The organism is Janthinobacterium sp. GW822-FHT07A03 (assembly GCF_058798815.1).
Genome location: NZ_JBXAKW010000001.1, coordinates 680,153 through 737,425, shown reverse-complemented (window position 1 = coordinate 737,425; position 57,273 = coordinate 680,153). Strand labels below are relative to the sequence as shown.

50 protein-coding genes and 1 riboswitch (1 of these 51 running past the window's edge) are annotated in these 57,273 nt (G+C 63.6%); of the genes, 22 read left to right on the top strand and 28 right to left on the bottom strand.

Annotation, left to right across the window (positions count from 1 at the left end):
• Positions 1-64: 64 nt before the first annotated feature.
• The 3 genes from AC1RJW_RS03405 to AC1RJW_RS03395 form a co-directional block, all read right to left on the bottom strand.
• Positions 65-703 (bottom strand): choice-of-anchor C family protein, encoded by a 639-nt coding sequence (locus AC1RJW_RS03405; RefSeq protein WP_493043441.1) that lies wholly within the window; start codon positions 701-703, stop codon positions 65-67.
• A 165-nt stretch (positions 704-868) separates the two neighbouring features.
• Positions 869-1,363 (bottom strand): ribonuclease E activity regulator RraA, encoded by a 495-nt coding sequence (rraA, locus tag AC1RJW_RS03400; RefSeq protein WP_493043439.1) that lies wholly within the window; start codon positions 1,361-1,363, stop codon positions 869-871.
• A gap of 32 nt (positions 1,364-1,395) precedes the next feature.
• Entirely contained in the window at positions 1,396-2,646 is a 1,251-nt protein-coding gene (locus tag AC1RJW_RS03395) for an MFS transporter (protein ID WP_493043437.1), read from the bottom strand.
• Positions 2,647-2,746: 100 nt separating this feature from the next.
• Between AC1RJW_RS03395 and AC1RJW_RS03390 the strand changes: the two genes are divergently transcribed.
• A complete protein-coding gene (locus AC1RJW_RS03390; protein WP_493043435.1) occupies positions 2,747-3,547 on the top strand; it encodes an AraC family transcriptional regulator in 801 nt (266 codons plus the stop codon).
• A gap of 68 nt (positions 3,548-3,615) precedes the next feature.
• On the opposite strand, the gene fliD is transcribed toward AC1RJW_RS03390, so the two are convergent.
• The 4 genes from fliD to alr all read right to left on the bottom strand — a co-directional run bounded on the left by fliD (position 3,616) and on the right by alr (position 8,371).
• Entirely contained in the window at positions 3,616-5,001 is a 1,386-nt protein-coding gene (gene fliD / locus AC1RJW_RS03385; protein ID WP_493043433.1) for a flagellar filament capping protein FliD, read from the bottom strand.
• Positions 5,002-5,232: 231 nt separating this feature from the next.
• Positions 5,233-5,553, bottom strand: a complete 321-nt coding sequence (locus AC1RJW_RS03380; RefSeq protein WP_436494963.1) for a PilZ domain-containing protein — start codon at positions 5,551-5,553, stop codon at positions 5,233-5,235.
• A gap of 276 nt (positions 5,554-5,829) precedes the next feature.
• Entirely contained in the window at positions 5,830-7,206 is a 1,377-nt protein-coding gene (gene radA / locus AC1RJW_RS03375) for a DNA repair protein RadA (RefSeq protein WP_046683923.1), read from the bottom strand.
• A gap of 73 nt (positions 7,207-7,279) precedes the next feature.
• Complete coding sequence (alr, locus tag AC1RJW_RS03370) at positions 7,280-8,371, bottom strand: alanine racemase (protein ID WP_493043430.1); 1,092 nt, start codon at positions 8,369-8,371, stop codon at positions 7,280-7,282.
• Between the two features lie 298 nt (positions 8,372-8,669).
• Here alr and lplT point away from each other — a divergent pair, with 298 nt between their 5' ends.
• Positions 8,670-9,932, top strand: coding sequence for a lysophospholipid transporter LplT (gene lplT, locus AC1RJW_RS03365; protein WP_493043428.1), 1,263 nt, complete (start codon positions 8,670-8,672; stop codon positions 9,930-9,932).
• A 64-nt stretch (positions 9,933-9,996) separates the two neighbouring features.
• Here lplT and AC1RJW_RS03360 read toward each other — a convergent pair whose 3' ends face one another.
• From AC1RJW_RS03360 to tsaB, 4 genes are read right to left on the bottom strand one after another with little or no spacing between them, the layout of a single operon-like run.
• Positions 9,997-10,935: a DUF1853 family protein gene (locus AC1RJW_RS03360; RefSeq protein ID WP_493043426.1), complete on the bottom strand. Its 939-nt coding sequence runs from the start codon at positions 10,933-10,935 to the stop codon at positions 9,997-9,999.
• Positions 10,928-11,830, bottom strand: a complete 903-nt coding sequence (locus tag AC1RJW_RS03355) for a uracil-DNA glycosylase (RefSeq protein ID WP_493043424.1) — start codon at positions 11,828-11,830, stop codon at positions 10,928-10,930. The genes AC1RJW_RS03360 and AC1RJW_RS03355 overlap by 8 nt, the downstream gene beginning before the upstream one ends.
• Positions 11,827-12,318, bottom strand: coding sequence for a ribosomal protein S18-alanine N-acetyltransferase (gene rimI, locus AC1RJW_RS03350; protein WP_493043422.1), 492 nt, complete (start codon positions 12,316-12,318; stop codon positions 11,827-11,829). Before rimI ends, AC1RJW_RS03355 begins: the two co-directional genes overlap by 4 nt.
• Positions 12,315-13,040, bottom strand: a complete 726-nt coding sequence (gene tsaB / locus AC1RJW_RS03345; protein WP_493043420.1) for a tRNA (adenosine(37)-N6)-threonylcarbamoyltransferase complex dimerization subunit type 1 TsaB — start codon at positions 13,038-13,040, stop codon at positions 12,315-12,317. Before tsaB ends, rimI begins: the two co-directional genes overlap by 4 nt.
• A gap of 238 nt (positions 13,041-13,278) precedes the next feature.
• Between tsaB and dapC the strand changes: the two genes are divergently transcribed.
• From dapC to AC1RJW_RS03295, 10 genes are all read left to right on the top strand, one after another.
• Positions 13,279-14,508 (top strand): succinyldiaminopimelate transaminase, encoded by a 1,230-nt coding sequence (gene dapC, locus AC1RJW_RS03340; RefSeq protein WP_493043418.1) that lies wholly within the window; start codon positions 13,279-13,281, stop codon positions 14,506-14,508.
• A gap of 17 nt (positions 14,509-14,525) precedes the next feature.
• Positions 14,526-15,353: a 2,3,4,5-tetrahydropyridine-2,6-dicarboxylate N-succinyltransferase gene (dapD, locus tag AC1RJW_RS03335; RefSeq protein ID WP_070223998.1), complete on the top strand. Its 828-nt coding sequence runs from the start codon at positions 14,526-14,528 to the stop codon at positions 15,351-15,353.
• Between the two features lie 122 nt (positions 15,354-15,475).
• Positions 15,476-17,023, top strand: a complete 1,548-nt coding sequence (locus AC1RJW_RS03330; protein ID WP_493043416.1) for an FAD-dependent oxidoreductase — start codon at positions 15,476-15,478, stop codon at positions 17,021-17,023.
• A 115-nt stretch (positions 17,024-17,138) separates the two neighbouring features.
• Positions 17,139-17,855, top strand: a complete 717-nt coding sequence (locus AC1RJW_RS03325) for a hypothetical protein (RefSeq protein WP_493043414.1) — start codon at positions 17,139-17,141, stop codon at positions 17,853-17,855.
• A gap of 10 nt (positions 17,856-17,865) precedes the next feature.
• Entirely contained in the window at positions 17,866-18,051 is a 186-nt protein-coding gene (locus AC1RJW_RS03320; RefSeq protein WP_493043413.1) for a hypothetical protein, read from the top strand.
• Positions 18,052-18,474 carry an RES family NAD+ phosphorylase gene (locus tag AC1RJW_RS03315; RefSeq protein WP_493044199.1) on the top strand — a complete coding sequence of 141 codons (423 nt, stop codon included), beginning with the start codon at positions 18,052-18,054 and terminating at the stop codon, positions 18,472-18,474.
• Positions 18,475-18,611: 137 nt separating this feature from the next.
• Entirely contained in the window at positions 18,612-18,968 is a 357-nt protein-coding gene (locus AC1RJW_RS03310; RefSeq protein ID WP_493043411.1) for an ArsC family reductase, read from the top strand.
• 69 nt (positions 18,969-19,037) lie between these two features.
• A complete protein-coding gene (dapE, locus tag AC1RJW_RS03305; protein WP_493043410.1) occupies positions 19,038-20,174 on the top strand; it encodes a succinyl-diaminopimelate desuccinylase in 1,137 nt (378 codons plus the stop codon).
• A 56-nt stretch (positions 20,175-20,230) separates the two neighbouring features.
• Complete coding sequence (gene prmB / locus AC1RJW_RS03300; protein WP_493043408.1) at positions 20,231-21,121, top strand: 50S ribosomal protein L3 N(5)-glutamine methyltransferase; 891 nt, start codon at positions 20,231-20,233, stop codon at positions 21,119-21,121.
• A gap of 36 nt (positions 21,122-21,157) precedes the next feature.
• On the top strand, positions 21,158-23,152 hold the full coding sequence (locus tag AC1RJW_RS03295; protein WP_493043406.1) for an ATP-binding cassette domain-containing protein: 1,995 nt from the start codon (positions 21,158-21,160) through the stop codon (positions 23,150-23,152).
• A 41-nt stretch (positions 23,153-23,193) separates the two neighbouring features.
• Here AC1RJW_RS03295 and AC1RJW_RS03290 read toward each other — a convergent pair whose 3' ends face one another.
• A complete protein-coding gene (locus AC1RJW_RS03290; protein ID WP_326457513.1) occupies positions 23,194-23,664 on the bottom strand; it encodes a chemotaxis protein CheW in 471 nt (156 codons plus the stop codon).
• A 196-nt stretch (positions 23,665-23,860) separates the two neighbouring features.
• On the opposite strand from AC1RJW_RS03290, the gene arfB reads away from it, so the two are divergent.
• The gene (arfB, locus tag AC1RJW_RS03285; RefSeq protein WP_034779396.1) at positions 23,861-24,259 is read left to right on the top strand and encodes an alternative ribosome rescue aminoacyl-tRNA hydrolase ArfB; all 399 of its coding nucleotides are present in this window, start codon (positions 23,861-23,863) and stop codon (positions 24,257-24,259) included.
• 119 nt (positions 24,260-24,378) lie between these two features.
• Here the strand turns inward: arfB and AC1RJW_RS03280 are convergent, their stop codons facing one another.
• Complete coding sequence (locus tag AC1RJW_RS03280; RefSeq protein WP_493043403.1) at positions 24,379-26,238, bottom strand: flagellar assembly protein A; 1,860 nt, start codon at positions 26,236-26,238, stop codon at positions 24,379-24,381.
• Positions 26,239-26,399: 161 nt separating this feature from the next.
• Positions 26,400-26,789 carry a hypothetical protein gene (locus tag AC1RJW_RS03275; protein WP_475415241.1) on the bottom strand — a complete coding sequence of 130 codons (390 nt, stop codon included), beginning with the start codon at positions 26,787-26,789 and terminating at the stop codon, positions 26,400-26,402.
• Between the two features lie 264 nt (positions 26,790-27,053).
• Here AC1RJW_RS03275 and ompR point away from each other — a divergent pair, with 264 nt between their 5' ends.
• Positions 27,054-27,755, top strand: a complete 702-nt coding sequence (gene ompR / locus AC1RJW_RS03270) for an osmolarity response regulator transcription factor OmpR (protein ID WP_223278807.1) — start codon at positions 27,054-27,056, stop codon at positions 27,753-27,755.
• 13 nt (positions 27,756-27,768) lie between these two features.
• Entirely contained in the window at positions 27,769-29,127 is a 1,359-nt protein-coding gene (locus AC1RJW_RS03265) for a sensor histidine kinase (protein ID WP_493043402.1), read from the top strand.
• 50 nt (positions 29,128-29,177) lie between these two features.
• Here the strand turns inward: AC1RJW_RS03265 and AC1RJW_RS03260 are convergent, their stop codons facing one another.
• Positions 29,178-29,657 carry an Imm26 family immunity protein gene (locus tag AC1RJW_RS03260; protein ID WP_493043400.1) on the bottom strand — a complete coding sequence of 160 codons (480 nt, stop codon included), beginning with the start codon at positions 29,655-29,657 and terminating at the stop codon, positions 29,178-29,180.
• Positions 29,658-29,750: 93 nt separating this feature from the next.
• Positions 29,751-30,056: a ferritin family protein gene (locus AC1RJW_RS03255; protein WP_034750230.1), complete on the bottom strand. Its 306-nt coding sequence runs from the start codon at positions 30,054-30,056 to the stop codon at positions 29,751-29,753.
• 142 nt (positions 30,057-30,198) lie between these two features.
• On the opposite strand from AC1RJW_RS03255, the gene AC1RJW_RS03250 reads away from it, so the two are divergent.
• Together AC1RJW_RS03250 and AC1RJW_RS03245 are read left to right on the top strand one after the other, a co-directional pair.
• A complete protein-coding gene (locus tag AC1RJW_RS03250) occupies positions 30,199-31,356 on the top strand; it encodes an iron-containing alcohol dehydrogenase (protein ID WP_493043397.1) in 1,158 nt (385 codons plus the stop codon).
• Between the two features lie 67 nt (positions 31,357-31,423).
• Positions 31,424-31,521: riboswitch (TPP riboswitch) on the top strand.
• Between the two features lie 85 nt (positions 31,522-31,606).
• Positions 31,607-33,754 (top strand): TonB-dependent siderophore receptor, encoded by a 2,148-nt coding sequence (locus tag AC1RJW_RS03245; protein ID WP_493043395.1) that lies wholly within the window; start codon positions 31,607-31,609, stop codon positions 33,752-33,754.
• 110 nt (positions 33,755-33,864) lie between these two features.
• Here AC1RJW_RS03245 and AC1RJW_RS03240 read toward each other — a convergent pair whose 3' ends face one another.
• The 3 genes from AC1RJW_RS03240 to AC1RJW_RS03230 form a co-directional block, all read right to left on the bottom strand.
• On the bottom strand, positions 33,865-34,470 hold the full coding sequence (locus tag AC1RJW_RS03240; protein WP_493043393.1) for an AAA family ATPase: 606 nt from the start codon (positions 34,468-34,470) through the stop codon (positions 33,865-33,867).
• The gene (pnuC, locus tag AC1RJW_RS03235) at positions 34,422-35,033 is read right to left on the bottom strand and encodes a nicotinamide riboside transporter PnuC (protein ID WP_493043391.1); all 612 of its coding nucleotides are present in this window, start codon (positions 35,031-35,033) and stop codon (positions 34,422-34,424) included. The genes AC1RJW_RS03240 and pnuC overlap by 49 nt, the downstream gene beginning before the upstream one ends.
• An 86-nt stretch (positions 35,034-35,119) precedes the next feature.
• Positions 35,120-35,638: a DUF2867 domain-containing protein gene (locus AC1RJW_RS03230; protein WP_493043389.1), complete on the bottom strand. Its 519-nt coding sequence runs from the start codon at positions 35,636-35,638 to the stop codon at positions 35,120-35,122.
• A gap of 79 nt (positions 35,639-35,717) precedes the next feature.
• On the opposite strand from AC1RJW_RS03230, the gene AC1RJW_RS03225 reads away from it, so the two are divergent.
• The 3 genes from AC1RJW_RS03225 to AC1RJW_RS03215 all read left to right on the top strand — a co-directional run bounded on the left by AC1RJW_RS03225 (position 35,718) and on the right by AC1RJW_RS03215 (position 37,599).
• Complete coding sequence (locus AC1RJW_RS03225; protein WP_493043387.1) at positions 35,718-36,347, top strand: TetR/AcrR family transcriptional regulator; 630 nt, start codon at positions 35,718-35,720, stop codon at positions 36,345-36,347.
• A 37-nt stretch (positions 36,348-36,384) separates the two neighbouring features.
• Positions 36,385-37,020, top strand: coding sequence for a class I SAM-dependent methyltransferase (locus AC1RJW_RS03220; RefSeq protein ID WP_493043385.1), 636 nt, complete (start codon positions 36,385-36,387; stop codon positions 37,018-37,020).
• A 177-nt stretch (positions 37,021-37,197) separates the two neighbouring features.
• Positions 37,198-37,599 (top strand): hypothetical protein, encoded by a 402-nt coding sequence (locus tag AC1RJW_RS03215; RefSeq protein ID WP_493043383.1) that lies wholly within the window; start codon positions 37,198-37,200, stop codon positions 37,597-37,599.
• A 3-nt stretch (positions 37,600-37,602) separates the two neighbouring features.
• Here AC1RJW_RS03215 and AC1RJW_RS03210 read toward each other — a convergent pair whose 3' ends face one another.
• On the bottom strand, positions 37,603-38,136 hold the full coding sequence (locus AC1RJW_RS03210; RefSeq protein ID WP_493043381.1) for a hypothetical protein: 534 nt from the start codon (positions 38,134-38,136) through the stop codon (positions 37,603-37,605).
• A gap of 336 nt (positions 38,137-38,472) precedes the next feature.
• Here AC1RJW_RS03210 and AC1RJW_RS03205 point away from each other — a divergent pair, with 336 nt between their 5' ends.
• Positions 38,473-38,601 (top strand): hypothetical protein, encoded by a 129-nt coding sequence (locus AC1RJW_RS03205; protein WP_493043379.1) that lies wholly within the window; start codon positions 38,473-38,475, stop codon positions 38,599-38,601.
• Positions 38,602-38,824: 223 nt separating this feature from the next.
• Positions 38,825-39,823 (top strand): hypothetical protein, encoded by a 999-nt coding sequence (locus AC1RJW_RS03200; protein ID WP_493043377.1) that lies wholly within the window; start codon positions 38,825-38,827, stop codon positions 39,821-39,823.
• Positions 39,824-40,059: 236 nt separating this feature from the next.
• On the opposite strand, the gene AC1RJW_RS03195 is transcribed toward AC1RJW_RS03200, so the two are convergent.
• From AC1RJW_RS03195 to AC1RJW_RS03160, 8 genes are all read right to left on the bottom strand, one after another.
• A complete protein-coding gene (locus AC1RJW_RS03195; RefSeq protein WP_493043375.1) occupies positions 40,060-42,213 on the bottom strand; it encodes a S46 family peptidase in 2,154 nt (717 codons plus the stop codon).
• A gap of 87 nt (positions 42,214-42,300) precedes the next feature.
• Positions 42,301-44,430, bottom strand: coding sequence for a PAS domain-containing sensor histidine kinase (locus AC1RJW_RS03190; RefSeq protein WP_493043373.1), 2,130 nt, complete (start codon positions 44,428-44,430; stop codon positions 42,301-42,303).
• Positions 44,427-47,039: a chemotaxis protein CheB gene (locus tag AC1RJW_RS03185; protein WP_493043371.1), complete on the bottom strand. Its 2,613-nt coding sequence runs from the start codon at positions 47,037-47,039 to the stop codon at positions 44,427-44,429. Before AC1RJW_RS03185 ends, AC1RJW_RS03190 begins: the two co-directional genes overlap by 4 nt.
• A 130-nt stretch (positions 47,040-47,169) precedes the next feature.
• Complete coding sequence (locus AC1RJW_RS03180; protein WP_493043369.1) at positions 47,170-48,591, bottom strand: efflux transporter outer membrane subunit; 1,422 nt, start codon at positions 48,589-48,591, stop codon at positions 47,170-47,172.
• On the bottom strand, positions 48,588-51,836 hold the full coding sequence (locus tag AC1RJW_RS03175; RefSeq protein ID WP_493043367.1) for an efflux RND transporter permease subunit: 3,249 nt from the start codon (positions 51,834-51,836) through the stop codon (positions 48,588-48,590). Before AC1RJW_RS03175 ends, AC1RJW_RS03180 begins: the two co-directional genes overlap by 4 nt.
• Positions 51,833-54,955 carry an efflux RND transporter permease subunit gene (locus AC1RJW_RS03170; protein ID WP_493043365.1) on the bottom strand — a complete coding sequence of 1,041 codons (3,123 nt, stop codon included), beginning with the start codon at positions 54,953-54,955 and terminating at the stop codon, positions 51,833-51,835. The genes AC1RJW_RS03175 and AC1RJW_RS03170 overlap by 4 nt, the downstream gene beginning before the upstream one ends.
• Positions 54,952-56,304 carry an efflux RND transporter periplasmic adaptor subunit gene (locus AC1RJW_RS03165; RefSeq protein WP_493043363.1) on the bottom strand — a complete coding sequence of 451 codons (1,353 nt, stop codon included), beginning with the start codon at positions 56,302-56,304 and terminating at the stop codon, positions 54,952-54,954. Before AC1RJW_RS03165 ends, AC1RJW_RS03170 begins: the two co-directional genes overlap by 4 nt.
• A 437-nt stretch (positions 56,305-56,741) precedes the next feature.
• Positions 56,742-57,273: the 3' portion of a GNAT family N-acetyltransferase gene (locus tag AC1RJW_RS03160; protein ID WP_493043361.1), read on the bottom strand. 8 nt of this gene lie beyond the right edge of the window; only the last 532 of its 540 coding nucleotides appear in the window; its start codon lies beyond the right edge, outside the window; the stop codon is at positions 56,742-56,744.

Here is a 57,273-nt window from a genome sequence, read left to right as displayed (position 1 = left end):
CCCTGAAAAACAAAAACCGCCTGGGCATGGCCGCAGGCGGTTTTGACGTGGAGCAAAGCTGGAATTACTTGGCAGCCTTGCGGCGGCGCAGGAAACCCATCAGGCCCAGGCCGGCCAGCAGCATGGCGTAGGTTTCCGGTTCCGGCACGGCGCTCACGGACACGTTGTCGATGACGGCGCCCGAGTAGTTGTCGAACGGCGTGCCGGCCTTGGCGGCGCTGGCAAACGACAGGGTCGCCAGACCGGTGGAAGCGGCCGTGAAGCTCAGGGTGTTGCTGTACAAGGTGTTCGAAGCGGCAGCCGTCGAGTAGAAATTGCCGGCCACGCCACCGAAATTGACGCTCACGCCCTGGCCAGCGGGGCCGCCCGGATTGCGCGCCATGTCAAAGCTCAGGTTATACGTCTGGCCGGCAACGACATTGAAATTTTGCGACAGGAAACCGGGACCTGGCGTACCGAGCAAATCGATGCTGTAGCCATCGATGGCGTTATACGCATTGCGGATCAGGTCGACGGAACTGGCGCCCACGGTCCAGCCCGTGATGGCCGAGGAACCGTTGTTGACGACCTGGAAGCCACTGGAAAACGTGGAGCCGGGCGCAACCGTCTCGAAATCGCCATTCGTGATCAGATTGACGGGGCTGGCGCTGGCGGTGCCTGCGGCAAACAAAGCGACAACGGCTGCGATGGTGGCGATTTTCATGATCTGATTTCCTTGCCTTATTGACATTAAAGTTACCTTAAGTGAAATCATATCTCAGCCTTGATGAAAATCAAAGAACTTTGCAGAAATATATTGAATGTGGATAATTTGTAACGTTTCTGGCGCGCTGCACGGCACTGACAGCACGGCGCGTCCCTCGCGCCGTCAATCGAGTTGTTGCCGCGCCACCAGGATGCCGTCTGCATCGGCGTAGATCCAGTCACCCGGATGCACGGCCACGCCGCTGATCTGCACGCGTACGTCGCGCTGGCCGGCGCCCGTCTTGCCGCTCTTGCGCGGATGCGTGGCCAGGGCGCGCACGCCGATCTGGCAGACATTGATTTCCTCGCTGTCGCGGATACAGCCATCGACGACGATGCCGGCCCAGCCGTTGCTTTCGGCCAACACGCCCAGCTGGCCGCCCACCAGCGCGCGGCGCAGGCTGCCGCCCCCATCGATCACCAGCACGCGGCCCTGGCCCGGCGTTTCCAGGGTGCTGCGCACGAGGGCATTGTCCTCGAACACTTGCAAGGTGGCGGCGGGACCGCTGAAACGCACGCGCTGGCCAAAGGCGCGGTACACGGGCGGCAACACGGCCAGGGTGCCCTCGTCCAGCATGGCCGCATAGTCGTCGCACAGGTCGGTGGTGGCAAAGTTCATGGGAACTCCTTTCGTGGCAGATGGCAACAATTCTATGCCTTTTGCAGCGCCGCGGCACGCGTTTTGCCGCCCACGCCCACGGCCGTGGCAATCGCCAGCGCCTGGAACAGGCCGATGAACACGAATAACAGGGCCGGATGGTCGCCATCCATCAGCGCGCCAAAGAACAGGGGACCGACGGCCAGGCCGCTGTCGAGGCCCGAATACACGACGCCATACACGCGCCCGGTAGCATTCTTCGGCGCAGCCGCGCGTATCATCAGGTCGCGCGACGGTCCCGCCACGCCCGACGTCAGGCCGATGGCACCCATCAGCACGACGGCACCCCAGGCCGGCACGACGGCCATGGACAGCAGCACGGCCAGCAGGGCCGCGGCGGAAAAGGCGATCGCCACGTTGCGGTCCGGCTGCTTGCTGCGCGCGCCCACCACGCCGCCGGCCAGCATGCCCACGGCCGAGGCCAGCATATAGGCCGTGTAGGCGCTGGTGGCCAGCGCCAGGCTCATGCCGTACAGCTTGACGAGGGCCACGCTGGCAAAGCTCTGGATGCCGCCCAGGGCGATGGCGGTAATGAAGAAGAAGGCAAAGCACATCCACACGGCAGGCAGGCGCAAAAAGTCCAAGGTGCCTTCGCCGCCGGCGATCTGGCCTGGCGCCGCCTTCCTGACCGGCTCGGGACGGATGGCGTGGCGGTTCAGGAACAGGACCAGCAGCACGCCGAACGGCAGCACGGCCGCGCACTGCAGCGCGATTCGCCAGTCGTAATGGGTGGCGACATAGGTCATGAACAGCGGCGCCAGGGCCCAGCCGATATTGCCGCTGATGCCGTGCACGGAAAAGCCGTAGGCCACGCGGGCCGCCGAAACGCGCTGGTTGAGGATGGTATAGTCGGCCGGATGGAACACGCTATTGCCCATGCCGGCCAGCATGGCGCCCAGCATCAGCGCCGCATAGCTGTGCGCGGCGGACAGGGCCAGCGCCGACACGCCCAGCAGGAAAATGCCGGAAAACAGCACGGCGCGGGCGCCGAAGCGGTCGACGACAAAGCCGGCCAGCGCCTGCCCCACGCCCGAAATGATGAAGAACACCGTCATCAGCAGGCCCAGTTCCGCATACGACAGGCCGAATGCGGGTTTCAGCCAGACGAACAGGGCCGCGAGGATCAGGTGGTAGAAGTGCGACACGCCATGCGCCAGCCCCACCAGGGCGATGACGCGCGCATCGCTGCGCAAGGTGGGCGGTGACGGCGGTGGCAAGTCCCTTGCCGAGTTGGTTGTTATCATGTCATACCCTGTCTTATACTGGTGAAGCTCAAGTGTATGCAAAATACCATCGTCTGTTTTCCGACAGAACGACATAATTTATCGAATTAAGGCCAAGCTGATGGGTGTACCTATCCTCCACCATACCCGCATGTGTCCGCCGCGGGAAGCGCCCAGCGCGACCATCCCCGTGACGATGATCGCGCGCGACCTGCAACCCGATGAATTCTTGTTACCACACAGCCATCCCTGGGGCCAGGTTACGATGGCGCTCGAAGGCGTGCTGCGCATTACCGCCAACAACAGCAGCTGGGTGCTGCCGCCCATGCGCGCCATCTGGATCGCGCCCAACGTGGAACATGCCGTCACGATACTGGAAAAAACCCGCTTGCGTCCCCTGTGCATCCATGCGGCGCGCGCGCCGTTCGCGGGCCACGACTGCAAGGTGCTGGAAGTGTCGAACCTGCTGCGCCAGCTGATCATGGCGCTGGAACAGCTGGACCCGGGCCAGGAACCGGCGCGCGAGGCCTTGCTGGCCGAACTGATCCTTGATGAATTGAAACGCTCGTCCACGCGCCCCATCCGCGTCCCCTTGCCCAGCGACAAGCGCCTGAAGACCCTGTGCGACAGCCTGATCGAGAAACCGGGCTGTAACCAGACCCTGGAACACTGGGCGCAGCTGGTCGGCGCCTCGGAGCGCACCCTGGCGCGGCTGTTCGAACGGGAGTTGGGCATGAGTTTTGGCCAGTGGCGCCAGCAGGTGCGCCTGGCGCACGCGGCGCCCCTGATCGCACGCGGCGTGCCGCTGTCGCAGGTGGCCGAAGAGCTGGGCTACGCCAGCCAGTCGGCCTTTTCCGCCATGTTCAAGAAGACCTTTGGCAGTTCGCCGTCGGCCTTCTTTGCGCAGGGCGAACGAATATAGCAAGCGCGCCGATATAGTGCTCAAGGCAAGGCGGTGCAACACCGCCAGGGCGCTTTAGCGGTGCGCCCTTAGGCCATGAAGTCGAAGAGCGAATTCTTGCCCGTATAACCCGGCAAGGCCGAGTTCGTCCCCATCTGCTCCTGGGCCGAATACGCCTTCACCAGCGCCTGCGCCTGGGCCGTCAGCGCCTTGGCCAGCACGGCTTTCTTGTTGGTGAGCGTAGTGATCTCCTTGCCCACCGTCTGCACTTCCTTGCGGATGATGCTCGTTTCGCCCGTCAGCTCGCCGATCTTGCTGGCGAACTGGTCCGCCACGCCCTTGCCGTTATTGGTAAACATCTTGCTGACGGCGTCCGGATCGGCCGCGATGGCCGCCTTGAGTTTCTTGTCGTCGAGCACCAGTTCGCCGCTCTTGCCCAGGGTCACGCCGGCGCTGCCCAGCACCGACGATGGCACGCCCGTGCTGGCCGTGCGCAGCACTTGCTCCATCTGCGAGCGCACCTGGCCCAGCGCCGTATCGGACTTCAAATCGCCCTGCTGCAGGCTCTGCAGCTTGCTGTTGAGCTCATTGTAGGCCGTGACGAAGCTGGCCACGTTGGTCGCGATCTGGCTGCTGTCCTTGGCGATGACGAGGTCCGTCGTGCCCTTTTTCTTCAATTCGATGGTGACGCCCTCGACGGCCGTCGTCAGGGTATTCGTGGCGCTCTTGATGTCCTTGCCGTCGACGGTCAGCAGCGCGTCCTGCGCGGCGGCCGTCTGCTGCATGCCCTTGCCGGCGCCGGGCGCATAGCTGAGCAGGTTGCTGACGGCCGCGTCGCCGGACACGCTGATGCGCATGCTGCTGTCGGCGCCGCTCTTGCCATTGATGGCCAGCGAATAGCCATCGGCGCCCTTCACCACGCTGGCATCGATGCCCTGCTGCTTGAGCGCGGCGGCGATGCCGTCGAGGCTATTGTTGCTGCTGTCTATCGTCAGCGAAATGATCTTGCCGCTGCCGGGCGTAAATTGCTTGCCGTCGGCCGTGCCCACCTCGATCTTGACCAGCGCCGGCGCGCCCGTGCCGATGGCGGCGCTCGACGATTTCTGCACGCCGCTCTGCAGGGTCTGCCCCTGCGCCAGCTGCTTGACGTTCAGTTCATGGCTGCCGCTGACGGCCTTGTCGGTAGTGGTGGCGCTCAGCACATCCTTGGTGGTCGACGTGGCCGACGTGGCCAGGCCGCTGCCGGCCATGTTCTTGGCCACGGTCTGGAATTTCGCCAGCGCCGATTGCAGCTGGCCCAGGCCCGAGAACTTGGCCTGGTCGCGCGCCAGGCTGGCATTGAGCTTGACGACGCCCGTGTTCTGCGACTGCATCTGGCGCTCCACCTTCGCATACACATCGGCCGAGATATTGCCCTGCGTCGTCTGCTGCGTGTTGTTGGTGTAAGCCCTGCTGTTGATGGTCGAATTAAACATGGTAGGCGTTCCCGTCGGGTATATGGTCATGGCACACGGTTCAGGTCGTGACCGCGCGCAGCGCTCGAAAAGGACGGCAGGCGCGCGTGGCGCGGCGGCGTCCCTCTTCTGGTTGATAATTATGCAGTATTACCGGAATATCAAAACAGCGAACAGAACAGGTTTTTCCTGACTGCAAACCCATATGCACCATTTTAGCGCATTTCACCCACCGCACTCCCGAGGCGTGCCTCAGCGCATGAACTTCGAAATGGCGCTGCTGACGGCCATGTCCAGCTGCAGGAAAGTGAGTCCCACCTTGAAACCTGCACTGCTGAAAATGCAGTGCGAGACGGACACGCGCGCCTCGATGATGTGCGCCGAGCCGTCGTAAAACAGCTCGAACAGCACCTTGCCTTGCTTACCTGTCGGCACCGGTTCCGCGATGACGGCCGACATGCCGCCCGGTCCCACGTCGAGGGTGCGCGCCGCCACGGGACCCGCGCCATCCATTACCAACATTGCCTTGGCACGCAATATCTTACGTGCGCCCTGCCTTTGCTCAACTGACACTGTATTCCGCTTCTCTATCAATTCATTGTCGACGCGAACTCGCTGCGCGAATCCATCGGACAAATATTATAGTTCTAAACGGAAATTTAGTTTGACTTGTCTCAAGCTTGGCATTTAAACCATACCAAGTTGAGCCTTGGAACACCGGAAAAAAACCGTAGCGAGCGGAAGTGAGTTGTAGCCGAGAAGCGCAGCTGTGCGAATGCACGGGGACGCCGAGTCAGTGAGCACCGCAGGCTGCAAATCGCGACGCGCAGTAGGTTTGGTTCGGTGTTCTTATTCCAGGTCGCGTAACTTGTTGAACGCTTCATCGATGCGCTCGACGCCGATGACCTTGAGGCCTTCGATGACTTGCTTCGGCAGGTTGGACTTGGGCACCACGGCCAGGGTAAAGCCCAGCTTGGCCGCTTCGCGCAAGCGCTCCTGGCCCCGTGGCGCGGGGCGGATCTCGCCGGCCAGCCCCACCTCGCCAAACACCACGAGTCCCCTTGGCAAGGGCTTGTTGCGCATCGACGAGTTAATCGCCAGCAACACGGCCAGGTCGGCCGCCGGTTCCGTAATTTTGACGCCGCCGACGGCATTGATGAAGACGTCCTGGTCAAAGGCGGCGATACCCGCGTGACGGTGCGCCACGGCCAGCAGCATGGCCAGGCGGTTCTGCTCCAGGCCGACAGACAGCCGGCGCGCATTCGGCAGGTGGCTGGTGTCGACCAGGGCCTGGATTTCCACCAGCAAGGGGCGCGTGCCTTCCTGCGTCACCATCACGCACGAGCCTGGCACCTGGTTGTCATGCTGCGACAGGAACAGGGCCGACGGGTTCGAGACCCCTTTCAAGCCCTTTTCCGTCATGGCGAACACGCCCAGTTCATTGACGGCGCCGAAACGGTTCTTGATGGCGCGCACGAGGCGGAAGCTGGAATGGGCGTCGCCCTCGAAATACAGCACCGTGTCGACGATGTGCTCGAGCACGCGAGGGCCGGCCAGCGCGCCCTCTTTCGTCACGTGGCCCACCAGGATGATGGTCACGCCCGTCTGCTTGGCCGCCCGCGTCAGCTGCGCCGCGCATTCGCGCACTTGCGCCACGGAACCGGGCGCCGAGCTGAGGGCGTCCGAATACACGGTCTGGATCGAGTCGATGACCACCACTTCCGGCTTCAGGTCGTTCAAGGTGGAAAGAATCTTTTCCAGCTGGATCTCCGCCTGCAATTTGAGTTCCTTGGCGTCGATGACGAGCCGCTTGGCGCGCAGGGCGATCTGCGCGCCCGACTCTTCGCCGCTGACGTACAGCACCCGCTTGTGGTGCGACATGTTCGCCAGCGCCTGCAGCAGCAGGGTCGACTTGCCGATGCCGGGATCGCCGCCGATCAGCACCACGCCGCCCGCCACCATGCCGCCGCCCAGCACACGGTCGAATTCCTCGATGCCCGTGCCGAAACGGGGCACGTCGATGGCGTCGATATCGTCGAGCGACAGCACGGGCGCCGTCTGCGCCAGCGACATGTGCTGCGGGTTCGAATAACGGTTGTTGCCGCCCGTCTCGGGCAGGGTTTCCACCATGGTATTCCACTGGTTGCACGAAGTGCATTGCCCCATCCATTTATTACTGATGGCGCCGCAATCGCTGCAGGTGTAGATGGTCTTGACTTTTGCCATGGTGTACTTTGCCCGGGTAAAATGAAACAGCTGGTTATATATACAGTATATACAAACCGCGCTTCCGCGTCACCTACGCTTCGTTCACCGGTACGCGCGGCGCCAGTGCGCACATCAGCTCGTAGCCGATGGTGCCGGCGGCCAGGGCCACCTCGTCGATCGGCATGCCCTGGCCCCACAGGGTGACGGCGCTGCCGACCTTTGCGCCGGGCACGTGGGTCAGGTCGACCATCAGCATGTCCATCGACACCCTGCCGATCAGCCCCGTGCGCACGCCGTCGACCAGCACGGGCGTGCCTTCGGGCGCGTGGCGCGGGTAGCCGTCCGCATAGCCGCAGGCCACCACGCCCACCTTGACGTTGCCGGCCGCTTCGTAGCGGCTGCCGTAGCCGACCACCTCACCGGCGGCGATGTCCTGGATGCCGATGATACTGCTGCGCAAGGTCATCGTGGGCAGCAAGCCGAACGCTTGCGCGGACGTGCCGCCGGGAGCGCCGCTGGGCGTGCCGCCATACAGCATGATGCCGGGGCGCACCCAGTCGCTGTCCAGATGGTGCATCAGCAGGCCGGCCGAATTGCACAGGCTGCGCGGCAGCGGCGTACCGATGCTGGAGGCGCCCGCTTCGAAACGCAGCATCTGCTGGGCCAAAGGCAAGCGCGTGGGCCCCGCCTCGTCCGCATTGGCGAAATGCGTCATCAGGGTGATCGTGCCGATATGCGGCATGGCGCGCAGGCGCGCATAGGCACCCGCCACGGCAGCCGGCGTGAAACCCAGGCGGTTCATGCCCGTATTCATTTTCAGGTGCACATCGATGGCGTGCGGCAAGCGCGCCGCTGCCAGCATGGCGATCTGCTCCTCGCAATGCACGCTGCCGTTCAAGCCATATTGGGCCATGAGCGGCAAATCGCTGGCATCGAAAAACCCTTCCAGCAGCAGGATGGGCTTGCTCCAGCCCAGTTCGCGCAAGCGCACGGCGTAATCGACCTCGACCAGCGCCAGGCCATCGGCGTCGGCAAAGCCCCGCATGGCCCGTTCCAGGCCGTGGCCATAGGCATTTGCCTTGACGACGGCCCACACCTTGGCGCCGCGGGCAGCGGCACGGGCGCGCGCCAGATTGTGTTGCATGGCATCGAGATGGATGGTGGCGAGGAGTGGCCTGGGCATAAGCGTGACACACGGCAAGTGGGAAAGCCGTATTTTACCGGATGGGCCGCAAGCGGGCGCCGCCAGCAGGTCCGCAAGCAGAAGCCGCCAGCAGGTCCGCCGGCGCGCGCCGCAAGCGGGAGCCAGACCGGCGCACAGGACACCATGTACAAAATGCTCACATGTATGTGTATTTTTCTACGGCAGAATAATTAAGCTTCGCTTAGGCAAGACTATGCAAAGCAGCCCCGTCCAAACTTGGGGTTTGCCGTTTTTTCGTGGTATAAAGCAAGCCAGATATGATTTCAGGCATTCCAGAATGAATCGTGGTTTTTATACCATCATGGCGGCGCAGTTCTTTTCCTCGCTGGCCGATAACGCCCTCTTTTTTGTCGCCGTCGATTTATTGGTGTCCATGAAATCCCCGGCGTGGATCACGCCGCTACTCAAATTGTCGTTCGTGCTGTTTTACGTGCTGTTGGCCGCTTTTGTCGGCGCCTTCGCGGATGCTTTGCCGAAAGGCAAGGTCATGTTCATCGCCAACATGGTCAAGATCTTCGGCTGCGCCCTCGTCTTCTTCCACGTGCATCCGCTGCTGGCCTACGCCGTCGTCGGTTTTGGCGCGGCCGTGTATTCGCCCGCCAAGTACGGCATCCTGACGGAACTGCTGCCGCCGGAAAAGCTCGTGGCGGCGAATGGCTGGATCGAAGGCTTGACCGTCACCTCCATCATCCTCGGCACCGTCATGGGCGGCGCGCTCGTCAGCGGCCACGTGTCCGACATGCTGCTCGCCATCGACATCCCCCTGATCGACACGGGCATCACCAACAAGACGGAAGCGGCCTTGTGCGTGGTGGTCGGCATCTATGCGCTGGCAACCCTGGCCAACCTGAAGATTCCCGACACGGGCTGCGTGTATCCGCACCAGGAACGCAATCCTATCAAACTGATCACCGATTTTGCCAATTGCTATTCCATCCTGTGGAAAGACAAGCTGGGCCAGATCACCTTGGCCGTGACGACCCTGTTCTGGGGCGCCGGCGCCACCTTGCAGCTGATCGTGCTGGAATGGGCCAAGCAATCGCTGAACATGCCGTTCGACAAGGCGACCAGCCTGGTGGGCGTGGTGGCCATCGGCGTGGCGGCCGGCGCCGTGCTGTCGGCGCGCTTCATTCCGCTGCGCAAGTCACTGACCGTCATTCCGCTCGGTATCGCCATGGGCGTGATCGTCATGATGATGACGCAAGTACACTCCGTGTGGATCGCCTACCCGCTGCTGATCCTGATCGGCGCCCTGTCCGGCTTCTTCGTCGTGCCGATGAATGCCCTGCTGCAACATCGCGGCCACGTGCTGATGAGCGCTGGCCATTCCATCGCCGTGCAGAACTTCAATGAAAACCTGTCGATTCTCACCATGCTGGCCGTGTATTCGATCATGATCCGCTTGCACCTGCCGCTCAATATCATCATCACCCTGTTCGGCCTGTTCGTCGCCGGCACCATGTACGCCATCATGCGCAAGCACAAGCTGAACCAGGCTGAGCATGACAATCTGTCGCTGATTGGCGAGCAAAAACACTAACCCAAAGCAAGGACTGGGTCAGACTTTAAAGTCTGACCCCGGATTTCGTTTTGGGTTCAGAGTCTTAAATCGGCAACACACCAGCCAGCCGCCGCGCGGCAGCCTGCTCCGTCCAGTCATGCGGCACGACAAAACCGCGCGTACGCTCCACTTCCCAACCTTCGACAGTATCCACCGTGGCCACCATCACCGGTTGCGCCAGATCAAACAACTGCGCACACAAGGCCTCCACGTCCAGCACTTCCACGTCACGCCCCTTGAACGGCGCCAGCCATTGCAGGCGCGGCAGCACGACATAGCGCTGCTGCGGTAATTGTGTTGGCGTGCACCAGAAGCCGTGGCCGTGTTCCGGGGAAATGCCGTCCATGGCGGGCGTCACGCCGGCCGCGTAGAACAGCCAGCCCTTGACCAGCGCCTGCGCCGCGCGCACGGGCTGCGCCAGCAAGCCTTGCGCGGCCGGGTGGCGGGACAGGGCCAGTTGTTTGTCGAGAATCTTGCGCATCTTCAAGCCCAGGGTATCGGCCAGGTTGGGGCCGATCAAGTGGTTGAAGACGCCGGGATCGGGCGCCCCTTCGAGCAGGTAGAACTTGGTGGCAAATTCCCAGTGCAACAATTCACTCTCGTCGCGCAGCAGGAAATCGAACTCGCCCACCGTGTCGTTGCGATTGACCTGCACTTGCAAGCCATGCGCAGCCAGCACGCCGTGTTGCTCAAAATAAAAGGCCAGCAGCTTTTCAGCGTACAGGCCCAGGCGGGAATAGAATTTCGGCCCCAACGCCGCATCGAGCGGCGACGGGTCATCCTGCAGCGCCGCCAGCCAGGCGGCCACGGGAGGCGTGACGGGAGGCAAGCTGGCGATGCGCCCGCCCCAGTGGAGGCTGACGGGATCGAGCAAGTCGGGCGAATCGAGCAGCCAGGCCAGCGCCCGCACGCGGGGATGCGTCAGATGTCCCCAGCGGCGCTCGAAGCGGGCCTGGAAGGTGCCGCCGGACGTATCAACCACCGTGCGTACTTTTCGCCAGGCACAAATCAGCCCAGGCGCGCGCCTTGGCCTTGCCCGTCCCGTCCTGCAACAGTTGCTCTGGGTGGAAGGTGGCCACGACGGACGCACTGCCCAGCTGGCGCACCTTGCCCCGTACGGGCTTTTCGCCGGGATTGATGCCGGCGGCGGCCATCGAACCGAGGGTGACGATGGTGCGCGGCTGCAGCAGGGCCAGTTCGCGGTCAAAATAAGGGCGGCAGGCGGCGGACTCGGCCTCGGTGGGCAAGCGTTCCTGGCCCGCCTCGTCGAGCGGACGGCATTTCAGCAAGTGGGTAATATAGACATCGCTGCCCGCATCGACGGCGATGGCTTTCAACATATTGTCGAGCAATTTGCCCTGCTCGCCCGGCAAGGCGCGCCCTTCCCGCTCTTCCAGGCGCGAGGGGCTGCTGGCCAGCATCAGCCAGTCGCCCTGGCGGTCGCCACGGCCCATGACGACGCCCTTGCGCGTCTTGCACAAGTCGCAGCGCGCGCACTTGGCGACGGCGGCCGTCAAGCCATCCCAGTCGAGGGCGGCGATATCCGCGTCGCTGAGCTGCCTGGCGGGCGGCGGCGGAGGCGCATCGTCGAACCAGGCCGTGTCGTCGGGCGCGGCGGCAGGCACTGGCGTAGCGGCAACGACGACGGGCGCCGCAACCTCCACAGTGTCCACGACTGCCACCTCGGCCGGCACTTCGACCACAGGCGCCGGGACAGCGACAGGTGCGGCAACTTCGGCCACGGGTTCCGCCATGGCCACTTCCAGTTCCACAGGGGCCTCGACGACAATATCAACGGCCTCGGGCGCGGCGCCCTGGCGCAGGCGCCACAGGGGGCCGACACCCATTTCATCGAGGAAAACGGCGCTGCGGCTCATAAGGTATAACGCATCACGATGGCGTCCTCACGTTGCGAGTTGCTGGCCGGATAGTATCCCTTGCGCCGGCCGATCTGTTCAAATCCATAACGCTGGTAGATATCGAGCGCGCGCGTATTCGACGGGCGCACTTCCAGCAGCATCGATTCCATGCCCAGCTGGCGCGCGCAGGCGCAGGACTGGTTCAGCAGGAAGCGGCCCAGCCCCTGGCCCTGGATGGCGCCCTCGACGGCCACGTTGAGCAGGTGCGCTTCGTCGACGACCAGCATCAGCAAGAAGTAGCCGAGCAAGGTGCCATCCACGTCGCGCAGCACCCAGGCCGGGTAGCCGCTCTTGAGCGAATCGACGAAGTTGCCGTGCGTCCAGGGATGCGGGTAGACGCGCTGCTCCAGCGCCAGCACCTCAATCAAGTCCGCCTCACGCATCGGCTGATAGTCGAGGCGCAGCAAGTCCCAGCCGGCAGCATTGTCCTGGCCCGCTACGCTCATTGCGCGGACTCCGCAGCGGCCTTGGCCTGTTGCATGTCGAGGCGTTCGGCACTGGTATAAGCGATCTTGTTGCGCAAATACAAAGGCTGCGCCTCGGCCGCCGTCACGAACCGACCGGCCGCAAACGCGATGCGCGCCAGCTGCGCCACCTGCACGGCGTGCGGCATGATGGCGGCGTCGGCCGTGGCGGCGCACGGCAGCGCAGCCAATGCGTCGGCATAGGCGCTAAAACCGTTGCCGCAGCCGGCCACGTCGCCTTGCGGCGCCACGCCGCCCGGCGCGCTCAGGGCCGGCGGCAGCACGGCTTGCAAGCCGTCTTGATAGTCATACTGCGCCCAGTACACTTCGCCCATGCGGGCGTCGAGCACGGTCACGATGTGCTGTGCGCCATGCTGCTGGTGGCACGCGAGGGCCATGGCGTCGAGCGTGACGACGGGCACGACGGGCAAATTGGCGCCATAGGCCAGGCCCTGCGCGATGCCGCAGGCCGTGCGCACACCCGTAAACGAGCCGGGGCCGGAGCCGTAGGCGATGGCGTCGACGTCGGCCAGGGTCACGCCCGCTTCAGCCAGCAATTCCTGCACCATCGGCAAGATCGACTGGGAATGGGTGCGCACGCCCGACGACGCGCGGGACAGGACGACATCGCCGCGCAACAAGGCGCAGGAGGCGAGTTCGGACGAAGTTTCAATGGCAAGCAAGGTGGGAAGTAAGATAGGCATGGCGTATTTTACCTTGCCGCGCCATGGCGCGGCACTCCCCGCTGCGGCCTGCCCGGAGCAGGCGGGCAACGATCAAGCTGACGCGGCTTGCACAGCGGCCCCGCGAGGACGGCTATAATGAAAGACGCAGCTTATTATTTGACCGGCATCAAGTCTGCCGCGCCAAGCAATCGTCCAGTCATTACCAAGCTACATCGCTCAGCAACATCGTCTTTCCACTCTTGCCCTGGTCCGTTCCGTGAATCCACTTCTTGCTAAACTGCAACCATATCCATTCGAAAAGCTGCGCCAGCTGTTTGCCGGCGTAACGGTCAACCCCGAGTATGCGCCCATCAGCCTGGGCATGGGCGAACCCAAGCACCCGACGCCAGCCTTCATCGAGCAGGCGCTGGTCGACAATATCCACGGCCTGGCCAGCTATCCGACCACCATCGGTTCGGAAGCCTTGCGCAGCGCCATTGCCGGCTGGCTGGAACGCCGCTACGGCATCCCCAAGCTCAATCCTGCCACGCAAATCCTGCCCGTGAACGGTTCGCGCGAAGCGCTGTTTGCGCTGGCGCAAACGGTGATCGATCCATCGGCCGGCTCGCTCGTGATCAGCCCGAATCCGTTTTACCAGATCTATGAAGGCGCGGCCTACCTGGCCGGCGCCGAACCGTATTTCGTCAACTCCGACCCCACGCGCAATTTCGGCTGCGATTACGACAGCGTACCGGCCAGCGTGTGGGAAAAGGTCAAGCTGCTGTTCCTGTGTTCGCCGGGCAACCCAACGGGCGCCGTGCTGACCCTGACGGACTGGGAACACCTGTTCGCCCTGTCCGAGCGCTACGATTTCGTCATCGCCGCCGACGAATGCTATTCCGAGATCTACCACGGCGACACGCCCCCGCTGGGCGCGCTGCAGGCGGCCCACATGCTGGGCCTGTCCACCATCGAGCGCCCGTATGCGCGCCTGGTGGTGTTTTCCAGCCTGTCGAAGCGCTCGAACGTGCCGGGCATGCGCTCGGGCTTCGTCGCCGGCGACGCGGAAGTACTGAAAAAATTCCTGCTCTACCGAACCTACCACGGCGGCGCCATGAGCCCCGCCGTGCAGGCGGCCTCCGTCGCGGCCTGGAACGACGAAACCCATGTCGAGGAAAATCGCGCCAAGTACCGCGCCAAGTTCGACGCCATCACGCCGCTGCTGCAATCGGTGATGGACGTGCAATTGCCGGACGCCGGCTTCTACCTGTGGGCCGACGTCAGCCGCACGGGACTGTCCGACACCGAATTCGCGCAACGCCTGTACGCCGAATATAATGTCACGGTATTGCCTGGCAGCTACCTGGCGCGCGACGCGCACGGCATCAATCCGGGCCGCAACCGCATCCGCATGGCCCTGGTGGCCGAAACGGCCGAAGGGCTGGAAGCGGCGTTGCGCATAGTAAAATTCTGCCAGCAGCTTTCCGCATCCGCATCAACCAACTAAATGAACAAGACATCATCATGAGCCAACAACTGCAAACCATCATCGACCAGGCCTGGGAAAACCGCGCCGAGATCAATCCGCGCAACGGCACGGCCGAACTGCGCGACGCCGTCTCCCACGTCATCAATGGCCTGGACAACGGCAGCATCCGCGTGGCGGAAAAAACCTCGGGCGACTGGGTCGTCAACCAGTGGGTCAAGAAAGCCGTGCTGCTGTCGTTCCGCCTGGAAGACAACGTCGTCCTGCCGTCCGATGGCACGATGCAGTTCTACGACAAGGTGCCGACCAAGTTCGCCAACTACACGGCCGAAGACTTCGCCAAGGGCGGCTTCCGCGTGGTGCCGCCAGCCGTCGCCCGCCGCGGCAGCTTCATCGCCAAGAACGTCGTGCTGATGCCGTCCTACGTCAACATCGGCGCCTACGTCGATGAAGGCGCCATGGTCGACACCTGGGCCACCGTCGGCTCCTGCGCCCAGATCGGCAAGAACGTCCACCTGTCCGGCGGCGTCGGCATCGGCGGCGTGCTGGAACCGATGCAAGCGAACCCGACCATCATCGAAGACAACTGCTTCATCGGCGCCCGTTCGGAAATCGTCGAAGGCGTGATCGTCGAAGAAAACTCGGTCATCTCGATGGGCGTGTACATCGGCCAGTCGACCAAGATCTACGACCGCGCCACGGGCGAAGTGACCTACGGCCGCGTGCCAGCCGGTTCCGTCGTGGTCTCGGGCAACCTGCCTTCGGAAGACGGCAAGTACTCGCTGTACTGCGCCGTCATCGTCAAGCGCGTGGATGCAAAGACCCGCGCAAAAACGGGCATCAACGAGTTGCTGCGCGGCATCTAATTACTGCGCCGCAAGGCGCACGCAGCACCCTGAATGTCCCGCTCCGGCGGGACATTTTCATTTCCGACTAGCAACTTCAATCGTCCCGCCCCCGCTTCTCATCCTGTCCTATACTGGATGACATGAATACTCCTCCCGTATTGATCGTCGGCGCCGGTCCTACCGGCCTCATGCTTGCCTTGCGCCTGGCGCGCCATGGCGTCGATTGCCGCATCATCGATAAAAACAGCGGCCCCGGGCAGGCGTCGCGGGCCATGGCCGTGCATGCGCGCACCCTGGAGTTTTACCAGCAGCTGGGCTTTGCCGACGAACTGGTGCACCTGGGCATCAAGATCAATGCCATGCACATCCATGAAGGGGGCGAGGAGCTGGTGAAACTGGCGCTGGGCGAGATCGGCGAAGGGCTGAGCCCCTACCCTTTCGTGCTGAGCCTGCCCCAAGACGAGCATGAACGCTTTCTTATCAGCAAGCTGGCGGCGGCCGGCGTGCACGTGGAATGGAACGTCACGCTGGACTTGTGGACGCAGGACGATAGCGAAGTGCAAGCCATCCTGCTCAACAATGGCGAACGTCAATATTGCACGTTTGACTATATCTGCGGCTGCGACGGCGCCCGCAGCAAGGTACGCGAGATCGCCGGATTCGAATTCTCGGGCGGCACCTACGACCACCTGTACTACGTGGCCGATGCGCAAGTGGCGGGCAACAACACGGACTTGCACGCCCACCTGGGCGCGAACTCTTTTGCGCTGATGTTGCCCGTGCGCACCAGCGGCATGCAGCGCCTGATCGGCATCCTGCCCGACCGTCCCGAAGGCGCGCCCGCGCCCGTCTTCGACGACGTGCGCGGCGACGTGGAAACCCTGCTGGGCATCCACGTCGAACACGTCAACTGGTTTTCCACCTATAAAGTCCATCACCGCGTGGCGGGCCAGTTCCGCGCCCGGCGCTGCTTCATCCTCGGCGACGCGGCCCATCTGCACAGCCCCGTGGGCGGCCAGGGCATGAATACGGGCCTGGGCGACGCCGTCAACCTGGCGTGGAAACTGGCGCAAAAGCTGCACGGACAAAGCAACGACGCCCTGCTCGACACCTATGAAAGCGAGCGCATCGTGTTTGCCCGCAAGCTCGTCGCCACCACCGACCGCGCCTTCCAGGCCATCGTCGCGCAGGGCATCGCCGGGCAATTCCTGCGCCGATGGCTGGTGCCGCACGCGCTGCCCTTCCTGTCCGGCTTCGCGCGGGCGCGCCGCTTGCTGTTCAAGACGGTGTCGCAAATCGAGATCAGCTATGAAGACAGCGCCCTGTCCGCCGGCCATGCGGAATACCTGCGCGGCGGCGACCGCCTGCCGTGGTTCTCGGACGGCACGCAAGACAATTTTATCGCCCTGCGCAGCATGGATTGGCAATTGCACATCTATGGCGAGCCGGCGCCCGAACTGCTCGACGAAGCGCGCGTGCTGAAACTGCCCGTGCATTGCTACACCTATAACGTGGCCGCCAAGCTGGCCGGCCTGGGCCGCGACGCGGCCTACCTCGTGCGCCCCGACGGCCACATCGCGCTGGCCCTGCACCTGCAGGAAAGCGGCGCCCTGCGCGCCCTGGCCTTGCGGCTGGGCCTGCATTTCGGTCCTGCCGAACCGGGCAAGACGGCGCCACGGCCCGTGTAGGCCGCCGCACTCAAGGTTTGTGACAAGTCAAAGCGTGGACATTTAATCTCCTTGCTTTGTTTGCTTTGTTTGACTTCTTGTCCTATGCTGAAACATGCATTGCAAGGAGTTGGTCATGTCAAACACATCAAACACACGTCGCCCTGCAGGCAATGGCGACACCGGCACAATTGATGAGGCAGCCTCCGAAGCCGCGCAGGCTCCAGCCGCGCCCTCGCTGGCCAGGCAGCTGGCGGATACGCTGGCGGCCAGCGCCACCGGCTTGCGCTTCAACATTGCGCAAGACACCTTCCAGGAAGCCTATGCATCGCTGCTGGATGCCGTGCCGCGCGACGACCGGCCCGCGCTGCTGGCGCAAATGCGGCACGATCTCGATATCGTGGCAGAGCGGGAGCTGAGCATGGCTTCCGGCAACGATACGCAGGCAGGCCACGTCAGCACCCGGCAATTCATGCGCGGCCTGGAAGAACAGGAACGGCATCAGCGTGAAAAAGACCTGGCCTCGCACAGCTTGCTGTCCGGCCCCGAATTGCGCGCCCGGCTGGCAGTCACGCCGCAGGCACTCAGTGCGGCACTGAAAGCCAGACGCCTGTTCGCCTTGCGCGGCGCCTCCGGCGAATATGTTTACCCGGCATTTTTCGCCGATCCCCGCCACGACCGGCACACGCTGGAAAAAATCAGCAAAATTCTCGGTGACTTGCCCGGCGCCGCAAAATGGGACTTTTTTACCATCCCGCGCCTGTCGCTGGGCGGCAAGTCGCCGCTGCAAGCCTTGGCAAAAGGAAAACTCGACGCCGTAATGGCGGCCGCCCGCGCCTGCGCCGACGAATAGCGGCGCCCCCGTGGCAACCTTGCGCCTGCCCCGCTTGCCGCAACTGCCCGCATCGCTGCAAACGGTGCGCTGCGATCCCGCCACCTTGTACCGGGTTTCCGGCCATGCCACGGGTGAACCGTACTTCGGCAGGGCGAATACCTACCGCTTCGACGATCCCCACCCGCAAGCGGCGGCCCGTTTCGGCACCTGCTAACTGGGCACGTCGCTGGCCGTGGCGCTGGCTGAAACCCTGCTGCACGACCGCAAGCCCATCCGCAACCACGTCATCGTCGGCCTGGCCGTGATACAGGCGCGCTTTGTCATACAGCTCGCGGGAGAAACACTCGTCCTGGCCGACTTGACGGGTGCCGCCCTCCGGAAGCTGGGCGGCCACGCGGGACTCAGCGGCACAGCGTCGTATCAAACGACCCAAGCCTGGTCGGTCGCCGTCCATGCGCATCCGGATGAGGTCGATGGCATGCTCTACATGTCGCGCCACAAGAATGATGAAACAGCCCTGGTGCTGTTCCACCGCGCCGCGTCCAAGCTGGCGATGGCATCCGCCACGCCGCTATCCACGCACCGCGACTTCGGCCAAGTGGCCACGCAACTGGGCATCCGCAGCGCCTGGCCCTGAACCTGCCCGTAACATGCAACCGTGTTGCACTGCCGCATCGACTGCGCATCGACTGTATAATGGCGGCTACCATCGCATTTTGTCCTGGCGCAAGCGCCGCGATCAAGCGAACCGCATTCATTCCCCTTAGCCCTACCATGACGACCATTACACTCTACGGTATCCCCAATTGCGATACCGTCAAAAAGGCCCGCACCTGGCTGGCCGCGCAGCAACTCGATTTCACCTTCCACGACTTCAAGAAGCAGGGCCTGGAACGCGCCGCCGTCGAGGCGTGGCTGCAGCAATTGCCGTGGGATGTGCTGGTCAACAAGAAAGGCACGACCTGGCGCGCCCTGTCCGACGAGCGCAAAGCGTCGATCACGGACGCGGCCAGCGCCCTGGACCTGATGCTGGAAAACCCATCCATCATCAAGCGCCCCGTGCTGGACAAGGATGGAAAGTATAGCGTGGCGTTTTCCGATGCGCAGTATTCAGCCATTTTTTCAGTTTAAACCCGACACCTGCAAGGCTGGGGTCGTACGGGGACGCCGAGTCCCAAGGGTACGACCCCGCTCCACACCATGACCACCTCCAAAACCCTCGCCCTGACCGAAAAACTGATCGCCCTGTCCTCGGTCACGCCCGATGACAAGGGCTGCCAGCAGCACCTGATCGATATCCTCACGCCGCTGGGCTTTGTCTGCGAGACGATCCAGTCGAACGACGTCACCAATCTGTGGGCACGCCGGGGATTGAGCTCGCCCGTGTTCGTCTTTGCCGGCCATACGGACGTGGTGCCCACCGGCCCCGTCGAGCAATGGCGCTCGGAACCGTTCATTCCCACGCACCGCGACGACAAGCTGTACGGCCGTGGCGCGGCCGACATGAAGACCTCGATCGCCGCCATGGTGGTGGCTTGCGAGGAATTTATTGCCGCCACACCAGAGCATACTGGCTCGATTGCCTTTTTGATCACCAGCGACGAGGAAGGCCCGGCCACGGACGGCACCGTCATCGTCTGCGACAAGTTAAAGGAGCGCGGCGAGCAGATCGACTATTGCCTGGTGGGCGAACCGACCTCGAGCGCGCAGCTGGGCGACATGATCAAGAACGGCCGCCGCGGTTCGCTGTCGGGCCGCTTGACGATCAAGGGCGTGCAAGGGCATATCGCCTACCCGCACCTGGCGAAAAACCCGATCCACGAAGCGGCGCAGGCGCTGGCCGACCTGGTCGAGGAAAAATGGGACGCCGGCAACGAGTATTACCTGCCGACGTCGTGGCAAATGTCCAACATCAATGCGGGCACGGGCGCCAACAACGTGATTCCGGGCGACATGGTGATCGACTTCAATTTCCGCTTTTCCACGGCCAGCACGGCGGAAAGCCTGCAGGAACGGGTCCACGCCATCCTTGACAAGCATGACTTGCAATACGATTTGCAATGGACCCTGAGCGGCCTGCCCTTCCTCACGCCGCGCGGCACCCTCTCCGATGCGCTGTCCTCCGCCATCCTGGAAGAAACGGGCATCGCGACGGAGCTGTCGACCACGGGCGGCACCTCGGATGGCCGGTTTATCGCGCAAATCTGCCCCCAAGTGATAGAATTCGGGCCGCCCAATGCCAGTATTCACAAGATCGACGAGCACATCGAACTGCGCCACATCGATCCCCTGAAGAATATTTACCGGCGCACGCTGGAGCATTTGCTGCCCGTCTGAACCAGAATACCGAGGCCCGTCACGGCGGGCCAGAACACCGTCTTTTCGAGAATGCCATGACCCCGAACCCGTTTTCCACGCCACGCGACCTGCTGCGCTACGCCGTTACCCGTTTTAATACCGCCAAGCTGTTTTTCGGCCACGGCAGCGCCGAAGCGTTCGACGAAGCCGCCTATCTGATCCTGCACACGTTGAAGTTGCCGCTCGACAAGCTCGAACCGTTTCTCGACGCCAAATTGCTGCCGTCGGAAGTGGCCAGCGTCATGACCGTCATCGACCGCCGCAGCATCGACCGCGTGCCGGCCGCCTACATCACCAAGGAAGGCTGGCTGGGCACGTATAACTTCTACGTGGACGAGCGCGTGATCGTGCCCCGCTCCTTCATCGCCGAGCTGATCCCTGAATACTTCTCGCCATGGGTGGCGGAACCGGAAGCCGTGGAAAACATCCTGGAACTGTGCACCGGTTCGGGCTGCCTGTCGATCATGATGGCCGACGCCTTCCCGAACGCCAGCGTCGACGCCGTGGACATTTCCGCCGACGCGCTGGCCGTGGCCAAGCGCAACGTCGACACGTACAAGCTGCAGGACCGCGTGAACCTGATCGAATCGGACCTGTACACGAACGTGCCGGCCAAGAAATATGATTTGATCATCAGCAACCCGCCGTACGTGAATTCCGCGTCGATGGGCGCCCTGCCCCAGGAATACCTGGCCGAACCGCAGATCGCCCTCGACGGCGGCAGCGACGGCATGGACCTGGTGCGCAAGATCATCGCCGGCGCGGCCGAGCGCCTGACGGACGACGGCATCCTGATGATTGAAATCGGCAACGAACGCGAATATGCGGAAGCGGCCTTCGGCGAGCTGGGCCTGACCTGGCTGACGACGAGCGCCGGCGACGACATGGTCTTCCTGCTGACGGCCGAGCAGCTGAAGCTGGCGTAAGCGCGCAGCGCCTTAATTTACAACACAAAGAAAATAATGATACGTTTCCTACAAGTAAGCCTGATGCGCGGCATCAAACCGTTGCTCGAACAAGTCGATGTCACCCTCAATCCGGGCGACAAGATCGGCCTGATCGGCGCCAATGGCGCGGGCAAATCGAGCCTGTTCGCCATGATGCGTGGCGAATTGCACCCTGACCAGGGCGAAATCGATTTCCCGGCCAAATGGCGCGTGGCTTACGTGGCGCAGGAAACGCCGCCGCTGGACCGTGCCGCGCTCGACTACGCCATCGACGGCGACGTGACCCTGCGCAAACTGGAAGCGGAACTGGCGCGCCTGGAATCGGAACCGGCCACGTCGGAAAACGGCATCGCCATCGGCGAGATCTACAGCGCCATGGCCGATGCCGATGCGTATACCGTGCAGTCGCGCGGCGAGCAATTGCTGCTGGGCCTGGGCTTTACCCTGGACCAGATGCAGCAGCCGGTGGCGAGTTTTTCCGGCGGCTGGCGCATGCGCTTGAACCTGGCGCAAGCGCTGATGTGCCCGTCCGACCTGCTGCTGCTCGATGAACCGACCAACCACCTGGATCTGGACGCCATCATCTGGCTGGAAGACTGGCTCAAGCGCTACGCCGGCACCCTGCTGATCATCTCCCATGACCGCGACTTCCTCGACGAAGTGGTCAACGTGGTCGTGCATATCGACGAGCGCAAGCTGAAACGCTATTCGGGCAACTACTCGAGCTTCGAGCGTCAGCGCGCGGCGCAGATGATCCTGGCCGCCGGCGCGCTGGAAAAGCAGCAGCGCAAGCGTGCCCATCTGGAATCGTTCGTGAACCGCTTCAAGGCGCAAGCCTCGAAAGCCCGCCAGGCGCAAAGCCGCATGAAGGCGCTGGCGAAGATGGAAGAACTGGCGCCGTTGCGCGCCGCCGCCGAATTCTCGTTCGAATTCCGCGAGCCGCTGTCGGCCCCGAACCCGCTGCTGGTGATGGAAGACGTCGATGCGGGCTACAAGATCGAAAACGAAGCGACGGGCGAAATCACGCACAAGACCATCGTCAACGGCATCAAGTTTTCGCTGCAGATCGGCCAGCGCATCGGCTTGCTGGGCCAGAACGGCGCCGGCAAATCGACCCTGATCAAGACCATCGCCGGCGAACTGATGCCGCTGACGGGCGACGCCACCATGGGCAAGGGCCTGAACATCGGCTACTTCGCCCAGCACCAGGTGGAAATGCTGCGCCACGACGAATCGCCGCTGTGGCATCTGGCGAAGATCGCGCCGACCGTGCGCGAGCAGGAATTGCGCAACTTCCTGGGCGGCTTCAACTTCCCCGGCAACATGGTCACCGCTTCCATCGCCCCGTTCTCGGGCGGCGAAAAAGCCCGCCTGGCACTGGCCCTGATCGTCTGGCAGCGTCCGAACCTGCTGCTGCTCGATGAGCCGACCAACCACCTGGATCTGGAAACGCGCGAAGCGCTGACGGAAGCGCTGGCGCAGTTCGAAGGCACCCTGGTCGTCGTTTCCCATGATCGCCATTTGCTGCGCGCCACCACGGACGAATTCATCATCGTCGCCGACGGCAAGCTGCAGCCGTTCGACGGCGACCTGGACGACTACAAGGACTGGCTCTTCAAGACCAAGCTGGGCAAGGGTACCGATGTGCTGCCGGCCGCCGGCAAGGCCAACAAGACCGATTTCCCGGTAACGTCGTCCGTACCCGCGCCGGCCGCCGCCCCTGCCGCGCCCGTGCGCGACAAGCGCAAGGAAGCGGAAGAGCGCCAGAAAACGGCCGCCCTGCGCAAGCCGATCGAAAACAAGATCAAGCGCCAGGAAGAGCAGATCGCCAAGCGCAACGCGCAAAAGGCGGAAACCGATGCCAAGCTGGGCGAGCCGACCATCTATGACGCCGCCAACAAAGCCAAGCTGAAACAGTTGCTGGCCGACCAGACCTTCTTCACCAAGGACCTGGCGCAGCTGGAAGCGGAGTGGCTCGATCTGCAGGATCAGCTGGAAAAACTCGGTTAATCAAGCAGCGACAAAAGACGACCTCCGGGTCGTCTTTTTTTTCAGGCTACCTGCATGGGACTCGGGCTGCGGATCGCCATCAGGCGGTCGATGTCGACGAGGATCAACCGACGTCCCGCCACCGTGCCCAGGCCCAGCAGATAATCGGCTTCCGCCTCGCCCAGGCCGGGCACGGCGGCGATGTCGGCGGGTGCCAGGCTGACGATGTCGGTGACGCCATCGACCACCATGCCCATCACGCCATTGCTCAGCTGCAAGATGATCACGTCGGTGGCGGGGTCCGGCGCGCCGTGGGCGCTGCCGAACGCGGCGCGCATGTCGACGATGGGAATGATCACGCCGCGCGAGACGGCCACGCTGTGCAGCACTTCCCCTTCCGAAGAAAAACGGTCGAGCTCCTTCAGCGGACGCAATTCCCGCACGCAGCGGTAATCGAGGCCGTATTCCAGGCCGCCCAGCCGGAAACTCAAGTATTGGGCCGTTGCGGCGCCAGGCGTGGTCGTCGGCTGCATGGTGTTCCTTTCATCCGGTAAGCGCTGCCAGGATGCGCAGTGGCGCAACGTTGGCCCCATGCTAACCAGCATCGCCGCACCCGGCGTTGAGAAACATCAACTTTCCCGGAAGACATCATCGACTGGCCGCCCCGGCCTTGCGCCGGCGCAGCCAACTTCCCTTACAATAGCTGCATCGTTTCCCCACAGGCAGGCCATGCAACACCTCGTCAATCCCGCTGAAGTTGAATTTTCCGCCATCCGCGCCCAGGGCCCGGGCGGGCAGAACGTCAACAAGGTGTCCAGCGCCATCCATCTGCGCTTCCCCATCGCCGCCTCGTCGCTGCCGGAAGCGTACAAGGAACGCCTGCTGGCCCTGCGCGACAGCCGCATCAGCAAGGATGGCGTGCTGGTGCTCAAGGCGCAGCAGTCGCGCAGCCAGGAGCAGAACAAGGAAGAAGCCTTGCGGCGCTTGCAGGAAATCATCGACAGCGTGACCTTCCTGCCCGCCGTGCGGCGTGCCACCAAGCCCACGCGCAGCTCGCAGCGGCGCCGCCTCGACAGCAAGAGCACGCACAGCGTGCTGAAACAGTCGCGCGGCAAGGTGATCGACTAAATGCCTGCCCCAACCTGCAGCGCGTCGCGATTTGCGGCCTGCGATGCTCACTGTGCAGTCGCACAGCTGCGCTTCTCCGCCACAACTCGTTGCCGCTCGCGACGGTTTGGTCTGGCATTTTAAGGCGGCGGCGCATACGTCCAGTCCAGGCTGCCTGTGCTGTCCGCAAACACGGCTTGCGTGGCCGGCGTGGCGCTGCGCAGCAAGGCCTTGATCTCCTTCGGCGGCCGGTCGTAGACCTTGGCCGGTCCGGGCGGCACGACCAGGGCGCGCACCGTCGTCTCGCCATCGACCAGGCCCAGGGTGCAGCGCGACTGGCCGGCCGTTGCCTGCCGCTCCTGGCGCAGTTGCTCCACCAGGGCCAGCATCTGCGCGTGCAGGATTTCCGACTGTTTCACTTCCACGCGCAGCCGCGCCACCTCTTTCAGGACGGGAGCGATGCGCGCGGCCAGCTTGTCGTACTGCAACTGTTGCGTTGGCTGCAACTGCAATTCGCCGCGCCGCAGCTGGCCCGCCAGGGTCAGGTAGTTGCGCACTTCCGGCAATTGCGCAATGGCATCGATTTCCTGCTGGCGCTTGTGCTGTACCTGCTGGTACTGCGCGGCCTTCGCCAGGCTTTCCGCAATCTTTTGCTCCAGGGCGCTCAAGTCGGGCACCAGCGGGAACAGCAGCATCTCCACCTGCTTGCGCGGGCCGGCGCTGCCGATGCGGATGGTGCGCGCCGCCACGGCGCAGCCTTCGGCCAGTTCAATGACGACCTCGTCGGCGATGATTTCGCAATTGCTGGCACTGTCGATCACCACGCGCGTGCCGGCGATGACGCAGCTTTCCGCGCGCTTCACGTGGACTTCGCCGCTCAGCGCCTGCAGCACGGAACCGGAAGCGACGCCCTCGACGCGCACGTCGCCGTGTTCATTGAACGCCGTGCCGCCCACCAGGTTGCGCTGTAGCCATATCAGTCCGCCATGCGAGTGCAGATGGCCGTACACGTCGCCATGGATGGTGATGTCGCTGCCGTCGAGCTGGCGCTGCTCCTGCACTTCGCCATACTCCTCGTAGGCGGCGCGCAGCTTGAGGTTGCCCGTGGTGCGGCTGCTGACGCCTTCGCGGCTGACGATCCTGTTTTCGATGGAAATCTTGCCGCTCTCATCGACATTCACGTAGCCATCCTGCGTGGCCACGACGAACTCGCCGTCGCTGAAGCGCTCGACCGCCGTGCCCACGCCGGCCACCGCCGCCAGGTCCAGTTCCAGCGGCGCGGGCGGCGGCAGCAGCGTGCCGGCCAGGTCGTAGCCGGGCAAGCCGGGGAACGATGGCAGCAGGCGCAGCAGGCGCGCATGTTTTTTCACTTGCGGAAAGCGGTTCTTGAAGCTGAGCAGGTCGAGCCGGCCATCGGGACGTTCGCGCGGCGCATCGTCGCGGTGGATGCCTTGCGACACTTCGACCAGCTGGGCGTCGCGCCCCGGCTGCGGCGCCAGCGCCCGCGCCACCGTGATGCGCTCGGCCTTGCCGCTGCCGAGAATGGCGCGCACGGCCGCACTATCGATGCCGTAGTGCACGCCCTTGCCCCACAGGTCGGCCACCAGCTCGTCAAATTCGCGCCGGGCCGGCACCTGGCCATCCGCGTCGGGAAGCAAGGCTTCAAAGTAAAACTCGGCGCTGTCGCCGCGGATCTTGACCTGTTTATACAGGGCGCGGCGCGGGGGCGGGAATGGCGCCGCGCGGGCGGCGATGCGCAGCAAGGCGTCGCCCTTGGGCGCGGCGCGGGGCGTGGGGGCATGGAACAGGGTCAGCAGGAACAAACCGTAATCGAGGCCGGCCAGCAGCTGCCCCGCCTGGAACAGCTGGTCGACGGCGGCGCGCAGCTGCGCGGGCGCCAGCGACAGGTCGAGGCACACGCCCTCGTCGCGCTGGACGAGGCCATGCGGCAGGCCGCCTGCGGGCACCGCATCAGGAACGGGCGTGTCGTCGTCGCTCACCACTTGCCTCCCCCAGCAACACATTCAGAGAATTGTCTCAGTGCACTAGAACAATATCACGGGGCGTGGCGCTGTGCCTGACTGGGCAACAATGCGGGCGGCCAGATGCCAACAGGGCCATGTCTTGCGAGATGGCCCTGTGGGATGGGAGGGTGCGATGCCTAGCGGCGCGGCGGGTTGGAGTAAATGTCCTGGCCCACTTCGTTGATCTGGCGGCGCAGGTCGCGGCGCTCGTCGGGCGTCATGCGGCCCGTGCGGCGCGAAGCGTCGGCGCCTTCGTTGGCGCGGCGCTGCTCTTCGGCGCGCGTGTCGAAACTGCGTGCGTCACGCTGTTCGCGCAGTCGCGTATCATTGCTATTGCTGCGCTGTACCTGTTCGTACCGCTGGGCCTGCATTTGCTGCTGGTCGTCACGGCGTGGCGGCGGCTGGTTTTGCGCCAGCGCCAGGCTGGCGGCCAACACGGAACAAACGGCAAATGCGGACAGCACAGTCGTACGTGCGGCGATAGCTGCGCTGGGAGCGGCGTGAATTTTTTTAGTAAAGATATTCATTGAGTTCCTCTTCCGCAATGCCGTATAAACTTAAAGCTGATTTCCACTGTGGCCCCAGTGTATGATGCTTTACACGGTGCAGTAAGAGTAATTGGGTAAAGTTTGTAACACTTTGTAATGGGTCGCCACAGCCCCTTGCCGACGCCGCGCGAGGCGTTACTATAGCAACTAATATAAGATAACACGACACCCTAAATGACCACAACCTCCACTACCGGCAGCAATACAACAACGCAATCGATCCACGGCCACCAGGCAAAGATCATGGTGGTCGATGACGATGTGCGCCTGCGCGACCTGCTGCGGCGCTACCTGACCGAACAGGGCTTCAATGTCTTCACGGCAGAGAGCGCGACGGCCATGAACAAGCTGTGGCTGCGCGAACGCTACGACCTGCTGGTGCTCGACCTGATGCTGCCCGGCGAAGACGGCCTGTCGATCTGCCGCCGCCTGCGCGGCGCGGGCGACCAGACGCCGATCATCATGCTGACGGCCAAGGGCGAGGACGTGGACCGCATCGTGGGCCTGGAAATGGGTGCCGACGACTACCTGCCGAAGCCGTTCAACCCGCGCGAGCTGGTGGCCCGCATCGGCGCCGTGCTGCGCCGCAAGGGTCCCGATGAAATCCCGGGCGCGCCGTCGGAAACGCCGCAAACCTTCGAATTCGGCGACTTCGTGCTGGACCTGGGCACGCGTACGCTGAAAAAGAATGGCGAAACGGTGCCCCTGACCACGGGCGAGTTTTCCGTGCTGAAAGTGTTTGCCCGCCATGCGCGCCAGCCGCTGTCGCGCGAGAAACTCATGGAACTGGCACGCGGACGCGAATACGAAGTGTTCGACCGCAGCCTGGACGTGCAGATTTCGCGCCTGCGCAAGCTGATCGAACCCGATCCGTCGAGCCCGCTGTTCATCCAGACCGTGTGGGGCCTCGGCTACGTCTTCATTCCGGACGGACAGCCGCGCTGATCGCTGGCGAGGCATGATGAAGCTTGTTCCCGATATCAGCCTGGCGCGGCTGAAAAGCGGCCTGTTCTGGCGCACCTTTTTGCTGCTCGGCACCTTGACCACGGTCAGCATGATCACCTGGATCGGCATGATTTCCGTCATCCAGCGCGAGCCGCAGGCGCAGCAGATTTCCGCCCAGATCATTTCCGTCGTCACCATCACGCATGCGGCCCTGACGCACTCGGCGCCCGAGCTGCGCCGCGAGCTGCTGTTCGACCTCGTCAGCAATGAAGGCATCCGCATCTTCTCGCTGGAAGAGGACGACCGCATCGAGCCGCCGCCCGACAATTACCTGATGCCCGAGATCGAGGCGCAGGTGAAAGCCAAGCTGGGCAAGGACACGCGCTTTTCCGCGCGCGTCAACGGCGTGGCCGGCTTCTGGGTCAGCTTCAAGATCGACGACGACGAATACTGGCTGATGCTGGACCGCGAGCGCCTGCGCGGCCTGACGGGCTTCCAGTGGCTGGGTTGGGCCAGCCTGGTATCGCTGCTGTCCCTGCTGGGCGCGGCCATCATTTCCAGCCTGATCAATCTGCCGCTGTCGCGCCTGACGGCGGCCGCGCGCGACATCGCCAAGGGCAAGCAGCCGGCGCCGCTGCCGGAAAAGGGCCCGATCGAGATCATCGAGGCGAACCGCAGCTTCAACCAGATGGTTGATGATCTGAAACAGGTGGAATCGGACCGCGCCGTGATTTTGGCCGGCATTTCGCACGACTTGCGCACGCCGCTGGCGCGCATGCAGCTGGAAGTGGAAATGGCCAACCTGTCGGACGAGGCGCGCGAGGGCATCCAGTCCGATATCGGACAGATGGACGCCATCATCGGCCAGTTCCTCGACTACGCCAAGCCGACGGAAGCGTCGAGCTTTACCGATGTCGACCTGAGCGGCTTGCTCAACGACATGACACGCGAGGCGATGCGCCTGCCGGACGTGAAGCTCAACGCCACCATCGCCGATGGCGCGCACGCGATGGGCAACCCCACCGACTTGCGCCGCGTGCTGAACAACCTGATCGAGAATGCGCGCCGCTATGGCAAGACGCCGGGCAGCGACGTGACGGAAATCGACATCGCCTGCCACGTGCGCACCAGCCACGGGGCGAAAAAGGTCATCATCGAAGTGCAGGACCATGGCACGGGCGTGCCGGCGGAAAAGATCGAGCAATTGATGAAACCGTTCACCCGCCTCGACACGGCGCGCGGGCAAGCCAACGGCGCCGGCCTGGGCCTGGCCATCGTCGACCGCGTGCTGCTGCGCCACGGCGCCGAATTGCAGGTGCGCAACCGCGAAGGCGGCGGACTGGCGTTTCAGATCAGCTTGCCGGCGGCTTAAGCGGGCTAAGCGGCGGAAACGAACGGCACGGGCGTGCCGTTCCCTGCTGTTCAAACCGACGCCTGCTCCGGCGTCAGCAATTTATTCATCAGCAATTCCGTCGCCCCGTAACCGTACAGGGAATCGCTTTCCATGCCCGGCGTATCGAAGGGAATCGATTCCTCGCGGTTCAGCTTGGCAGGATCGGCGTCCGCATAGCTGGCGCGCCAGGCGCGCTGCAGGGATTCATTGCGGCGGATAAAGGCCGGCATGGGCCAGGCATCACGCTCCCAGTGGAGGCTGTCGCCCAGCAGGGGCCAGCGCTCGTTGAGCAGGGCCATGTCGCCCGTGCGCAGGCGGCGCACGGCCTGTTCCGGCCGCAAGCCTTCCAGCTCTTCCAGTGTGGGCAAAGTGTCGCGCTTCGGCCCGAACATATACGCCAGCATGATGCGCCCGGCAGGCGCCCTGCGCGCCACCACGCCGACGGCATAACCGCCGCCCGGCAGGGGCACGGCAAACCAGCTGCCTTCTCGGTATGGTAATGATTTCATTTCTGCAAACTCCCCCAAAATCGTGTTCGGGGCACAGTCTACGCGAAGCAAAGGCCATGTGGCGCATGGTACGCCACAACAACAAACCAATAGTTACAATATTTTCTCGTCATAGTGATACTGGGCAACAATCGGCCCCGCCTTGAACAGCGCTTCCTTCATGGCCGTATCCAGGCGCGCGTCGCGGCGGCGCATCCATTCGAGCAGCATGGCCGCTTCCTTGCGGCTGGTGTCGCCCGCATGCGCCAGCACGCGGCGCAGTTCGGGGTCGGTGCACGCCTCGAAACGCTGGCTGTTCAAGTCCAGCGCCTGCAGCGCGGCGATGGTGGCGCCGATGGCGCGGTGCATGTCGAGCGCGGTGGCCGGCAAGCCGGATTCTTCCAGTGGGACGGTGGTCATGCGCATTCCTTTTCGCGTGGTGGTGACATCGGCTGCATTCTCCACCGCGCGGACGAAAAGCTCAAGCGTCCACGACACGATTCCACCCGTTCGGCCATAATCATGGCTCGGCAACAGCCTCAACCTCGGCAGCGGGAGCCCCATGTTCAATTTCGATTTCTACAATCCGACGCAAATCCTCTTCGGCCAGGGGCAGATCGCCGCCATCGCCGGCCTGATCCCGCCCCAGGCGCGGGTCCTGATGACCTACGGCGGCGGCAGCATCAAGCAGAACGGCGTCTACGATGAAGTCAGGGCGGCGCTGGCCGGCCACACGGTGCTGGAATTTGCCGGCATCGAACCGAATCCCAGCTATGAAACCCTGATGCAGGCCGTGGCCATGGTGAAAAGCGAGCGCATCGATTTCCTGCTGGCCGTCGGCGGCGGCTCCGTGGTCGATGGCACCAAGTTCATCGCCGCCGCCGCCCTGCACGAGGGCGAGGCGTGGGACATCCTGGCGAAGGGCGGCAAGATCGTCGAAGCCGCCCTGCCCTTCGGCACCGTTTTGACGTTACCGGCCACGGGTTCCGAAATGAATGGCTCGGCCGTGATCACGCGCAAGGCCACGCAGGAAAAGCGCTCGTTCATGAGCCGCAAGGTGTATCCTAAATTTTCCGTGCTGGACCCGTCGAAGACGTTCACCTTGCCGCTGCGCCAGGTGGGCAATGGCGTCGTCGATGCGTTTGCGCATGTGATGGAGCAGTATCTGACCTATCCCGTGAACGCGTCCGTGCAGGACCGCTTCGCCGAAGGCATTTTATTGACCCTGATCGAGGAAGGCCCGAAAGCCCTGTCGCACCCGGACGACTACGACGTGCGCGCCAACGTGATGTGGAGCGCCACCCTGGCCTTGAACGGCCTGATCGGCGTGGGCGTGCCGCAGGACTGGTCCACGCATGCCATCGGCCACGAATTGACGGCCCTGTATGAACTTGATCATGCGCAGACGCTGGCCATCATCCTGCCCAGCATGTTGCGCGTGCGCAAGCAGGCCAAGCGCGCCAAGCTGCTGCAATACGCGGCCCGCGTGTGGGGCCTCGATGGCGGCGACGAAGACGGCCGCATCGAGGCTGCCATCGCGCGCACGGAATTCTTCTTCCGCCACATGGGCGTCAAGACGCGCCTGGCCGATTACGGCCTGAACCATGCCAGCGTGGACGCCGTCGTGTCCGCCCTGGAAGCGCACGGCATGACGGCGCTGGGCGAACAGCGCGACATCACGCCCGCCGTCAGCCGCAAGGTGCTGGAACTGAGTCTGTAGATTTCGTCGACACTGTTGTAAAACGGTCGGCCAGGGGGGACAGCCGGCCGTGCTTCATGCTAAGCTGTCATTTCGCTAGGGGTCCTGGAGCAGTCATCCGGGTGAGAGATACCCTTCGTACCTGATCTGGATAATGCCAGCGAAGGAAAGCGCAAAGTACCTCCCTCCTTTGATAGCTCCTGCGTTGGCGCCAGCCGAACAAGCAGCCTGCCGTGCTCTTTCCCGAGACGGCTTGAACCACGAGCAATCTATGTCCACACCGAATTTATCCGTTTCCGTCCTGACACTGGCCATCCTGCACGCGTTTGCCGCGCCTGCCTTCGCCGCGAATGACACCACCGAAGCCGCCGACCCGCAGGCGCAAAGCATGGCCGAAGTCGTCGTCACGGCCAGCAAGGCGCCGGCCGCCAAGCGCGCCTCCGTGGGCGGTTTCAGCGATGCGCCGCTGCTGCAGACGCCCGCGTCCGTCACCGTCATTTCGCAGAAAGACATGCAGGACTTGCAGATCCGCAATCTCAGCGATGCCGTCAAGCTCGACGCCAGCATCAACGATGCCTACAACGCCGTCGGCTATGCGGAACAGTTTACGATCCGCGGCTTCAAGCTCGACAACAATTCCAGCTACCGCAAGGATGGCGTGGCCATTCCTGGCGACACGCAAATTCCGCTGGAAAACAAGGAACGCATCGAAGTGCTGAAAGGCCTGGCCGGCTTGCAGGCAGGCGTGGCCGCGCCGGGCGGCGTGATCGACTTCATCGTCAAGCGCCCCACCGCCGCACCGCTGCGCACCGTGACCGTGGAAACGCGCGAGCGGGGCACCCTGTACGGCGCCGTCGACCTGGGCGGCCGCCTGGAGGACACGCGCTTCGGCTACCGCGTCAACGTGGCGGCCGAGCGCCTGCGCTCCTACATCAAGGGCGCCGACGGCAACCGCAAGTTCATTTCCGGCGCCTTCGACTGGCAGATTTCGCCGCAAGCGCTGCTGCAGCTCGACGCCGACTACCAGGACAAGGCGCAGGCCACGGCGCCCGGTTTCCAGCTGCTGAACAATAAAACCTTGCCAACCGGCATCAGCGCCGACGCCATGCTCAACCTGCAGCCGTGGACGCGCCCCGTGGAAACCGTCACCAGCAATATCGGCCTGCGCTTCCAGTACGCCTTCAATGACGACTGGCACGCCACCCTGTCGGCCAACCAGCACTCGTTCAAGCGCGACGACTACACGGCCTTCCCGTACGGCTGCAGCGGACAGGACCTGTACCCCGGCTTCTGCGGCAATGGCGATTACGACGTGTATGACTACCGCAGCCTGGGCGAGACGAAAAAACCGCTGAGCGCGCAAGCCATGATCCAGGGCAAGTTCGCCACCGGTTCCCTGCGCCATGACTTCACGGCCGGCGTCTCGACCTTCCGCCGCAAGGACCGCGCCGGCCTGTACGTGTACGACTGGGTGGGCGTGAGCAACATCTACCAGCCGCAGATCGTCGGCACGTCGCCCGGCGTCACGGGCCCCGTGCGCCTGGTGCGCAAGGATACGGAAAACTCCGTCTTCGTGCAGGATATCGTCAGCCTGGCGCCGAACTGGAAACTGCATGGCGGCTTGCGCCATATCAATGTCGATGGCTACCAGTATGTGCTGAAGGCCGACACGGAAATCCGCGCCAAGCACGATTTCCTGCTGCCGAATGTATCGCTCGTCTATACCCCGCTCGACAATGTGTCCGTGTATGCGGCCTATTCGCAGGGCATGGAACATGGCGGCACGGCCGACCGCAAGGCGATGAATGCCAATGAAGAACTGTCACCGAGCCGCTCGAAGCAGATCGAATTCGGTGCCAAGATGGATGTGACGCCGGACTTCATGCTGGCGGCCAGCCTGTTCCAGATCCGCAAGGGCCTGGAATTCCAGAACACGGCCGGCTACTTCGTGCGCGAAGGCCAGGCCCAGCACCGCGGCCTGGAATTGTCGGCCCAGGGCAAGGCATCGTCCAGCCTGAGCCTGGGCGCCTCCGTGACGGCCCTGAACAGCCAGCAGTCGGGCACGGGCAATGCGGACCTCGACGGCAAGCGCGTACCCAACGTGCCCGCCTTCAAGGCGGCCGTGCATGCGGACTATGCCGTGCAACAGGTGGCGGGCCTGAGCGTGAATGGCAGCTGGGAATATGCGGGCAAGAAAGCGTTTGAGTACAACAACACAACCTTCGTGCCGTCGTACCACGTGTTCAACCTGGGCGCCGCTTACGCCACGCGCATCGCCGGCACGCGCGCCGTGCTGCGCGCCGCCGTCAACAACGTGGCCGACAAGTTCTACTGGCGCGACGTGACGCCGGAATCGGACGGTTACCTGTATCCGGGCGCCAGCCGCACCTTTAAAGTCTCGGCGCAGTTCGACTTTTAAACACCTAACCAAACCTACTGCGCGTCGCGATTTGCGGCTTCCGATGCTCACTGTGCATTCGCACAGCTCCGCTTCTCGGCCACAACTCGCTGCCGCTCGCTACGGTTTTGTTAGGCGTTGTAGGGAAAGGAAATGGCAGGCGCCCCAGCAAGCGCCTGCCGCAGCAAAGGCGCCGCCTGTTCCAGGCGCGCTTCCAGGCTGTCGTGCAGCACGTGGTAGGCGATGCCGCGCGCGTCGAGCTCGTCGAGCAGGTAGCGGTAGATCAGCTGGCGCACGGCTTCGGACTCGCGCTGCAAGCCATCGGCCACCCAGGGGCTGTCGGGCGCCGTCACCAGGGTCAAATCGTAGTGCGCGGCATCGGCCAGCGCCGCCAGCGGGGCATCGGCGCCGTGAAAGTAATGGCGGCTGTAGACCACCGTCATCACGGGCGTGGTGTCGCAAAACAGGAAGTGACGCGCTTGCGCGGCAGCGGCCGCTTCGCGTTCGATTTGCGTTCGCGCAATGCCATACTGGTCGCTGGCAACGGGCACCCTGCCCTGCGTTTCGACGAATTCACGCAAGTACTCGGGCACCCAGACGGTGCCGTAGCGCTCGGCCAGGGCGGCCGCCAGGGTCGACTTGCCCGACGATTCCGCGCCCAGGATCGCCACGCGCACGCAGTGTTCCATCACTTGAGGACCATGGCGCCAGGCGCGGCCGGAGCCGACTTTTTCCATGCCAGCAAGCCGATGACAGCCATCACCACGAAGAAGGCGTACAGCACGGCCGTCAGGGTCAGGCCCTTGTGCACATACAGCCACACATACAGCACGTCGACGACGATCCAGGCGATCCAGTTTTCCAGCTTCTTGCGCGACAGCAGGAACTGCCCCACCAGGCTGCCTGCAGTGAGGAAACCATCCGCATGGGGCACGTCCGTGTCCGTCGTCGTCAGCAGCCAGGCGATGAGCAGGAAACCCACCAGCCAGCCAGCGGCACAGGCCAGCCAGCCGCGTCCATCGAGGCGCGTGACGGGCAGGGTCTTGCCGCCGCTGGCCGGGTGCAGCCACTGGTACCAGCCCCAGAACGAGACGCTGATGAACAGCAGTTGCAAGGCCATGTCGCCATACAGGCGCGATTCGAAAAACACGAAACCGTAGGCGGCCGAGGAAATGATGGCGAACAGCCACGCCCAGTGATTCTGGCGGATGTTCAGCGCAACGGTTGTCAGTGCCAGGACAAAGGAAATCAGTTCAAGCGGCGTGGTGGCAAAACCCAGCAGGAGAAGCGTATCGTTCATGGGAATCGTGATGAGGCTGGTGGTGCAGTATGCAATACCGGCCATGAATAAGCAAGATTGCCCTTGCCGTCCGCCCCCTCCCCGTCTCAGGCGAAGCCTGCCCTGGCCGCGCGCGCCAGCGAATGCCGCACGATCAGCTTGTGAAACGGCCGGATCAGCAGGATGTAGGCACGCCCCACCCGGTTATGGCAATGCACGACGCTGGAGACGGTGACGCTGCCATGGCGCCCCGCGTCGCGGTTGCGCAGCACGGACAGGCGGAAATCGAGGTGGCTGTCATCCTCGCCCAGGATGATCTCGTCGTCGCTGACGGCATAGATGCGGAAGATGCCGATGCGCTTGCCGGGCCGCGCTTCCATCTGTTTTGCCGTCCGGATGCCGAAACGCGCCACGATGGCGTCGCGCACCAGCATCAGCTTGCGCACCCAGCCCGGCTGCTTGCCCAGCAGCTGGCGCGCCAGGCTCTGCATGTCCATCTGGCGCGCCTGCGCGGTGGGCAAATCGACGGCATACGCGTCGGCCAGGTTGCTGCCGGGATACAAGGGGGCGATGCTGGCGCCTGGCGGCAAGTCCACGGTGCGGACGGCAATGTTCATCTCATGCATGTGCTCTCCATGTTTTCAGTGATAACATGCCCATCATACACGACAATGTGAACAGCGATAACATGCGATGACAACAGCAATGACCACTTACCATCACGGCAACCTGCGCGACACCCTGGTCGCCGCCACCATCGCGCAACTGGCGCAGCAGCACGACGCCGCCCTGTCGCTGCGCGAACTGGCGCGCACGGTGGGCGTCTCGGTCGCCGCCGTGTACCGCCACTTCCCCAGCAAGGAAGCCCTGCTGGCCGAGGTGGCGGCGGCCGGCTTCGCCAGCCTGATACAGAAATGGGAAACGCAGCTGCCGCCGCCGGGCAGCTTGCCCGCCGAACAGCGCTTTCAATTGCTGGGCCAGCAATACATCGAATTCGCCCTGGCCGCGCCAGCCCACTACCGGCTGATGTTCGAACACCAGGACGTGCGCCAGTTCCCCGCTCTGCAGGAGGCGGCGCAAGCGTGCTTTCAGTATGTGCTGCAGACGGCAGGCGCGGCCGTGCGCGAAGCGGGCCTCGATCCGCGCTGGGACAAGGCCGCCGCCAGCGCCGGCTGGTCGCTGGGCCACGGCTACGTGATGCTGCTGCTGAGCGGCCGCCTGGCCATGGCGGACGGCGGCGATGCGCTGTCGCCGGCCATGGTGCCGCGCTTTTTTCAATTGCCGGTGGAGGCGCTGCGGCAAGCGCATCAGCAAGCGGAAGAAAAGCCGTTATGACTGCAGAAATGGACATTGCCAGAGGAGACGACTGATAATGCAGGAAATGCAGGATCCCATGGACTCATCTACTGTCCCGGGCACCGAGGGCTATGCAGAAAACGCAGGGCAGCTCATTGCACGATACGACAACGTTACATTCCTTGATAAATACCGGCCCGTCAGTCATCTCTTGCCGACGATATCAAGCGCCGTGCTCGACATCGGCGCCGGGACAGGCGGCGACGCGGCGTGGCTTGCAAGCTCAGGCCACAAAGTGACCGCGCTTGAGCCCGTTGCAGCCTTCCGCGAGGCGGGCATGAAGGCACATGCCCTGGCCAACATAGAATGGGTGAACGACAGCCTCCCCGCTCTTTCCACGCTAGGAGCGCGTCCTGCCAAGTATGACCTTATTGTCGTCGCGGCCGTCTGGATGCATCTGGCAACGGAAGAAAGGATCGAGGCGATGGACAATATCAGCAAGTTGCTCAAGCCCGGCGCCATACTCGTCATGTCCCTGAGGCATGGCCCAGCCCCTGAAGGCCGTCGCATCTTTGATGTCTCTGCCAATGAAACAATAAACCTCGCGATGCAATATCAGCTCAAATTGATGTTGAGTACGCAGGCGCCATCCGTTCAGCAGCAGAATCGCCAGGCGGGGGTAAGCTGGTCCTGGATTGTCTTTGAGAAATGATTCGAGCTGAAGCAGCGTGCGCCAGGGCGTTGACAAGGCGCGCATTCAGCCGAGGCTAGCCGTTATTTTTTTGAAACACCATTATTTATGCATGACATATCGATAGATACGCTCTCCGTAATCGCCAGGCAATGCCTTGCCGTCACCTGCCTGCAACGCTTTTGCCGGCGCTTTGATATGGATCATCCCGCCCTGTCCGCCTTCGCCGCTCACGTGTGGAAACTGGCGCAAGTTGCACCTGGGGATTTTGCGGCCTGGGAACGGGGCTTTGCGTCCCTGGCTGTGACGGGCATGGGCGATCCCTGGCCGGACGAGGTAAGCATGGCCATGCCCGGGCACCTGCTGGGCACGCTGGAAGCACTGGTGCAGCATGTGCTGGAAACGAGCGCCTGTACCTGGCATGGCGATGACCTTGCGGCAAGCCGGCGCCAGCTGGAAGCCGTGCTGGCCATCTGCGTGCGGCATGACGTGGCCGTGCCGCGGCTGGAGCACTACGTGCAGCACGATGCGGCGCTGCGCGGCGGCTGGGGGCCGGCGCTCACGGACGAAGAAGTCAGGGCCTGGCAAGCCCTGATATAGCGCTTACGCCAGAAGGCCTTGGCGCACCTGTTCGAGCAGGCGCTCCTCTTCATCCGTATCGGCATCGATTTGCGTGACCACGGTCCAGAACGGCGCGTACGTCTTGATCTGCTCGAAGGCATGACACGTTTCCAGCCGCACCATGGTTTTCCTGAGGCTGTGCAGATAGCCTTCCTCGATGGCGCAGAGCAGCTCGTCATCGGCGGCGTCGATCAGCTCGCTTAAAGCACCTTCGATCCTTGCATGGCCCTCCTCCCACAATTGCCCGATTTCCGGCACATCGGCTTCCATGCACTCGTTCGACCAGTCAGGAGGATAGTAATCGCGCGCCCTGTTACCGGGATCGGTGTCAAAGCTCAGCGAAATGGACGGGAACGATACGGCGTTGAAGGCAAAAGCTGAAAATGCCTGATCCTTGAAAGCGGACGCGCCCAGCAGCGCCAGTGATGCGCTGGCCAGCCTGAACCAGGTTGCCTCGACGTCGTAGGCTGTTTCAAACGCGTGCCAATCCGGCGGCAAATCGGGAGTCTGGGGCATGGGAACCTGTCGAAAAAGAATAGCGGTGGATAGTGCGCGGAATTATACGTGGCGCAGGCAATGCGGCAGGCCGTGGCGCGGAAAAAAACCGCAGCCGCCTGGAAGCCGGGGCCAGCTCGGATATGCAGATAGAAACTATTTCTTGGTCTGGCCTAGCGATTGATGTTCGAACACCAGGACGTGTACCCGCTCCCCGTCCTGCAGGAAGCGGCGCAAGCGTGCTTACCCTATATGGGCTGCAGACGGCAAGCGCGGCTGTGCGCGAAACGGGCCTCAATCATTGCTGGGACAAGGCCGACCGGCGGCCCCGGATTGTAACTGGGCCACGGCGACGTGATGCTGCTGCTGAGCGGCCGCCAGGCCATGGCGGACGGCGGCGACGAGCTGTCGCCCGCCATGGTGCCGCGCTTTTTTCAGTTGCCGGTGGATACACTGCGGCAGGGGCGACGCCAGTCTCCGACCTAAGAAGAGCGGCACGGACACGCTTGCCTGAACAATCGCGCATACCACCTCCTGCCAGAGTGTTCCAGCCCTTTTCTTGCCCCGCACTCAAAATATGGCCAAACGCATTTAAATATCAATTGATTAATCAAGTCCCTTAGGGCAACATTGCTATGACATTAATTTTGTCAAAATGCGTTTAAATGGCTTCTCCAATTGTAGAAAATTTTATTTCTTAAGGAGTTCTATGCGTAAGTTCGTCTTCCTTACCGCACTGCTTGGCAGCGGTGCCGCCCATGCCGATTGGATACCGGATTTCATCCGTGAAGATAACATTGTCACCGTCAGCATGGGTGGCGGCTCCATTACCTACCGCGAACCGCGTTATGGCGGCAATACTCGCTTGACCGGCGTGACGCAGGACATGCTGAACGTCCAAACTTCACTGCAGCAGCAATTGAATACCTTGATTTCCAAAAAAGTTGCTGAGAAAGGGATTCAATTTGAAAGCGGTTCCCTGACCGGCAATTTGCGCGCCGTGATACAGCCAGATCCATCCGGGGTCGCCTTTGTCAATATCAGCGGCATCAGCTACTCAGCGCGCAATGTCTACTCGGGAACCAGACTGGGTGTTATTAGCTACAAATGCGTGAATACCACGAACATCAATAATATCGAGATTTCCGGGCAATATGGCGCCGTGAACGGCGTCTTGGTGCCAGGCAAATCAAAAATGAGTGCCGATGTCACCACCTCGACAGATTGCGACTCCAATCTTGCCTGGATCTTGCCCGTGTTTGGCTCATTATTTATCAACAAGGCGGAAAATATTATCGATCAGGAAGTCATCAATATTGCATCCGATACCATTAACAATATGAAGGACAAACTGCTCTTCAATCCGGCACAGAATTGGGTTACCGGCTTGAACAGCCTGATCATTCCAGGAGATATCATATCGCAACTGGATGGAACGTCTTTCCCTCTTGGGAATTTTGTCCGTGACAATTATGGCTATTTAATCAGCAATAGCAATATTGTCCTGCAATTTGGCCCCGGCATTTCCGTGCGTCCCAAGATAGGCTGGGGTCCCCCGGGCGGGCGCGCTTTTGCCGCAAATGTGCTGACAATTTCCCTGAATTCACCCGCCGTCGTATTTACAGTCAAGTTAAGTCAGGATGCGCTCGTCAATTGGCAATGGCGTTGCAGCATTGCCAACCCGACAAAATCCTGCCCTGAGCCCTGAGTTCGCTCCCCACGACACAGGCACGATAGATTTCTGGTGAAACAGGATTGGCTGCGCAGTCTTGCAATAAAAAACGCCCGATGCAAAAATTGCATCGGGCGTTTTTGTTGACATCCAACACCATTACCCGCAGGATGTATTTCGCCCTACGGCTCTTCAAGAGCAAGAGCCGGGCGAAGGGCGCTTGGCATGCAGCCGAAGCCGCCCTCTTCCCGTACAGGATACAAGACGGCCTATTACTTTGCCGCTTTCACCGCCTTCGGATACTTGATCGTCATTTCCTGCAGCAAGTTGTCCGCGTGGTCCACTTCCTTCATTACCCACAGCATGTAGCGGATGTCGAGGTGGATGGCGCGCGTGATGGCCGTGTCGAAGTACCAGTCCTTGGTGATCGATTCATATGTCGAATCGAAGTTCAGGCCGATCAGTTCGCCGCGCTTGTTCATCACGGCCGAGCCGGAATTGCCGCCCGTGGTGTCCGCGCTGGTGAGAAAGTTGACGGGCACCGTGCCCAGGGCCGGGTCGCGGAACTGGCCGTAGCGCTTTTCCTTGACGGCGTCGATCAAGCCTTGCGGCGCTTCGAACGGGGCCTTGCCCGTGACTTTCTCGACGATGCCTTCCACGGTCGTGAACGGACCCTTGGTGATGCCGTCGCGCGGCGAGTAAGGCGAGACCGTGCCGTACGTGACGCGCAGGGTCGAGTTGGCGTCAGGATAGACCGGCTTGCCTTGCGATTTCTTCCAGGCAATCACGGCTTGCATGTATTGCGGAATCACGCGCTCCAGGTTGCCGTCGATTTCCTTGCGGCGCTCTTCCAGCGCCAGCTCCACCGGATACAGCTTGACGGCCAGTTGCATGAAAGCGTCGTCGGACTGGGCAACGGCAGCCTGGTCCTTTTCCAGCCAGGCCAGGCGCTTGGCCGTATCGGCCAGTTGCGTCTGCTGGTACAGGGCCGCCACGGCCGCTGGGGCCGGCAGCAGCGCGTCCAGGCCTTGCGGATGGCTCTTCGCCGCCAGCTGGGCGTAACGCTTCAGGCCCGCTTCAAAGCGCGCCTGGTCGACCTTGTTGACGTACGACTGCTCCAAACGGGCCAGACGGGCCTTGATGAAGGCCAGGTCGCGCTGCTGGAAGCCCGATTCGCGCTCGGCGTCCGGCTTCTGGCGCTCCTGCGACAGGCGGTAGACGGTGCGCGCGCTTTTCAGCAGGTCGCTGTTGGTGGCCACCGTCCAGGCGAACTCTTCTTCGCTCAGGGCCATGTCGCTGGCGATCGCCGCATCCAGTTCGGCCAGCAGGGTCGCCGACACGTTCGGCTGCTTCGCGTACCAGGCGCGGAACTCGGCATCCTGCCCATCCTTGATGGCGGCGATGTCCTTGCGGGCGAAACCGTCGAGCAAGCCCTGGGTTTTCTTCAACACGTTGTTGATGCTTTTCACCACGCTGGCGTAGCGCACGGCGGAGGCGGCATCGCCCTGCGTCGCATCGGCCATCACGGCCAGGTCGGCTTGCAGTTCGGAAACTTTCAGGGGGAAGGCCGTATCGCGCGCGAAGCGGATTTCCGCCGGCAGCTTGTAGCGGCTGGTGCGGCCGGGGTAGCCCGCCAGCAAGATGCCGTCGCCGGCCTTCAAGCCTTCGGCCGAGACCACCAGGAAATCCTTCGACTTGTACGGCACGTTCTCGGGCGACGGGTCGGCCGGACGGCCATCCTTGCCCACGTAGGCGCGCAGGAACGAGTAATCGCCCGTGTGGCGCGGCCATTCGTAGTTGTCGGTGTCGCCGCCGAAGTTGCCGATCTTGTCCGATGGCGCGTACACGAGGCGCACGTCGCGTATCATCATCTGGCGGATGCGGTAGTACTCGAGGCCGCGGTGGAAGGCGGGCACGGAGCAGCGGTACATCTTGTCCGTCTCGCATTCGGCGATCAGGTCCTTGATGCGCTTTTCCACGGCTTCGTGGCGCGCGCGGCCGCTCATGTCGGCCGTCAAGCCCTTCAGCACGCGCTCGCTGACGTTTTCCACCTTGTCCGTCACATACACCAGGCTGTTCGGACCGCCCGGCAGCTCTGCGGCGCGCGTCTTGGCCAGGAAGCCGTTGGTGATGTAATTGTGTTCCGGCGTGGAATTGCGCTGCACGGCGCCATACGCGCAGTGATGGTTCGTCACCACCAGGCCCGCGTCGGAGACGAAAGCGGCCGAGCAGCCGCCCAGCGACACGATGGCGCTCATCGGGTGTTTGCTCAGGTCGGCGAGTTTTTCTGCAGGAATGTCGATGCCGACCCGTTTGAGTTCGGCTTTCAGCTGTGGCAGCTGGTGTGGTTGCCACTGCCCTTCGTCGGCGTGTGCGCCGGCGAACGCGCCCAACAAGGCGACTGGTAAAACGATTGTTTTGAACAAGATATGCCCCTCCATGAATAGCAGGCGAAAGTATAGCCTGTCCAAGGGGCCTGAGTCGGCAAAAATTAACCCATTGCAATTTCTGTATCAGGCGGACGGACGCCCCACGCCCTGCAGGGGAATCTGCAATGCCAGCCGGCAACCGGCGCCCGATACCGGCAAGCCCACCTCGAAATGCCCGCCCAGCGCCGTCACCCGCTCGGCGATGCCGATCAGGCCAAAACACTGTTTCTTGCGCTGCTGCTGCGGCGTGATGCCGATGCCGTTGTCGCTGATGGCCACGTACACGGCGCAGGCATCCGAACTGAGCTCGATCTCGACCTGGCTGGCCTGGGCATGCCGCATGACGTTGCTGAGCGCTTCCTGCACGATGCGGAACAGCACGATCTCGGCCTGGCTGCCGATGGCGGCAAACAGGGCCTCGTCGCGGATCAGCAGGCGGCAGGCGACGCCGCTGCGCTTGCGGAAGTCGCCCACCTGCCATTCGATGGCGGCCTGCAAGCCCAGGTCCAGCGCCATCGGGCGCAGCTCGTTCATGATGCCGCGCACGCTCTTGATGGTGGTGTCTACATTGCTGAGCACGGCGCCGACGCGGCGGTGCAGGCGCGGATGGGAACCCTCGGTGCGCGCGCTGAGCATGGAAATGTCGATGCGCAGCGCCAGCAGGTTTTGCCCCAGTTCATCGTGGATATCGCGCGAAATACGCTTGCGCTCGTCTTCCTTGGCCGTTTCCAGGTGCAGCGCCAGCTGGCGCAGCTGCGCGTGCGACTGGCGCAGGGCGCCGTCCATCAGCTTGCGTTCCGTGATGTCCGTGTGCGCCACCACCACGCGCAGCGGCCCTTCGCCGAGAAAACGGCTGATCCTTGCCTGCGACCAGCGGGGCCCTGAGCGCGTGGTAAATTCGTATTCGAGCGCAAACGTGTCGGCCGTGCCCGCAATGACGGAGCGGATGCCGGCGGCCAGTTCGCGTCCGGCGCTGCGCTGCCAGCGCGGGTCCGTCTCGCAAAATTCCAGGTACTTCAGCGGCCGTGGCGTTTGTCCGACGAAGGCCAGGCACGCCTGATTGGCATGCACGACGCTGCCCGCCTGGTCCAGCACCAGCACCCGGTCCGTCAGCGAATCGATGGTGGCGTGAAAGAAACGCTCGGCATCGCGCAAGGCTTCCTGCGCCCGCTCGCGCTGGTGCACTTCCAGCTGCAGGTGCTGGTTGGCCCGCAGCAATTCGGCCGTGCGGTCGACAACCCGCTGGTCCAGCTCGCGGTGCAGTTCGCGCAAGTCCGCCTCGGCCAGCTTGCGCTCGGTGATATCGGAAAACACGCCGACAAAATGGCTGATGGCGCCGTCCTGGCTGCGCATGGGCGTGATCGACAGCGATTCAACGAAGCGCTCGCCATTCTTGCGCCGGTTCACCAGCTCGCCATACCAGCTGCCATCCTGGTGCAGGCTGCGCCACATGGCTTCATAAAACTGCGGCAAATGCGTGCCGCCGCCGAGGAAGGACGGATCGCGCCCGATGGCTTCCTCCGCCTGGTAGCCGGTGATGGTGGTGAAGGCGGGGTTGACGGAAATGATGCGGTTGCCGCTGTCCGTCACCAGCACGCCTTCGCGGATGCTGTCGAGGATGACGAAGGCGCGCCGCAAGGCCGATTCGCGCGCATGCTCGTCGCCCAGGTCCGTCACCAGCATGCGCGCCGTGGCGCTGGCCGCGTCGAAATTGGCCTCGATGCGCACCATGCCGCCCATGCCGCCCGCCTCGCCTTCGAACAGCTGCGCTTCGAGTACCTGGCGCGCGCCGCTGCTGAAGACGGCGTCGAGGAAGCGGCGGAAGCTGCCCTGCGCCTGGGGCGCGACGAATTGCTCGAAGCGCCGCCCCAGCAGCTGGTTCTTGTCGCGCTGCAACAAGCCGCAAGCCGCCACGTTGACCCGCGTGATGACGCCTTCGCGCGCCAGCGAAAAGTAGCTGACGGGCGCCTGTTCATACAGCTGCGCATAACGGTCGCGGCTGCTTTCAAATTCATTCTTCAGCTGTTCCAGCTCGGCCAGGGCCGCACTCTGCATTTCCAGCTCGATCTGGCTGACCTGCAATTCATGCATCTGGCGCATCACCTCTTCATTCGACTGCGGCGGCGCTACGGACTGGCGCTGCTGCGCCGCCAATTGCTCGGCCTGCTCTCGCAATCCGCCCGGCCCGCTACCCTCGTCGAATGGTTCGCTCATGAGGCGTTCTCTCCTGCTTTCCCGTCTGCCACGGCGCCGGACTGGATCTGGCGCAGCTGGGCTTCCAGTACCTTCGACTCGGTAATGTTAATAAAGGTCACCACCACGCCATCGATGACATTTTCCACCGTGCGGTACGGCATGATGCGCACGTTGTACCAGCGCCCGTTCTTGGTCTGCACCTGCCGTTCGCAAAACACCAGGCTGCGGATGACTTCCAGCGCGTCCGCCTCCAGGTTCGGGTAGGCCAGGTCGTTGACGATGTCGCTGAGCGGGCGGCGCAAGTCCGTCTGGATCAGCTTGTAGATTTGCGTGGCCGGCGCCGTGAAGCGGCGGATGCGCAGTTCGCTGTCGAGGAAGATGGTGGCAATATCGGTACTATTGAGCAGGTTTTTCATGTCACTGTTGACCAGCGACAAATCGTCGACCTTCGATTGCAGCTCGGCATTGACCGTGTACAACTCTTCATTGAGCGACTGCATTTCTTCCTTCGAGGTGGTCAGCTCTTCGTTCGCAGATTGCAACTCTTCATTGGTCGACTGCAATTCCTCGTTAGCCGATTTCAATTCTTCGCGCGAGGTCTGCATCTCGTCGCGCACGGCCTGGATTTCATTGCGCGCCTGGATCAGCTGCTGCTCCAGTTCCAGCACCTTGGGGTTCGGCGAACGGCCCCGGCGCGCGGCAGCTGCCAGCGGCACGCTGGCAAACGTGACGAAGACCATGCCGCGCAGCGCTTCGGGCTGGCGCAACGCTTCCGCCGTCAAATCCACGCCCTGCGCCTGTCCTGCGTGATCCTTGAGCACCAGGCCTTTCAGGCGTACCAGGCTGTCGCTTTGCAGCGCCTGCGTGATCAGGCCCGCCAGCTCGTAGCGCAAGCCGTCGCGCGCCATCGCGTGGATATTCCAGTTGGCCTTGCCTGCGGCCGGTTCCAGGAAGGCGCCCGTGCGCCCGTTGATATACAGGATGTCCCCATCCTGATTCAGCAGCACGGCCGCAGGCGAGTATTTCTGGAGCAACAATTGCTCGACATGGGATTGAATTTTTCCGGGCATGCTGACTTCTCTCGTGTCGCTGGGGGGGGGAGGAGTGGCCGACGATACCTTCGTGGGAAAGTACGTCAGCAAGCGCTGGCGCGCCAGGTTGTCGAGGCGGCGGTACAGCCGGGTCGACGTGGTCAGCGGCGAAAACAGGTCGGAAAAATGACCGGGCGTGTCGGCGCTGCCCAACAGCAAAACGCCATCGCGGTTCAAGGCGTAGTGAAACAGGGGAATCAAACGCTGCTGCAACTTGGCATTGAGATAGATCAACAGGTTGCGGCAGCACAGGATATCGAGCTTGGTGAACGGCGGATCCGAAATGATGTTTTGCTGGGCAAAGATGATCATGTTGCGGATCTCTTTCCTGACCAGGTAATCGTTCTTGTCCTGCAAGAAAAACCGTTCCAGGCGCTCGGTCGACACATCGCTGCTGATCGTTGACGGAAACCGGCCCTGGCGCGCGCGGTCGATGGCGTCGGCCGACAGGTCGGTGGCAAAGATCTGCAGGCTGTACTTCGACGGCGGATTGCTGCTGGCCACCACTTCATGGAAGACCATGGCCAGCGAATACGCTTCCTCTCCCGTGGAACAGGCGGGAATCCAGGCCTTGAAGGCACGCCCGTCCGGGTGGGCCGCCAGCATCTGCGGCAAGACCACCATTTTCAGGTATTCCCACACTTTCGGGTCGCGGAAAAAATTCGTGACGCCAATCAGCAATTCCTTGAACAGCAGGTCGATTTCCCCGGGATTGTTGCGCAGATAGGGAATGTACTCTTCCATCGAGGTCATCTGGTACAAGCTCATGCGGCGCTCGATGCGGCGCAGCACCGTATTGATCTTGTAGTCCGAGAAGCTGTTGCCCGTATGTTCGGACAGCAGGGCGACAATTTCCTGCAAGGCATTGCGCCCGCTCGGCTCCCTGCCCGGCAACTCCAGGAAGCTGCTGCGAAACAGGTAACTGACGATCTTTTCCGGCATCTTGTCGGGAAAATCGACGAGGTCCACCGCGTCGGCAGCGATGGCGCTTTGCGGCATCATGTCGAACTTGGCCGTATCGGGATGCTGCGCCAGGGTCAGGCCGCCCGCCTGCTTGATGGCCTGCAAGCCGCGCGTGCCGTCACTGCCCATGCCGGACAGAATCACGCCCACGGCCAGCTCGCCCAGCTCGGCCGCCAGGCTTTCGAAAAAGGCATTGATGGGCAAGCGGTGTCCGCGCAGCTGCAGCGGTTCGCTGAGCAGGAAACGTCCCTTCGACAGGCCCAGGTCGGCATTCGACGGTATCACATAGATATGGTTGGGCCGCAATGTCGTCTGGTGCGTGATTTCCGTGACGGGAATGCTGGTGGCGCGCTGCAACAGTTCCGGCAACAGGGCTTTTTGCGTGGGATCAAGGTGCTGGATCACCACATAGGCGATGCCGCTCTCCAGCGGCACGTGGGTCAGGAAAGAGACAATAGGGTCGAGTCCGCCAGCTGAAGCGCCGATGGCCACCACGGGAAACCCGATGGTGGGCGCTTCAGGAACAGTAGGCAGGCCAGCCAGACTGGTTTTGTTGCGTTTGCGGTTTATCATCGTCTGCAAGAAACCAGCCTCGGCAAACCTTGCCATGGCCGGCAATTGATAATCTTGCATTCTAGCACTCAAGCAGCGCGTGAAAACGCGAATTTGGCGCAGGTTTTTCGGCCTGCGCCAGCCTGTCCCCTTACTGCGCCTGCGGCACGTGCCAGCCGCCGCCCAGCGACTGGATCAGGGCCACGGCCGTCGTCTGGCGGTCCGCCTGGGCCTGCACCAGCGAACGGCGCGCCGACAGGGCCGTCACCTGCGCCGTCACCACGTCCGTGTAGCCGACCTGGCCCGCGTTGTAGCGGTTCAGCATCTGCTGTTCGACCTGGTCGGCGGCCGACGACGCCTGCTGGCGCAAGGCCAGCTGCTCGGCCAGCGCGCGCGTGGCCGACAACTGGTCTTCCACGGCGCCAAAGGCACTCAATACCGTCTGGCGGTAGCGCGCCACGGCCGCCTCATGGCCCGCCTTGGCCGCGTCCACGCTGGCCGTGGTGGCGCCCGCGTTGAACAGGGTCTGCGCGGCTGACACGCCCAGCGACCACAGGCTCGACGATGCATTGAACAGGTCGCCCACCTTGCTGGCGCCGGAACCATACGACCCCGTCAGGTTCAGGCTCGGATAGTAGGCCGAGCGGGCGATGCCGATCTGTTCGTTGGCCACGGCCACCCTGCGCTCGGCGGCGGCGATGTCGGGGCGGCGCTGCAGCAGGGTCGACGGCACGCCCAGCGGCACCTCGGGCACGGTCAGGGTCCACGGCGCCACGGCCAGGCTGAAGTCGGACGGCGCCTTGCCCAACAGGATGGCGATCGCGTGTTCCAGCTGCGCGCGGGCGCGCGTCTGGCTCGACAGGTCGATCTGCGCATTGGCCAGCTGCGTCTGCGCCTGCAGCAGGTCGGACTTGGCGGCGATGCCCGAGTTAAAACGGTTGCCGGTGATCTCCAGCACGCGCTTGTAGCCATCGATGGTGGCGTTCAGCAGCGCGATCTGCGCATCGCTCTGGCGCAGCGAAAAGTAATTCGTGGCCAGCTCGCCCTGCGCCGACAGGCGCGCGGCGGCCAGGTCCGCCGCGCTGGCGGCCGCGCTGGCGTCGGCCCCCGTCACGCCGGCGCGCAGCTTGCCCCACACGTCCGGTTCCCACGAGGCGCCGATGGCGGCCTTGAAGTTGTTGTTCGTCTGCTGCTCGCCCCCGCCACCGGAGCGGGCGCCGCTGCCCGTCAGGTTCACGGTGGGGAACAGCGAGGCGCGCTGTTCGCGCACCAGCGCGCGCGCCTGCTCGTACGACGCGATGGCGGCCGCCACGTTCTGGTTCGATATGTCGATGCCTTCGGCCAGCTGGTTCAGCTGCGCGTCGCCGAACAGGGTCCACCACGGGCCCCGCTCCAGGGTGTCGGCCGGCGCGGCAGGCTGCCAGCCGGCCGCCTCCTTGAACGTTTGCGGCGCGGCGGCCGTCGGCGTTTCATACGCGGGGCTGACGGCGCAGCCGGCCAGCAGGACGGCAGCAGCCACGGCCAGCAGACGGCGTGCGGGAACGGCGGAGGAAATAGGTTTTACTTGCTTCATGATTGTGTGCTCGGGTTATCTGGCCCAGGAATGCGGCTCAATTGCTGTTCGTCGGCGCTGCGCGTGCGCAGCTTGTCGAGCAGGATGTAGACCACCGGGGTGGTCAGCAATGTGAGTAACTGGCTGGCGATCAGGCCGCCGATGATGGCGACCCCCAAGGGCTGGCGTAGCTCTGACCCCTCGCCGAAACCGATCGCCAGCGGCAAGGCGCCAAGCGCCGCCGCCAGGGTGGTCATCAGAATGGGGCGGAAACGCAGCAAACATGCCTCGCGCACCGCTTCCACCGCTGTCAGTCCGCGCGAACGCTCGGCCTCCAGCGCGAAGTCGATGATCAATATAGCATTTTTCTTGACGATACCGATCAACAGGAACACGCCGATCAGGGCGATGATGGAAAACTCCATGCGGAACAGCAGCAAGGCCAGCACGGCGCCCACCCCCGCCGAGGGCAAGGTCGACAGCACGGTGACGGGATGGATCAGGCTTTCGTACAGGATGCCCAGCACGATGTAGATCACCACGATGGCCGCCAGGATCAAGAGCGGCTGCTCCTTGTTGCTGTCCTGCGCGCTCTTTGCCGAACCCTGGAAGCTGCCGCGCACGTTGACCGGCATGCCGATTTCCGACTCCGCCTGGGCCACGGCGGCCTGCCCGTCGCTGAGCGGATAGCCGTCGGCCAGGTTGAACGACACGGTGGTGGCCAGTTCCCCGCCCTGGTGGTTGATCGAGGTCGCCGTCGAGCTTTCCGCAAAGCTGCTGAACGACGACAGCGGCACCATGTGCGCCAGGGTGGTGGACAGGGCCGAGCCGCTGGACGGGTCGCGCGCCGCCGTCGTGTTGGACGCCGCCGCGCCCGTCGCCGCCGCGGTGGCGCTGGCCGTCGTGCCGGTCGTGGCGGCGACGGCCGCCGCATTCGACGCCGGCACATACACGGAGCGCAGGGCTTCCGGGCTTTGCGCATAGCGGGGCGCCACTTCCATGATCACGTGGTACTGGTTCAGCTCATCGTAGATGGTCGCCACCTGGCGCTGGCCGAAGCTGTTGTACAGCGCATTGTCGATATCCTTGACCTGCACGCCCAGCTGCGTGGCGCGGTCCTTGTCGATGGAAACAAAGGTTTCCACGCCGTTTTCCGCCTGGTCCGTGTCGACGTCGATCAGGGCCGGCTGCATCTTCATCTGGTCGGCCAATTTCGCCGCCCATTTCTTCAGGTCCGCCTGGTTGTCGCTGATCAGGGTGTACTGGTACGTGGAATTGCTCGAGCGCCCGCCCATGCGCAAATCCTGCACGGGGTTGAGGAACAGCGAGATGCCCGTCACCTTGGCCAGCTGCGGACGCAGGCGGGCGATCACGGCTTGCCCCTTGTCCGTGCGCTGCGACGCCGGTTTCAGGTCGATGAACATGAAGCCGCCCCCTGCCCGTCCGCCGCCCGTAAAGCCGACGACGGTGGCGACGGCCGGATCGTCCTTGATGATGTCGACCAGCTGGCGCAATTTACTCTGCATGGCCTGGAACGAGATGCTCTGGTCGGCGCGCATGCCGCCATTGATCTGGCCCGTATCCTGCTGCGGAAAGAAGCCCTTGGGCGCGGCCGCGAACAGGTACACGTTCAAGCCGACGACGAAGACGAGGATGGTCATCACCAGCGCGGCGCTCGACAGCGCCCAGTCCAGGCAGTGTTCATACACCTTCAGCATGCGCTCGAAACCCCGCTCGAACCAGCGCGCGACAGCGCCCGGCTTTTTATGCTGCTGGCCGCTTTTCAGCAGCCAGGCGCACATCATCGGCGTGGTCGTGAGCGAGATTACCAGCGAAATCATCACGGCGGCCGACAAGGTGACGGCAAATTCGCGGAACAGCCGTCCCACCTGCCCGCCCATGAACAGCAGCGGAATGAAAACGGCCACCAGCGACAGGCTGATCGACAGCACGGTAAAACCCACTTCGCGCGCACCCAGCAGGGCCGCCTTGAAACGGTCCATGCCGGCCTCGATGTGGCGCTGCGTGTTTTCCAGCACCACGATGGCATCATCGACGACAAATCCCGTGGCCACCGTGAGCGCCATCAAGGAAAGGTTATTCAGGCTGAAACCCAGCATGTACATCACGCCAAAGGTGCCCAGCAGGGAAACGATGGTGGCCACGGCCGGGATGATGGTGGCGCGCACGCTGCGCAAAAAGGCGCTGACCACCAGCACCACCAGCACGATGGACAGGATCAGGGTGAATTCGATCTCGTGCAGGGACGAGCGGATGGAGTTGGTGCTGTCGGACGCCACCTGCAGCTTGATGTCGCCCGGCAGCTGCGACTGCAGTTGCGGCAGCAGCGCGCGCACGCCGTCCACCGTGGCGATGACGTTGGCGCCCGGCTGGCGCGTGATCAGCACGATGACGGCCGGGTCGCCATTGAACAGGCCCAGGGTATTCGTGTTTTCCACGCCGTCGACCACTTCGGCCACGTCGTCGAGGCGGATGGCGGCGCCGTCGCGCCAGGCCACCACCAGGCTGCGGTAGTCGGCCGCGCTGCGTCCGCCCGAAGCCGTCGCCGCGCCCGAATAGATCTGCAGGCTGCGCTCGTCGCCGGAAATCGCCCCCTTGGGCCGGTTGGCGTTGCTGGCCTGGATGGCCGCGCGCACGTCTTCCATCGACACGGCATAGTGATTGAGCTGGTACGGCAGCAGTTCCACGCGCACGGCGGGCAGCGAACCGCCGCCCAGCTCCACGTCGCCCACGCCTTTGACCTGCGCCACCTTTTGCTGCACCAGGTTCGACACGGCATCGTAGATCTGGCCCGGCGTGCGCGTTTTCGACGTCAGCGCCAGGATGATCACGGGCGCGTCGGACGGATTGGCCTTGCGGTAGGTGGGATTGCTGCGCAGGGTGGCCGGCAAGTCCACGCGCGAGGCGGCAATCGCGGCCTGCACTTCGCGCGCGGCCGAATCGATCTTGCGATTCAGGTCGAACTGCAAATTGATGCGCGCCGAACCCGTGCCCGACGACGACGTCATCTCGTTCACGCCCGAGATCACGCCCAGGCGCCGCTCCAGCGGCGTGGCCACCGAGGTGGCCATGGTCGCGGGGCTGGCGCCGGGCAGGCTGGCGCTGACGGAAATGGTCGGATAATCGACCTGCGGCAGCGGCGAGACGGGCAGCACGAAGAACGCGCCGATGCCCGCCAGCGCGATGCCGATGGTCAGCAGCACGGTGGCGATGGGCCGCTTGACGAACGGTTCGGACAGGTTCACGCGGCGCTCCCCGCGTTATCGGCCGGCTTGTCCAGGTTCACGCCGCCTTTCGCCTTGCCGGCAAAGCGCTGGCCCAGGCGGTCGAAGCCCAGGTAGATGACCGGAGTGGTGAACAAGGTCAGCACCTGGCTGACGATCAGGCCGCCGAAGATGGCCAGGCCCAGCGGACGGCGCAATTCGGCGCCCTCGCCCCAGCCCAGCATCAGCGGCACGGCCGCGAACAGGGCCGCCAGGGTGGTCATCAGGATGGGACGAAAACGCAGCAGCGCCGCCTGGTGAATGGCTTCCTGCGGGCTTTTTCCTTCATCGCGCTCGGCCTCGATGGCGAAGTCGATCATCATGATGGCGTTCTTTTTCACAATGCCGATCAGCAGGATGATGCCGATGATGCCGATCACGCCCAGGTCCTGCCCGGAAATCATCAGCGCCAGCAAGGCGCCCACGCCGGCCGACGGCAGGGTCGACAGGATCGTCAGCGGGTGGATGTAGCTTTCATACAGCACGCCCAGCACGATGTACACGCAGACGACGGCGGCAAGAATGAGCCACAGCTGGTTCGACAGCGAGTTTTCATACGCGCCGGCCGCGCCGAGGAACGTCAGTGTCACCGATGGCGGCAAGGCGATATCCTTTGCCGCCTGGCGGATGGCGTCGACGGCGCTGCCCAGGGCCACGCCTTGCGTCGTATCAAAGCCGAGCGTCGTGGCCGGGTATTGCGCCACGTGCGTGATCTGCAGCGGCGCCTGTTTTTCGCTGACGCTGGCAAAGGCGGACAGCGGCGTCGACTTGCCGGAACCCGTGCGCACCTGCAGGTCCGACAGGTCGGCCGGCGTGGTGACGATGCCCGGTTGCGCTTCGAGGATCACGCGGTACTGGTTGGTTTCCGTGAAAATCGTCGAAATGATGCGCTGGCCGAAGGCGTTATACAAGGCGTCGTCGACGGTGGCCGTGGTGACGGACATGCGCGCAGCGCTGTCGCGGTCGATGGCCACGGTGACGGCGGCGCCCGTGGCGCCCGCATCCGTGACGACGTTGCGCAACTGCGATTTTTCGCGCATGCGCGCCGCCAGCTTGCCCGCCCACTCGGTGACGGTGGCCGTGTCGGCCCCTTCGAGCGAGACGCGGTATTGCGTCGGTCCCGATTCCGCGTCGATGGTCAGATCCTGCGTCGGCTGCAGGTACAGGGTCACGCCAGCCACCTGGGTCACGCGGTTGCGCAGGCGTTCCATGATCTCGTCCTGGGTGCCGCTGCGCGGACGCTTGAGATTGATCAGCATGCTACCCGTGTGCAGCATGGTATTGTTGGCCGCATCGACACCGACGAGGGAACTCAAGGTATCGACAGCGGGGTCTTCCAGCAGTGCGCTGGCGGCGGCCTGCTGCAAGGCAGCCATGCGTTCGTACGAGACGGCTTGCGAGGTTTCGATGCGCGCCTGCAGCTGGCCCGTGTCCTGCGTGGGGAACAGGCCTTTCGGGATGGTGATGTACAAGATCACCGTCAGCAGCAAGGTGGCCAGAGCCACCAGCAGGGTCAGTCCCTGGCGTTTCAAGACCCACACCAGCGCAAGGTCGTACTGATGGATGACCTTGTCGAGGAAAGCCTGAATGCGCTGGCCCGTGGCGCTGATTTTTTCATCGGCGTGGCTTTTCAGCCAGCGCGCCGACATCATCGGCACCAGGGTCAGCGACACGACGGCGGAAATGAGGATGGTGATGGCCAGGGTCATGGCAAATTCGCGGAACAAGCGGCCCACCACGTCGCCCATGAACAGCAGGGGAATCAGCACGGCGATCAGGGAGACGGTGAGCGAGATGATGGTAAAGCCGATCTGCGACGCGCCCTTCAGGGCGGCGGCCATCGGCGTTTCGCCCTCTTCGATGTAGCGGGCGATGTTTTCGATCATGACGATGGCGTCATCGACGACGAAGCCCGTGGCGATGGTCAGGGCCATCAAGGAGAGGTTGTTCAGGCTGTAGCCGAGCAAATACATGACGCCGCAGGCGCCGATCAGCGAAATCGGCACGGACAGGCTGGCGATCACCGTGGCGCGCAGGCTGTGCAAAAAGGCGAAGATCACCAGCACCACCAGCAGCACGGACAACAGCAGTTCCATTTCCACGTGCTCGACGGAGGCGCGGATGCCCGTCGTGCGGTCGCTCAGCACGTCGAGCTTCATGGCCGCCGGCAGGCTGGCCTGCAGGTCGGGCAGCAGGGCCTTGATGGCGTCCACCGTCTTGATGACGTTGGCGCCGGGCTGGCGCTGCACGTTCAGGATGATGGCCGGCTGCTTGCCCGACCAGGCACCGAGGCGCGTGTTTTCCGCGCTGTCGACGACATTGGCCACGTCAGCCAGGCGCACGGGTGCGCCGTTTTTATACGTGATGATCAAACGCTTGTAGTCTTCCGCCGTCACCAGCTGGTCGTTGGCGTTGATGGTAAACGAGCGCGTGGGGCCGTCGAAACTGCCCTTGGCGCTGTTGACGTTGGCCGCCGCGATGGCCGTGCGCAGGCTGTCGAGGCCCAGGCCGTACGAGGCCAGCAATTTGGTGTCGCCCTGGATGCGCACGGCGGGACGCTGGCCGCCCGACAGCGAAACGAGGCCCACGCCGTTGACCTGGCTGATCTTCAGCGCCAGGCGCGTGTTGACGATGTTCTGCACCTGCGTCAGCGGCATCGTGTCCGAGGTAATCGCCAGCGTCAGCACGGGCGCGTCGGCCGGGTTGATCTTGGCGTACACGGGCGGCGCCGGCAAATCGGTCGGCAGCAAGGAACCGCCCGCGTTGATGGCGGCCTGCACTTCCTGCTCGGCCACGTCCAGGGTCTGGCCCAGGGTGAATTGCAGGGTGATGAGGGAAACGCCGGCCGCGCTGGTGGAACTCATGCGCTGCAAGCCCGACATCTGCCCGAACTGGCGCTCCAGCGGCGCCGTGACCGTCTGCCCCATGACTTCGGGGCTGGCGCCCGGATACAGCGTCTGCACCTGGATGGTGGGGAAGTCCACCTGCGGCAAGGCGGCCAGCGGCAGGAACTTGAAGCCGACCAGCCCCGCCAGCACGATGGCCAGCATCAGCAGCGCCGTGGCGACGGGGCGCTTGATGAACGGCGTCGATGGACTCATTGCGCTGCGCCCTTCGCCGAAGCGGAGGCCGGTGCGCCGGCCGCGCCGCCACTGCCATCCGCCTGCTGGCGGCGGTGGTGGCGTTCGCCGTTCGCGCCAGCGGCACCGCCGGCACCGCGCGCGCCGGCCGGCTTGTCGCCCGCCAGCGTGACTTTCGCGCCTTCCTTCAGGCGGTCGGCGCCTTCCGTGATGACTTGCTCTCCCGCTTCCAGACCGGCGCGGATTTCCACCATGTCGGTGGTGGCCTGGCCCCGCGTGACCATGCGCACGGTGACGGTCTTGTCCGCTTTCAGCACATACACAAAGTCGCCATTATTGCTGTGACGCAGGGCCGTGACGGGCACCAGCACGGCGCCCGTGATGTTGCCCAGTTCCAGCCGCACGTTGACAAACTGGCTGGGGAACAGCGCCATCTTGTCATTCGTGTAGCGGGCCTTGGCGCGCACGGTGCCCGTCTGCACGTCGACCTGGTTGTCCAGCGCCGTCAGGCTGCCCTTGTCCAGGGTATGCGTGCGCGTGCGGTCCAGCGCCAGCGCCGCCAGGGCCGAACCGCCATTCAGGCGTTCCTGGATGGTCTGCACCTTATCCTGCGGCACGGAGAATTCCACGTCGATGGGCGAGAGCTGCGTCACCACCACCACGCCGCCCGCGTCGCTGGTGCTCACCAGGTTGCCGATATCGACCACCTTCAGGCCCGCGCGGCCGCTGATCGGCGACACTACCCTGGTGTAGCCCAGGTTCAGCCTGGCCGTGCCTTCGGCGGCGCGGTCGGTCATGACGGTGCCTTCCAGCTGCTTGACCAGGGCGGCCTGCGTGTCGACGTCCTGGCGCGCGATGGAATCCTGGCCCAGCAGGGTTTGATAGCGCTTCAGGGTGAGGCGCGCGTTTTCCAGCTGCGCTTCATCGCGCTGGCGCTGGCCCGTGGCCTGCATCAGCGCCATCTCGAACTGCGCCGGGTCGATCTGCGCCACCACCTGGCCCGCCTTGACCATGCCGCCTTCCTTGAATTTCAGCTCCTTCAAGATGCCCGACACCTGCGGGCGCACCGTCACGGTGGACGCGGCCGTCACCGTGCCCAGCGCATCGAGCACCACGGGCAGGTCGGACTTCACGGCCGTGGCCACGCCGACGGTGGTCGAGGGCGCGCCGCGGCGTCCGCCCGGGCCGCCCGGGCCGCCCGGACCGCCGGGGCCGCCGGCACCGGCGCCGCCCTGGGCGCTGGCGCCGGAATGGGTCAGGTACCAGGCACCGCCGCCCAGCGCGGCCATCACTGCCAGCGCGATGACGCTACCGACGATTTTCGAGCGGCGGCTGCGCCGTGGGGTATGGGGTGCTGTCTGCGAATCCATCGCTTATCCTTGTAGTGGCCGCTGGCACGGCGAGTCTGTGGCGCCGGCCGAGGTGATACACACTCAGGCCGGACGACCGTTTTTCGGGGTTGAATGAGCTGCAAAGCGCCGGGAGTCAAGAGCTGAAGATCAGCTGAAAAAGCCACACTCCCATCGTGAAACGACTCTAGCATAGTCATGTAACTGTTTCATTTCTACTTGAAACAATTACACACAGCCAGGCAGGCGGTCGCTGGCAGCCTGCGGCCGCCGTGGCGTGGCCGCCAAGGGGGAACGGTGGAAAAATCAGGCTTGCGGGGCCAGGCGCCGCCGCCGCAGGGCACGGCGGGCGGCTCGCATGTCGATACAAACTCGCTACAAAACTCCCGCCAGCCGCCTTGACAGAAGCCGGCGCAGCCATTTCCGGAGGGGAAACGGCAGCCATTCTTTACCTGGCTTTACAAGGTCATGCCGAGGATGACATCCTGGTAGTCGGTACGGCCCACGCGGAAGGTGCGCCGGCCCACCTGGGCAAAGCCGCAGCGCGCATAGAACGCCAGCGCGTCGTGGTTTTCCGCGTACACGCCCAACAGCACGCGCCCTGCCCCGCCGGCGCGCGCCTGGCTCAGCGCCGCCTGCATCAGGCGCTGGCCCACGCGCCGGCCCTGGAAGCGGTGCAGCAGGTAGATGCGCTTGATTTCCAGGTCGTCCGGGCGCGGGTCCGCCACCGGCAGGCCGGCGGGACTGAGCACCAGGTAGCCCACGGGCGCGCCGCCGGGCGTGGCCTCGGCCAGCCACAAGCGCATGGCCGGCAGCGCCAGCCAGTCGCGGTACAGCTGCGCGTCGTGCTGGCGCTGACAATGGGCGATGACGTCGGCGCCATCGAGGATGCCGGCAAAGGCCTCGAGGAAAGTGGCCTGCCCCACCAGCGTCAGCGCCGCTTCATCGCCCTTCGCGCACGGCCGGATGGCGATCGCCGCGTCAGTGTGT

Excerpts from the sequence above, each read along its gene's own strand:
- AC1RJW_RS03405 (WP_493043441.1), bottom strand. The coding sequence starts at position 703 with ATGAAAATCGCCACCATCGCAGCCGTTGTCGCTTTGTTTGCCGCAGGC.
- rraA (WP_493043439.1), bottom strand. The coding sequence starts at position 1,363 with ATGAACTTTGCCACCACCGACCTGTGCGACGACTATGCGGCCATGCTG.
- AC1RJW_RS03395 (WP_493043437.1), bottom strand. The coding sequence starts at position 2,646 with ATGATAACAACCAACTCGGCAAGGGACTTGCCACCGCCGTCACCGCCC.
- AC1RJW_RS03390 (WP_493043435.1), top strand. The coding sequence starts at position 2,747 with ATGGGTGTACCTATCCTCCACCATACCCGCATGTGTCCGCCGCGGGAA.
- fliD (WP_493043433.1), bottom strand. The coding sequence starts at position 5,001 with ATGTTTAATTCGACCATCAACAGCAGGGCTTACACCAACAACACGCAG.
- radA (WP_046683923.1), bottom strand. The coding sequence starts at position 7,206 with ATGGCAAAAGTCAAGACCATCTACACCTGCAGCGATTGCGGCGCCATC.
- alr (WP_493043430.1), bottom strand. The coding sequence starts at position 8,371 with ATGCCCAGGCCACTCCTCGCCACCATCCATCTCGATGCCATGCAACAC.
- lplT (WP_493043428.1), top strand. The coding sequence starts at position 8,670 with ATGAATCGTGGTTTTTATACCATCATGGCGGCGCAGTTCTTTTCCTCG.
- AC1RJW_RS03355 (WP_493043424.1), bottom strand. The coding sequence starts at position 11,830 with ATGAGCCGCAGCGCCGTTTTCCTCGATGAAATGGGTGTCGGCCCCCTG.
- rimI (WP_493043422.1), bottom strand. The coding sequence starts at position 12,318 with ATGAGCGTAGCGGGCCAGGACAATGCTGCCGGCTGGGACTTGCTGCGC.
- tsaB (WP_493043420.1), bottom strand. The coding sequence starts at position 13,040 with ATGCCTATCTTACTTCCCACCTTGCTTGCCATTGAAACTTCGTCCGAA.
- dapD (WP_070223998.1), top strand. The coding sequence starts at position 14,526 with ATGAGCCAACAACTGCAAACCATCATCGACCAGGCCTGGGAAAACCGC.
- AC1RJW_RS03330 (WP_493043416.1), top strand. The coding sequence starts at position 15,476 with ATGAATACTCCTCCCGTATTGATCGTCGGCGCCGGTCCTACCGGCCTC.
- AC1RJW_RS03325 (WP_493043414.1), top strand. The coding sequence starts at position 17,139 with ATGTCAAACACATCAAACACACGTCGCCCTGCAGGCAATGGCGACACC.
- AC1RJW_RS03310 (WP_493043411.1), top strand. The coding sequence starts at position 18,612 with ATGACGACCATTACACTCTACGGTATCCCCAATTGCGATACCGTCAAA.
- dapE (WP_493043410.1), top strand. The coding sequence starts at position 19,038 with ATGACCACCTCCAAAACCCTCGCCCTGACCGAAAAACTGATCGCCCTG.
- prmB (WP_493043408.1), top strand. The coding sequence starts at position 20,231 with ATGACCCCGAACCCGTTTTCCACGCCACGCGACCTGCTGCGCTACGCC.
- AC1RJW_RS03295 (WP_493043406.1), top strand. The coding sequence starts at position 21,158 with ATGATACGTTTCCTACAAGTAAGCCTGATGCGCGGCATCAAACCGTTG.
- AC1RJW_RS03290 (WP_326457513.1), bottom strand. The coding sequence starts at position 23,664 with ATGCAGCCGACGACCACGCCTGGCGCCGCAACGGCCCAATACTTGAGT.
- arfB (WP_034779396.1), top strand. The coding sequence starts at position 23,861 with ATGCAACACCTCGTCAATCCCGCTGAAGTTGAATTTTCCGCCATCCGC.
- AC1RJW_RS03275 (WP_475415241.1), bottom strand. The coding sequence starts at position 26,789 with ATGAATATCTTTACTAAAAAAATTCACGCCGCTCCCAGCGCAGCTATC.
- ompR (WP_223278807.1), top strand. The coding sequence starts at position 27,054 with ATGGTGGTCGATGACGATGTGCGCCTGCGCGACCTGCTGCGGCGCTAC.
- AC1RJW_RS03265 (WP_493043402.1), top strand. The coding sequence starts at position 27,769 with ATGATGAAGCTTGTTCCCGATATCAGCCTGGCGCGGCTGAAAAGCGGC.
- AC1RJW_RS03260 (WP_493043400.1), bottom strand. The coding sequence starts at position 29,657 with ATGAAATCATTACCATACCGAGAAGGCAGCTGGTTTGCCGTGCCCCTG.
- AC1RJW_RS03255 (WP_034750230.1), bottom strand. The coding sequence starts at position 30,056 with ATGACCACCGTCCCACTGGAAGAATCCGGCTTGCCGGCCACCGCGCTC.
- AC1RJW_RS03250 (WP_493043397.1), top strand. The coding sequence starts at position 30,199 with ATGTTCAATTTCGATTTCTACAATCCGACGCAAATCCTCTTCGGCCAG.
- AC1RJW_RS03245 (WP_493043395.1), top strand. The coding sequence starts at position 31,607 with ATGTCCACACCGAATTTATCCGTTTCCGTCCTGACACTGGCCATCCTG.
- AC1RJW_RS03240 (WP_493043393.1), bottom strand. The coding sequence starts at position 34,470 with ATGGAAAAAGTCGGCTCCGGCCGCGCCTGGCGCCATGGTCCTCAAGTG.
- pnuC (WP_493043391.1), bottom strand. The coding sequence starts at position 35,033 with ATGAACGATACGCTTCTCCTGCTGGGTTTTGCCACCACGCCGCTTGAA.
- AC1RJW_RS03230 (WP_493043389.1), bottom strand. The coding sequence starts at position 35,638 with ATGCATGAGATGAACATTGCCGTCCGCACCGTGGACTTGCCGCCAGGC.
- AC1RJW_RS03225 (WP_493043387.1), top strand. The coding sequence starts at position 35,718 with ATGACCACTTACCATCACGGCAACCTGCGCGACACCCTGGTCGCCGCC.
- AC1RJW_RS03220 (WP_493043385.1), top strand. The coding sequence starts at position 36,385 with ATGCAGGAAATGCAGGATCCCATGGACTCATCTACTGTCCCGGGCACC.
- AC1RJW_RS03215 (WP_493043383.1), top strand. The coding sequence starts at position 37,198 with ATGGATCATCCCGCCCTGTCCGCCTTCGCCGCTCACGTGTGGAAACTG.
- AC1RJW_RS03210 (WP_493043381.1), bottom strand. The coding sequence starts at position 38,136 with ATGCCCCAGACTCCCGATTTGCCGCCGGATTGGCACGCGTTTGAAACA.
- AC1RJW_RS03205 (WP_493043379.1), top strand. The coding sequence starts at position 38,473 with ATGCTGCTGCTGAGCGGCCGCCAGGCCATGGCGGACGGCGGCGACGAG.
- AC1RJW_RS03200 (WP_493043377.1), top strand. The coding sequence starts at position 38,825 with ATGCGTAAGTTCGTCTTCCTTACCGCACTGCTTGGCAGCGGTGCCGCC.
- AC1RJW_RS03190 (WP_493043373.1), bottom strand. The coding sequence starts at position 44,430 with ATGAGCGAACCATTCGACGAGGGTAGCGGGCCGGGCGGATTGCGAGAG.
- AC1RJW_RS03185 (WP_493043371.1), bottom strand. The coding sequence starts at position 47,039 with ATGATAAACCGCAAACGCAACAAAACCAGTCTGGCTGGCCTGCCTACT.
- AC1RJW_RS03180 (WP_493043369.1), bottom strand. The coding sequence starts at position 48,591 with ATGAAGCAAGTAAAACCTATTTCCTCCGCCGTTCCCGCACGCCGTCTG.
- AC1RJW_RS03170 (WP_493043365.1), bottom strand. The coding sequence starts at position 54,955 with ATGAGTCCATCGACGCCGTTCATCAAGCGCCCCGTCGCCACGGCGCTG.
- AC1RJW_RS03165 (WP_493043363.1), bottom strand. The coding sequence starts at position 56,304 with ATGGATTCGCAGACAGCACCCCATACCCCACGGCGCAGCCGCCGCTCG.